Origin of the sequence: Marinifilum flexuosum (assembly GCF_003610555.1) — a bacterium.
Taxonomy (GTDB): Bacteria; Bacteroidota; Bacteroidia; order Bacteroidales; family Marinifilaceae; genus Marinifilum; species Marinifilum flexuosum.
Map to the genome: position 1 here is coordinate 115,343 of NZ_RAPQ01000010.1, position 57,671 is coordinate 173,013.

Sequence of the window (57,671 nt, forward strand, 5' to 3'; positions counted from 1 at the left end):
ATCCGTTAAATCAAAACACTCAAATTCTGGTTTTGTTCCTGTTATCTTCTCAATCTGATCCAGAACTTCAACTTTAGAGTTTGACAGATTGTCAACAATCACCACATCAAATCCATTGTTCTGTAATTCTACTACCGTGTGAGAACCAATAAAACCAGTTCCTCCGGTTACCAATACTTTTTTATTCATTTGTTTTTTTTGATTTATTCCTTAAATCACTGTCAATATTAAAAGACAGGATTGAGTACAAAAGTAAACATATAATTTTTAGCAGGAACAGAATATTTGTCATAAGGTGTCGCTCCCCACGAATTATCTCCTGCTACTCCCATCATTTTCAGATCCAGATTAATGAATACTCCATTTTTCTTCATAATATCATTGGTATGTCTAAAATCCTCATGAGAAATCTGATCGAAGTCTTCCAACGGATTGTGGTGAGCAGAAAACCCCAGTTTATCCTTAGAACTGATTCTCAGTCCCACTCCATTTTGATTTCTCAGTTCGAACCAACGAACATCGGTTTTGTAACCATTCTCCTGTGGACGCACATACTTGAAATACTGGTCGGCAACTTTTCCCTTGTACAAACCCACAAAAGCACCACGATTTCTATCTGCATAATTCTCATGCGGACCACGACCAAAATAAGATAGATTGTCAAAGTTTACGGGCAATTCCATGCGCATACCAAATCGAGGCATATCAGGTAATTTCTCTTTTCCTAGCTTGATATTTGTGGTAATTTGAATCTCTCCTCCTTTATCAATTGCATACTCAACAACCTGCTCCGAATCAATTTTAGGGTGCAGGAAGCTTGCTTTTACAAGTACTTTATCATCTTGCTTTTCACTTTCAATGCTCGATAATTCGATGGAATTGGAGACTTCTCTCCAAATGCCCAATCGCTTTATCATGTTGCTTCCCTTGTCATTGTCATTAGGAGCTCTCCAGAAATTGATAAAAAATCCTTTCTGCAAGAGTTCCATCCCTCCCATTTCATAAGAAGATAGAATACCTGTTTGCTTGTTAAAAGTGATTTCGAAATTCTCTCCTATCACTCGAATGCTTTCCGATTGATCTTTCAATTCCAAATCAGAATGCTTTGCATTTACAATTTCCTTTTCTTTAAACAAAGGCAATTGAAACTGATCGTGTGCCACTTCAAATCCTTTGGGGCGAAATGGCTGATCTTTCTTCAGCACAACTGAAAAATCAATAAAGTACTCACATCCTGCTTCTATTTCGATATTTCCAATCGGAATATGAACCAATTCACTTTCTTGTGCAGCCAAATTAAAATGATCCAGTTGGCCTGATTTTACATCTTTACCATTGGCTGAGATATTCCAATGAATTTGGTAATCTTTTAAATCTATAAAGTCATGGAAGTTCTTGATTCTAAAAATGCCTTTTTCAAGATCTTCAGCATAAAACCTTACATTCTGGTAGGCATATTTTACCTCCCACATGGCTGGGTGTGGTGTGTAATCAGCAGAAATGATTCCATTCACTACAAAGTTATTGTCCGATGGTAATCCTTTGGGACCATAGTCACCACCATAAGCCCAAAACTCTTTCCCGTTCTCATCTGTTTTCACCAATGCCTGATCAATCCAATCCCAGATGTATCCGCCTTGCAATTGTATGTTTTTCTCATCGTAAATTACTTCCCACAAGTCAACCAAATTGCCATTGCTATTACCCATGGCATGCGAATACTCACTTATAATCATTGGCTTTGTTTGCTTTTTCGAAGCATAAGAGTTCAAATGCTTTACTCCAGGATATTGCGGACAATACAAATCGGTATTCTCACCCATAATGGCACGTTCGTAATGAATTGGTCGGGAAGGATCACGATCTTTTATCCACTTGTAAACGGCAGTAAAATTCTCACCATCTCCTGCCTCATTGGCCATCGACCAAACAATTACCGAAGGATGATTCTTATCTCGTTCTACCATTCGGATATTTCGATCGAGATGAGCCTCTTTCCATTCAGGATTTTTAGCCAAAGAATGCTTTCCATAGTACATTCCATGCGATTCTATATTGGCCTCGTTGGTAATGTATAGTCCGTATTCATCGCACAGCTCATAAAAACGCTCATGGCAAGGATAGTGGCTGTTTCGAACCGCATTGATATTAAATTGCTTCATCAAAGCAATTTCTTTTATCATGTTTTCCTCACTTACTACATGTCCATTGTGCTGATCGTGCTCATGGCGATTGACTCCTTTTATTAGAACAGGCTTTCCGTTGATATAGAATACCGCATCTTTAATTTCGATCTTTCTAAATCCTACTTTACAGGTAAGTACCTCATCAACACGATCCTTTTTATCCTTCAAGAGGATTAACAAAGTATATAAGTTGGGTGTTTCTGCAGTCCATTTCTTAGGATTTTGAAGCTCTGTTGTAAAGCTCAATTTCAAATCTTTCTTTTTATGAACCTTAGCTGCTTGTGTTTCGGTAGCAATTAATTTTTTGTTTGCATCTAACAGCCTGTACTCTACCGAATAGTTTCCTGATTTTAATTGATGTTTATGGTTTTGCAGATCTACATCTAAAGAGAACAATCCATTCTGATATTGGGAATCTAAATCTGCCTTGGCGAAGAAATCACGAATGCGAACTTTAGGAGTTGAATACAAGAAAACCTCTCGCTCTATTCCACTAATTCTCCAAAAATCCTGACACTCCAAATATGATCCATCTGACCAGCGATATACTTCCACTGCCAGAACATTTTCACCTTTCTTTAAATATTTTGTAATATCCCATTCGGCAGGCGTTTTACTGCCCTGTGAATAGCCTACTTTCTTGCCATTTACCCATAGGTACATGGCCGACTTTACCGCTCCAAACTGAATGAAGATTTGCCTTCCATCCCAACTTTCAGGCAGGGTAAATGTTCTGCGATAAGATCCAACCGGGTTGTAATCATGAGGAACTTTCCCTGGATGTTTTGGATAGATCTTTTCTGTAAATTCCAATTCGTCCGATACAGGAGCTTTGTAATCGGCAAATTCGTATTGATGATTCACATAAATTGGGTAACCATAGCCTTCTAACTCCCAATTCGAAGGAACTTTGATATCCTTCCATGTAGAATCATCATATGAAGCTTGGTAAAAGTTTACTGGACGATCTGCTGGTTTTCTAACCCAATTAAATTTCCAAACTCCATTCAAGCTTTTGTAAAAAACCGATTGCTGCTTTTTCTTGCTTAGTGCAGCACCAATGGTCTTAAACGGAATAAAGGAGGCATGAGCTGCCTCCTTATTCTGATCAAACATTTTTGGATTCTCCAAATCATTCCAAATATTCTGTCTTTCTTGTGCTTGTATAATTAAGGTTGATGTTACCAACAGAAATAAGCCCAAAAATGTTTTTCTACGCATCTTATTCTTTTTTAATTAATGAACATTCAACTGACCTTTTGAATCTGCTTTTTTCAGATTTCGAACACTTGTGCTTCCTGCACCTTCCATGCTCAAATCAATTGGTTTGTTTGTTTTCCATGCTCCACGGGTGAAATCAGGAATATCGATTGGTCGCGATTTGTTTGCAATAGACCACTCGCTTAATGGTGTGATACAACTCCAAGCAGCAGCATCGTAAACATCCATATCTACCGGTAATCCGTTACGCAGACAATCAATCAGTCTCCAATCCATCACGAAATCCATTCCTCCATGACCACCAACTTGCTTGGCCATTTCACCTACTCGGCGAATGATTTCAGGAGTAAATTTCTCTTCCAACTCTTTAAACTGAGCCTGATCAATTACATTGTGTCCAAATGCGATGTGTTGTTTTGGCCACTTTTGTGCAAAGCATTTGGTTCCACTCAACATGTGAATTCTTGAGTAAGGACGAGGAGAACTAATATCGTGCTGAATCATGATGGTTCTTCCCTTATTGGTACGAATCATTTGCATGTCCATATTACCACGCATTTCCCATCCTACAAATTGCTCGAAGAATGGATCTTCCTGAGCCATCTCTTTAATTCTGTGCTTTAATGTAAAATCATCCGACATCATGGCTGTAAGATAATCCATTTTATCTCCACGATTGATATCCATAGCCTGGCAAATAGGTCCTAAACCATGAGTTGGGTACACATTTGCTTTACGCTTATTTTCGTGTAAACGCCACATTTTAGTGTAGGCACCATCACTCATTTTATCATCCTTTGGCTTGTTAAAGTGCCAATAATCAAGATCATGAATATAAGCACCTTCGCCATGAATCAAATCCCCAAACACTCCTTGTTGTGCCATGCTGATGGTCAACATTTCGAAAAAGTCATAACAACAGTTTTCCAAAATCACACAGTGCTTGCGTGTTCTTTCTGAGGTTTCTACCATCTGCCAGCACTCATCAAGAGTTTTAGCCGTAGATACTTCAACAGCTGTATGCTTGTCGCCTTCCATTGCAGCAATTGCAACAGGCACATGCCATTCCCAAGGAGTTGCGATGTATACCAAATCAACATCACCACTATCACAAAGCTCTTTAAAGCCCAAATCACCATTCACATACTCTTTGGCTTTTGGTAAACCCGCATCCGAAAGTATTTTTTGTGCTCCATCAACAGCAGCTTGACGAATGTCACAAACTGCAGTAATTTCAACACCCTCTATATATGTCATTCGCTTTACAGCTCCCGAACCTCTATCTCCAATTCCAACAAAACCTACTCTTACCGTTTCAAGTTTAGGTGCAGCATATCCACACATGTTAAAACTCATTTTTGGTAGCTTTCCCGCCAGTTCCTTAATATGCGGTAAGTTACTTTCCTCTTTTGTTCCTGCACACGATGCTAAAGGTGCAGCCGCAATCACTCCAGCTCCTAAAGCCAGGTTACTTAAAAATGATCTTCTGTTCGTTGCCATTATTGAATGTTTTAATAGTCTGTTTATCAATTTAGTTTTCTTGACTAAATTTAATCTTTTTACTTATACTTTGATTAACAAAAGCTTAATTAAAAAGAGGAAATATAATCCTCCTTTTAATTAAGGTAATTTGGTGAAATCTATATTTGGTTGTGTTTGTGTTTTCTGTCTGATAAAATCTGTATCGAATGCCACTCTATCGCTAAAAAAGCCACAGTTTCTCAAATAGAATTTTCCGTTCTCTTCTCCACCGGCATAATCTCTTCTTGCGTCTTTTCTGGCAGTAGCATCTGCAGTAAATTTAGCCTCGTTCAATTCATACCATATACCATTTTCATCAACTACCCATTGATTGGTGTAATAAGCTTTTCTGTCGAAAGGTCCCATTTCAGTAATAAAGTTCTCTAAAAATGAATGAGGCCTCTTTAAGTAAGTGCTTGTTTTAGGTCTTTTAAAACTTGCAATCAATTCCCACTCTCCTTTTTCAGGAGCATAAAACCATGCTGTATAGTCGGTACAATTGTTATCCGAAGGAAGACCTTTCAATAAAAATTTATAGGTATTATCGGCTTTCCAATTGTATACTTTGTAACTCTGTCCACCTGATCCTTCATTTCCAAATTTACCAGTAGTTACACCATCACCTTTTTTCAATAATTTAATTCTGTATTCTTCAGGAATACTGTTTGGGTCATCGGTTTGGTATGGACTCCAAACTGAAAATAGTATTCTTCTTTCGGTTTCTGAATTTACCTGTATGCCAAAGTATCCTTCGGCGAAACCATTGGCCATAAAATATGATCCCACTACATCCTGACCAGCTGGTACAGTAACTTCATTATAAAACCATTCAACATTTTCCACAGTATTCGGAACCTTATAGGCCAGATGCACTGAAGGCCCTCTTCTGCCCCAGTAAAAATCATCCTTCACACAAATTACAGGCTTCGAGCTAACTTCACCTCCAATTAAAATATCTGTAAAAGTACCAAAGGTGGTTCCTGATTTTTCAACTCCTTTTACATCCACATGATAATAGCCTGGTTCCGCAACAGTAAAGCTTCCAACATCTAATTTTGAAAAGTTCGATTTCGAAAGTTTGATTTCTTTACTTTCATTATTGAATGAAAACTCAACTTTTGATTCGCCATTTGTGTTTTTTGCTCTAACTCCTAATTGTATTTCCCCTGCTTGCTCTACCCAAAACCAAGTTCTTATTACTGATTCTTTATTATTCCAGTTACTCACACCATTCTCTGTAATCATTTCACTGTTCAGATTAGTTTGATTAATTACCCATGAGTTACCGGCTACCGGCACACTAACGGTATAATTCACTGAAGTAGGTTTAGCTTCTTCGCCGTCGCTACTTTTACCGCATGCACTGATTGAAGCTACAATACAACTTCCAAAGATCAGTAGGCTTAAAAATTGTTTCAACATTTTGCTTTTGTTTAAACTTTGTGCCCTCATTACTCATTCCCCTTATTAATGAGGAACACAAAGTATATTGCCTTTGCTTGAATTCTTTACCATTTGCACTTCTCAAACTCAAGGCTTTTTGTTATAAGGATTACCACAAGCGGAGACGGCATGGACCTGAAGATCCATTTCTACCAAATGTATATAAATGACTGTTTAATTATATTTTTAAAACCGCCGTCTCCTGCTTTTGCTAATCACCAACTATGACGTTTATGGATTTTGTTGTAAATCTGGTTGAGCAAGAATTTCACTTTCTGGCAAATATTCAATAATTACATTTGAAAATGGATCAACTTCGAAAAATGGATCATTTCCTCGAAGATGAGTTCCAGGATAAGTTCTATTCAATACTCTGTTATTTCTATACACATCAAACTTTCTATGTCCTTCATAAGCAAACTCTAATCTGCGCTCTTTTAATACCAAATCAAGTACACTTACTTCAGCTGTTACATCAGCAGTTGTATACTCAGCTTCTGCTCCAATTGCACGCTTACGAATTACATTTACATTTAGAAGTGCACCTCCAACATCACCTTTCTTAGCTAATGCCTCAGCTTTGTTCAAGTACATTTCTGCCAATCGAGAAACAATAGGCGACCACAAATGACCACTATTCTCCTGACCAGAACATTTTGTAATAAAGTACTTTGGATAAGTTTGACGAGTAGCCAACTTCTTGGTAATTCTTAATTTTACCGGATCGCCTAACAATGCAGTTGAACCTGTAGTTTTGTTGATTTGATAAGGAGTTACTGTATAGTTCGTTACTCCTCGCTTATCATCCACAACTGCTGTAATTGGCACCTCTTTCTTCACGCTTCCATTGTCATGAGATAACACCTGATACAGAGTTGAGAAATCAGCACTTACTGAATCCTGATGGAATAACAATCCATTTATTTTTTTCATTTCTTCGCTATCATTGGAACCATATGAATTTAAACCATACCATACTCCCCAGAAATCATCAGCATTTTTATCGATTTCCATAGCAGTTACAAATGCAGCTCTGGCATCATCTGCCCACTCCTCAACAATATCACGATAAGTTACAGAAGCATAAAGCTCACCCCAACCAGAACCTTGCAAAGAAGGATTCCCCTGGGCATCAACCTGAGCATACATTCCCGAGAAAGTATACCAATTATCCCACTGTCCTGGATTATCAGCTCCATCAACATATCTTAAAGCAAAAATGGTTTCAGAGTTCTCATCTGGAGTATATTTTGGATACTTCTTAAAATCATCCTTAGACAACAAGTTGAAACGTCCTGAGTTGATTACTTTATCAGCATAAGCAATTGCATTATCGTTATCCTCCATATACAAATACACTCTGGACAATAAAGCTTGTGCAGCTTCCTTGGTTACATAACTTGCAGTCTGCTCTAAACTCAATAACGACTCAGCTTTCTTTAGGTCGGTAACTACTTGTTGGTAACATTCCTTCACTGTAGATCTTGTAGGTTGGTCGTTAACATCATTGGTTAACTTCAAAGGAACACCTAAGTTTGATTCTGGGCTTTGAACGTATGGACGACCAAAAACATTGGTCAAATGAAAATGCAACATGGCACGCAAATAGTAGTTCTGACCAATCATATGATCGATCTCAGCACTTTCTCCTTCAACCGCACGAGCAATAACCGTATTACAACCCACAATTGCTTTGTAAGAAGCAGTCCAAACAGCCTGTTTTCTATATCCTGTGGTCTGACGCTTATAATTGTAGATATAGTATAATGGATCGGTAGTGGAACCACTCAAAGCTACATTATCACCAGCGTATTCTCCAAATCGGTAAAAATTGTTTACCCACGACCATCCATCAGCAATTCCTTTTCCTTTTAGAATAGCGTAGTTCCCAAGAGTTAATGCTTCCAAAGAGTTACTCGATGAATAAACATCATCTTTCTCAATTGTCTCATAAGGCTCACGATCCAGTTCACAAGAAGTAATACCTACAAGTAGAACCGATGCAAGACACCATTTATATATATTTTTAATCATTTGTATCTTCTTTAAATTACTATTATAAACTTTTTACTTTCTCAGTTTAGAATGAGAAGTTTAATCCAAACATGTATCGTTTTGGAATAGCATAATCTCCATATGTTTCAGCTTTTCCATCATCGCTTACTTCAGGATCAATTCCTGAATAATCTGTTAGAGTAATTAAGTTTTCTGCAGAAACGAAAAGGCTTAAGTTCTTCAGGAACTTTAATTTTTCGATATTCGCTAATGAGTAATTAAGAGTTATATTTCTAAGTTTAATATAACTTGCATCTTCAATATAACGAGATGATGTTTTGTTCGATAAGCTGTTACCTCCATTAAGGGCCTGAGGATGAGTTGCAATATCACCAGGCTTCTGCCATCTGCTCCAACCACTGTGTAAGGACATGGCATTAAAAGTTGAGTAAGCACCATCGTTATCATACAACTCTCTTGTTGCATGATAAATATCAACACCTGAAACAAAATCAAGATTCATACTCAATGTGAAATTCTTATAGCTCATTACAGAAGTTAATCCACCAAAGAAATCAGGGGTTGATGTACCAACCATTTGAAGTGTTGCTTTGTTCCAATCGCTAGTCATAGTAACTCCGCCATCTTCGCCAACAACTTCCCATTCTGGCTTACCATTCTCAGAATTTACACCAGACCATTTGCGCATATACCATGTGTCGATATCTTCACCAACTCTACGCAATTTATTATCTTTGATAATATCTTCACCTTCGTAAAGTTCAGTAATCTCATTGCGGTTGAGTCCTACATTTGCATCAACTCTCCAAGAGAAACCATTGTCTTGTGCTTTAAAAATATCAGCTCCAAATACCAACTCGAAACCTTTGTTCTTTACAGCACCAATATTTTCCCAATAACCTTTAAAACCGGATGTTGCAGGAAGAGCTACATAATACAATAAGTCCTTGGTATCCTTAATGTAGTACTCCATACTGATATCAAATCTGTCGAACAATCGAACATCCAATGCAAAGTTGGTACTATATGTTTTTTCCCAAGTGAGGTCATCATTCCCCAACTGTTCTGCCGAAACTGTTGGTGCACCATTATATTGATTTGCGATAGAGTAAAGCTCCTTACTAGGATGATAATTATCTGGCGTATTACCCAATACACCATAACTAGCACGAAACTTCAGTACATCGATTTCATTAATATCAAAGAAATCCTCATTATGAATATTCCATCCTCCACTTACCGAATAGAAGTTTCCATATTTGGTATCTTCACCAAATTTGGATGAGCCATCGCGACGGAATGAGAATTGAGCCATATAACGTGATGCATAGGAGTAATTTGCATTGAATAGATATGATTTGAATGCATAGTTGTCTTTTTTCCCTTCAATTCTTTTCATTTCCGAACCTGCATTTAAAATTTCAGATCCCGATACGATTCCAATTTGTTCTGCCTTAGTAGTTGAGTACTCATAATCATTGAACTCGTATGCTCCCATTACCGTAAAGTAATGCTCGTCAACTGTTTTTGTATAACGCAACAATTGATTGGTAAAACGATTCAAACTTTTCCAATGATAGTTTGAAATTGCACCATTATCGTTTCTGCCTGATGTAGATTGTGGGTCAGTATAACCTGTTTCTGAATGATGTTGATAATCGAAACTATTGGAAGAAACAAAAGTTAATCCTTCCATCAACTTCACATCAAAACCAAAAGATGGAGACAATCTTAAATTAGTTGATTCTGTGTAATTCCATTGTAAATTGTAGATTGAGTTGCTTTTATCACGACCAATCCATCCTGAGCTTGGATCTGTTGGATCGATGATATTTCCTTCAGCATCTCTTGGCTTATCGTATGGCATATTCAGGAACATTTCACTAACTCCCTGTTGCTTATCAGTAACATCACGATAAGTGAAAGCCATTTTTGGATGTAAGGTCAAATAATCATTCACCTTATAATCTATATTCATGCGTCCAGCATAACGAGTATAATCATATCCTTTTACAGCTCCTTCTTCATCATACAAATTACCAGAAATGTAAGTTCTTATTTTATCGGTTCCTCCCGAGAAAGAAACACCATAATCCTGAACAAAACCAAGCTGCGTACCTTCATCAAACCAATCTGTATCTATTGCTTGATTTTCTTCAGTAAACCACTCAAGGTCAGCATATCCATTACCAAACGATTGAATATATTCAGTCATTTCAGCTGCGTTCATCATACTAAAATTACCAAGTGAAAGATCTGTAATACCTGTTTTTATAGATACATTAATTACATCTTCTCCACCCTTGGCACTTTTGGTAGTAACCAATATTACACCATTTGCAGCACGAGATCCATATAATGCTGTTGCCGATGCATCCTTTAAAATCGAAGTAGACTCAATGTCTTCAGGATTTAAGTGAGGAGCTTCAGCTTGTATAATACCATCAACTACCCAAAGAGGGTCAACACTACCACTTAAAGTAGATTTACCACGGATACGAATTTTAGGTGCAGCACCAGGTTGCCCTGAACTCTGAGTAACCATTACCCCTGCTGCTTTCCCTTGTAACAAATTGGCAACATTAGGTGTAGTTATTCCTTTTAAATCCTTAGAATCTACATTGGTAACCGATCCGGTTAAGTTTGATTTCTTCTGGACTCCATATCCTACCACCACTACTTCTTCCAAACTCTCAGTATCTGATTCTAATTTAAAATCAATAACAGTTTGGCTTCCAACTAGAATTTCCTGAGTTTGGTATCCGATAAAAGAAACAACTAAAATGTTTGATTCATTTTCAGAGTCGATACTGTAATTTCCATTAAAATCGGTGGTAGTCCCAACAGTTGTTCCCTTAATCCACAGGTTTGCACCAATAATGGTTTCCCCTGATGAAGCATCGGTTACAACACCTGTAATAGTTCTCTTGCCGCTTTGTGCGACTGCTGTTGCTGTCAACAGAACAAGAACCAGTGCAGTACTTAATACGCGACTAAGATTTTTGCACGTTTTCTTCATGTTTTTCATTAGCATTTTTTTCCTAGATTAGTTAGTAATCGGGTTATTCATTCGCTTAATGTCTTTAGCTATTAATTATGCTTCCAACATTGAATCAACCCAAATTTGAAAAATACTAACTTGATTCTTGGGTAAATATTCCGCGATAAGGTGGAGATTTTAAAAAGCTGGCCATTTGCCAATTTTTTTCATCCTTGATTTTAAGCATTAATAGATAGGAATGAATAGTATTTAAAGGCCATACAGAAGCATTTGAGAAATCCTTAATCGAGAAACAAAAGGTTAATATTTCTCCCTGACTATGCTTTAGTGGATATTTTAAGCAATAGAGAGTGATTTTTCAGCATTTACCTATTATTTAAGCACATAAAACATCAAGAATTTTATTTTTGATGTACATTGTAATGCTTTTATAAAGTCTGTAAAAAAAGTGTGTAATATAGCTTGACAGGCTATACTATGATGCGTATTTTTGATAATTCCTGAAGAACGAGAAAGATTGACTATGTGCCTAATCAATAAATACAATTCTATGATTTTAGTATTGGTGTTACTACTAACATCAATTACATCATTCGCCAACGAAACTACCAACTTTATTCATCTTCAAGCAAAGTACAATGGACAACAAACCAATGCCACCAATGTAGTTGAAGATTCGAAAGGGTATCTTTATATTGAATCATATGATGGCCTGTTAAAATATGATGGCTATGATTTCAAATTAATTCCTCGATCTAAAATATTTAGTAAAAAAGCTCACTCAAGCTCTCTGTTTAAATTGTTAAAGCAGAAAAACCAGAACATTTGGGCCGTATCTCGAAAAGGAGATGTTTCAAAATTATTGCCATCAGGTAAATTTCAGGAGTATGCTTCAACAGTGAATAATCCCAACGAAGATTATCAGTTGGAATCAACAAATGTGGGAGATACAATTATTTGGATGGGATCAAACAATGGAATGGTGATTGGTCAATCAACCAAAAGCAAAAAAGTAATCAGATTCAACATTCAATCGAACGAGAATATTACTTCTATTTCTCAGGATAACAGAAATAATGTTTGGTTTGGAACAGGCAAGGGACGAATATTTAAAGGCAACATTAAAACCCAAAATTTGCAAGAAATAAAGGGACCTTTTAGCAATCCATTTAATACAATTGTACTTAGTACCGATAACTACAATAACCTTTGGATTGGTACGGAATTATATGGTTTCTTTCATTACGACACCAAGACCAAAAAATATGAAGACTACAAAGAAAAAGACCTGAAACTTAATTTTATTCCTTCCAATATGATTATTCGTATTTTTAAGGATAGTAATGGTTTTATTTGGATGGGAACTGATGGTGGAGGACTTTATAAAATTGACCCAAAAAGCAAACAGGTTAAACGCTATACGCAACAAAAAACCAATCCTTTCTCCTTACAAAGCAAAACGGTAATTGGAGTTGGTGAAACCAATAACAAAGACATTTGGGTGTTTACAAATTACGGCAATATAAATATCATTCCAACAGAATCGAATACAGTTGGTTATCATTGTGGTAGTGTAGATGGATCGCCAACCCGAATTTTATCAGTACTAAAAACTAAAGATGGCAACTTATGGCTAGGAACGGATGGAGAAGGCTTAAGCAAAATTAATACACAGGGAAACCCTACTTACCAATACATTGCAAACACAAATTCTTCTAAAGGAATTCCAGGAAACTACATCCAAGCCATTGCGGAAGATAAAAATGGAAATTTATGGGTAGGAACCTATTTAAATGGTCTGGCTTTTTTCGATAAAAACACCAATCGATTTATCCGAATAAAAACTGCTAACCAATATGGTCAAGTTGGAACTGATGTTCGCTCCATTTACATCGATAAAAAAGATAGAGTTTGGATAGGTAGTAACATCGGAATCTTTGTTTTTAATAACAAACAAAAACAAATCGCTTATTTCCAGCACAACAATCAGGATTTACAAGGAAGTATTGCCGAATTCTTTATTGAAGATGAAACCGGACAATTCTGGATAGGAATGTTTAATGGTGGTATTTGTTTAATGGATGAGTCATCCAGTCTGCAAGATTCCAGATTCATTACTTATAAATTATCAACATCAAACAATATTACAGAAAGTAGTGTACTGCATGGCGTAGCCGATCAAAATGGATTCTTATACCTGATTAATGGGTACTCCAAAATAGTGCAGTTCGATATTCACAAAAAAGAAGTGGTACCAATAAAAGGTTTCTCTTCTGACCAAATACATGGCTGCGTTGCAATTATTTCAAGCGATAAGGATAACATTTGGCTTTCCAAGAACAACGGAATTTCTCACCTTGATTTACATTCGAGCCAAGAATACTTTTACACCTGGAAAAATGGCATTATTAAAGGTAAATTCCTTACAGGGAGTGCTTTTCAAGATTCTGACGGAATCATTTACTTTGGGGGAATAGAGGGGGTCAACCACTTTAACCCCAACAGCATGCAAACGCAAAAAAAAGACCTAAATCTGTCTATCAATCATATAGAGATTGTGAACCAACATGCTGATGAAATTATTCCTGAACAAGTTGCCAACGGAATCGAGCAAACCAAAACATTGAAACTTAATCACAATCAAACTTCATTCTCGTTTCAGTTTTCTGTGATTAATGATCACCTTGGCCCTAACTATTCTTATGCTTATCGTCTTAAGGGATTTAACGACAATTGGATCACCACAAGGGAAAACAGAGTAGCCACTTACACTAATATTCCTTATGGAGACTATACCTTTGAAGTAAAAGCTGGAACAAAACCCAACGACTGGAACATTGCTGCTAAATCAATCGATATTAAAATTCTTCCTCCTCTCTGGAAAAGGTGGTGGGCCTATACAATTTATGCTTTTCTTCTTTTCGTAATTAGTTTTTTCATTATCCGATACTACATTATGTGGGTAGGCCTAAAACAAAAGCTATTGTTGGAAGAGATTCAAAATGAAAAGAACAAGGAACTTTATGCAATGAAAATGAATTTCTTTGCAAAGATGTCGCACGAAATACAAACCCCTTTAACTCTCATACTTTCGCCTATTGATAATATGATTGAGCGAGCAGAAGGAAATCTATTACTATCGCAACGTTTACAGGTGATTAAAAACAATGCAACACGACTTTCCAGAATTGCAATGGAACTAATGACCATTCGAAACAAGGAAATGGGAAAACTTAAGATTCGTGCCAGTGAAAACAATGTGGTAAATCATTTGAATAAAGTTGCACTATCCTTTATGGAACAGGCCCGTTTTAAGCAAATTGATTTAAGCCTGGAATGTGAATCAAAGAATATCATGCTATGGTATGATCATCAAAAACTGGAACACATTATTTATAATCTTCTGACCAATGCTTTTAAGTTCACACCACGCGATGGAAAAATCACATTAGCAATTAAAGAAGAAACGGATACCAATAAGATATTCATAAAAGTTACCGATACTGGAATTGGAATTCCAAAGCATGATTTAGAGAATATTTTTAATCTGTTCTATCAATCAAAAGATGGAAAAAGAGTAGGAGGAACAGGAATAGGTTTGGCACTTACCAAAGAACTAATTCTTCTGCACAAAGGTAAGATAAAGGTTGAATCTGAAATTAACAAAGGAACCACTTTTACCATAGCTTTGCCAATGGGAAAAGAACATTTCAGCAGTGATGAAATCATTATACAAGATATTGTAGAAACTAAAATTGAAAATACAACCAGTATTCTGACTTCAAATACAGAGCATACCGAAACCATTACAGATGAGAATAAAAAGACATTGCTTATTGTTGAAGACAATTTTGAAATGTTACTATTTTTAGAGGATAGTTTTAAAGCTTATTATAATGTAATCACTGCTCAAAATGGACAGGAGGCATTAGACAAAGCTACTACTCTTAAAATTGACATTATTCTTAGTGATGTAATGATGCCAATTATGGATGGTGTTACGCTTTGCAAGCATTTAAAAGAAAAAAGAGGTACTCGACATATCCCAATTATTTTGCTTACAACTAAAAATGCAACCGCATCGAAATTGGAAGGATTACAATTTGGTGCAATAGAATACCTTAACAAGCCTTTTAATGTAAAAGAGCTATTGCTTAAAGTGAATAACATTTTGGAAGCTCAACAAAGATTAATTGAGCAATACAGAGCCGAAATATTAACTGAAAGTAAGGAGATTGAAGTTCAATCACCTGATGAGAAGTTTATTGAATCCGTAATCGTGGAAATGGAACGAAACTTCGATAATCCAGATTTTCGTCTTGAAGATTTGGCCGAACCGTTAAATATGAGTTACTCCAATATTTACAGGAAATTTCAGGCACTTACCGATAAAACTTTGGTTGACTTCATGCGAACTTTCCGTTTAAAGAAGGCTATTCCTTTGCTTGTAAAACACAACTTCACCATTTCCGAAATTGCATTTCAGATTGGCTTTAATGATCCCAAATATTTTTCGAAGTGCTTTAAAAAGGAGTATGGTGTAACTCCAAAGCAATACAAGCAACAAAACCATTCAACAACTGACAATATCATTGAAAATTAGCAATGACCATATTAAAAAAACACAAATTCCCTTTATTTATTCTGGCAGCATTTCTTTTTGCATTTGCATTTACGGCAAGTCTAAAAGGAATAGATCAGTACACATCAACCGATGAGTATTGTGTTTCCTGTCATGTTCATACTCATGCCGATAACAGTTGGAAACAAGCAAGTCATTACAATAACAAAAGCGGTGTAGTTGTACACTGTGTTGACTGTCATCTTCCTCCAAAAGATCATATGAATTATTGGCCTCAGAAGATCAAAGCTGCATCTAAAGATTTGTATTCTTTTTACTTTACCGATCACTCAAAAATCGATTGGGAAGAAAAATCGAAATTAAAACATGCCAAGAAATTCACTTACAATGAATCCTGTATCAACTGTCATGACAACTTGTTTCCTCTTCATCTTTCAAAAAAAGGTGATAAGGCGCATTTATATTACAAGAACAACAAAGACAAACTGGATTGCATCAACTGCCATTTAGACGTTGGACATGGTGGCGAAAAAATGCACAAAGCCAACAAAGCATTCTTGCAAAAAGATAAAATAGCAGAGGCATTTAAAGTGGCAACAATCATTACCAAGTTTGAAAATTTTACAGAACAAATCCCTGGTACAGATGTATCATTTGAAATGATTGCCATTCCCAAACCAGACACGATTGCGACTTTCTTTATGGGGAAAATTGAGGTATCGTGGAATGAGTACAAAACATTCCTTGAGGAAACAGAATCGGAAGGAAGGCTTACTGAAAGTAATGCAGATGTTGATGCCATTAGCGGTGCAACTCCTCCTTTTGGCGATCCATCGCAAGGCTGGGGAATGGGACAAAGGCCCGCCATTACCATGACATGGCATGCTGCTAACACCTATTGCAAATGGCTTTCGCAAAAAACAGGCAAAACTTATCGCTTGCCTACAAAAGAAGAGTGGATTCATGCCTGTAAAGCAAATAGCAATGAAGATTTTTTCTTTGGAGGCAAGATAAAAGACTATAAGGAACGCAAGCTTCCTGTGAACCTATTCCGATCTCCCGATGAAAAAATCAATGAATATGTAATTTGGTCCGGGAACAGCAATGAGAAAACATCTTTGCCAAATCAGGTAAAACCTAACCCTTTTGGACTAGTCAACATGCTTGGCAACGTGAAAGAATTTTGTTCTGATGAGATCAATATCAATGGCAAAACAGAACATGTTATCATGGGTGGATCATTCAATAGCAAAGCAGAAGATCTACCATACAATAAAATCGATCACACACAGCATGAGGCCTGGATGATTACAGATCCACAAATTCCGAAAAGCATTTGGTGGTATTCAGATTGTACCGATGTTGGATTCAGAGTAGTTTGTGAATTTCCTAATAAACAAAGCAAGAGTCATGAATGAATCATACGAACAAAGTCGCAGAAAATTTATCCGCAATGCAGCAGCTGCAGGTATAATTGGTGCTGTTGGTTTTAATAGTCTTTTCACTTCTTGTAAGGGAGGCAAGCCAAGGGAGTATGATTTTCCACCTATGCTACCTACAGCCCCCGACGGTCCGCTTTTAAAAGCCGGAGTGGTTGGGTGTGGATATCGTGGAACCGGTGCTGCCATTAATTTCTTAAATGCAGGTCCAAACCTGGAAATTGCAGCCTTGGCAGATGTTTTTCAGGATCGTGTTGATGCTTGCAGAAAGCAAATAAAAGAAAAGAAGGGTGTTGAAGTATCGCCTGACAAATGCTTTATTGGTATCGATTCTTTCGAAAAACTGATGGAATGCGATTTGGATATCGTGATTTTGGCAACTCCGCCTCACTTCAGACCACAACATTTCGAGGCATGTGTTAAGGCACAAAAACATGTTTTCATGGAAAAGCCTATCGCAGTTGATCCGGTTGGCGTACGATCGGTAATGGTTTCGGCAGAGAAAGCAAAAATGCTTGGATTATCGGTAATAACCGGAACCATAAAGCGTCATCAGCAAGATTATATAGAAACCTTTAAGCAGGTAAATAATGGTGCAATTGGAGAAATTGTATCGGCAAATAGTTACTACAATGTTGGAAAACTTTGGCATCGAAATCCTCGTGCCGATTGGTCAGAACTCGAAAATATGATTCGCAATTGGGTAAACTGGTGCTGGCTTTCGGGCGATCATATCGTGGAACAGCATGTTCACAACCTGGATACCGTAAATTGGTTTGTTGGCAAACATCCTGAAAAAGCCCTTGGCTTTGGTGCCCGTCATCAACGAATAACAGGCGATCAGTACGACATGTTTAGTGTGGATTTCGTGTATGATAAAGACATTCATTATCACAGCATGTGTCGTCAAATTAACGATTGTTCCAATTCGGTTTCCGATAGAATTCAGGGCACCAAGGGATATACCAATTGCGAGAATAGCATTTTTGATTTGGATGGAAGCATAAAATGGACATTCGATTATCCAAAGAAAGGAACAGGCAAAAACATCAGCCGATTGCAAACCAATCCTTTCGATCAGGAGCATATCGATTTGGTAACTTCTATTCGAACCAACCAGGCAATTAACGAAGCATTTCAAATTGCAGAATCTACCCTAACAGGAATCATGGGAAGAATTTCAGCATATACAGGCAAAGAGGTTAGCTGGGATGAGATGATGAATTCCGATTTGTATTTGGGCCCAAAAACCTACACCATTGGCTCAGTAGATATCCCAAAAGAAGTTCCTAAACCGGGAAAGGCTCCTGCGAATTAGAAATATCGCAGGTAAATATTTTTTAACTTTTGTAAGTTACGATGTATATCAGGGGTATGATACGCTCGATACCTTTACCATGTCACTACCGATATCAAGGGTATGATACGGTCGTTATCCTGACCATGTTACTACCGATATCAGAGGCCTGACATTGCTGAAGACAGAAAAATGTTCAAGTTGTAAATCATGAATAACAAAAAACCCAAAGGTCAGATTGAACATCCTCACTTTGGGTTTAAAAATCATAATTTAAAACAAACTATTCTTTCATCTCCGCTTGTTTCTCTTCGGCCCAAGGCACCAATTTCGATTGATAGTAATTGATCTCCTGAAACTCGAATCTTGTTTTTTGTTTTCCCAATCGAACTTTGTATTCATCCCAGGAATTGTTTTGATCAGGTGACCAACCCAATTCAGCATAGCCCAATAAACGAGGGAAAGTTAGATATTCAATGTCATCCATTGTTTCGATGGTTTCGGCCCAAAGAGGAGCTTCTATACCGATAATATCCTCTTTATCGATTCCTTCCACATTTCCTTCTAAGGTCCAATTGTAAGCTTTATCCACCTCAAGATAGCCTGCCCAATGCAATCCTAGTGGCGAGATTGAGTCATACTGCATATCCATATACGCACGAGTTGCCGGCGACATTAGTATTTTAACGTCCTGTTCAACGGCTTTTAAAGCGTTTTTAGGCTTGGTTTGCCAGAACTGTGCAACAGCACTTTTATCAAGCTCAGCAGCGGCAATATCTGCCCAACCCATTACTTTTTTATTGTGAGCAAGTACAATCTTTTGCACTCTCTCGATAAACTTGATGTAATCTTTCTTCTTGGTTGCATGTGATTCATCACCTCCAATATGGATGTACTCACCAGGAGTTAAAGCAGCCAATTCACGAATTACATCATCAATAAATTTGTAAGTAATTTCTTTATTGGTTGCCAAAGTACTAAAACCAACACGTGTTCCGGTATATGCTTTGCGAGCCTTTCCGTCAGCATTTAGTTCTGCATACGAAGCCAAAGCAGCATTGGTATGTCCAGGCATGTCAATTTCAGGTACAATGGTAATAAATCGATCAGCTGCATACTGCACAATCTCTTTGTATTGCTCTTGCGTATAGAAACCACCTTCGCCTCCACCTACTTCTGTTTTTCCACCAATTTCGGTAAGCTTAGGCCATGATTTAATTTCCAATCTCCAGCCCTGATCATCTGTCAAATGCAGGTGTAAAACATTCATTTTATAAGCTGCCAGGTAATCGATGTATTGCTTCACTTCATCAACATCAAAAAAATGACGAACCACATCCAACATGGCACCACGATATCCATATTGTGGATAATCTTCGATGTTTCCGCTTGCAATTAACCAAGGGCCTTCTTGTTTCTTTTTAGATTCAATTTTAGCAGGCAACAATTGACGTATGGTCTGAATTCCTCTATACAATCCTTCTGCTTTATAGGCTTGTAAAGAAATTTTACGAGGATCAATTGTCAAATTGTATCCTTCTTTGCCTAACTTTTCAAATTTGTCATCAAGAATTAAGGATATGCCTCGGCTGCCCAGTGGCGTTTTTAATTCTTTAATTTTGGGTTGAAATCCTGTTGCAGGTGCAATCAGTTCCACCAAATGATTTGCAATTTTCTTAGCTTCCTCATTTCCTGTTTGGATATGAATTTGAGTATGCTTGTTCCACTCAAAAGAGCTTCCTGTTGCTTCCAATTTTACAGGTTTCGGAATCAGATTTTCTTTCGCTAAATCCATTGGAACCGGCTCTTTACAAGATGTGAATACTAAAGCAATAAAAAGTACAAATAGTAAAGGTTTTAGTTTAGTCATCGTTGTGTATTTTGATTGTTTTTTGTTGATTCAAATCATGATACGATCTTCTCATCGTTCCAAATTAAGGCTGCCGCTCCCAATATTGCAGCATCATCGCCCAATTGAGAAGGCAACAACTTCACTTTGTCCTTGTATAGGAACAACATATTCTCATCCATAGCTTCTTTCACGGGATCGAATAGCAAGTCACCTGCCTTAGCAAGTCCTCCAAACAAGAAAATAGCCTCTGGAGCTGTTACTGATGCCACATTGGCCAAAGCTTCCCCAAGCATTTTTCCAGTGTATTTAAATGTTTCCAATGCTACAGAATCACCCTCACTAGCCGCTTCAGCAACCATTTTTGCATTCAGGTTATTAAAAGGAATATCACGCAAGGTACTTTCCCCTAAATGCTTTGCCAATAATTTGTATACAGATCTTTTTACACCTGTTGCTGATACGTAAGTTTCCAAACATCCTTTTCTACCACAAGCACAATCTCTACCTCCCGGGCGAACAATGATATGTCCTACTTCTCCAGCGAAACCTTCATATCCATATAGTAAATCGCCATTAACAACAATTCCACTACCCAATCCTGTTCCCAAAGTAATAACCATGAAATCAGACATATTTTTGGCGCCACCAAAAATTCTTTCTCCTAATGCAGCAGCATTGGCATCATTGGTAACTTTTACCGGAACATTTAATTTCTCATTTACCATTTTAGCAATTGGCAGTGTACCTTTCCACCTTAGGTTAGCAGCATTCTCGATTGTTCCGGTTCTATAACTACCATTCGGAGCCCCAATTCCAACACCAACAATACAAACTTCGGTTTCAACGTTCTCAAGCGAAGAGTTTATCTCCGCAATCAAATCCTCAATATAATCCTCAAAGTGCTCTTTTGTTTGGGTCGGAATATTTCCCTCAGCTATAGTATTCCCCTTAGAGTCAATGCATCCAAATACGGTATTTGTTCCACCAATGTCGATTCCAATTGCTATTTCTGTCATTGTATTATTAATATTTTCTTTCGACCAATAGGCCAATTAATTATTCCAGGCAAAGAACTCCAAAAGATGAAGGAATGTGAAAGTCTAACTACTCTGAAATTGTTTCATCCAAGAAATCCACTTAAAACCTGCTTCAATATTTTCGTCTGGTAAATTTGTGCAAAATCCACGATACAATCCAGTTTCGATTCAATTTTCTTTTACCCCAAAAACACCTTTCAATGATTAAGAACCTATTAACCTAAGCTCGATATTGGTTCCTAATAAAAAAAATGGACCGAAGGGCCTAAACCCTCCGATCCTATGGTATTTGTGTGTGGTACTAAAACGGATTTTCTTCTACAGCTTTTTCCAAATCTTTAGCCATTGTAACAAACTCCTCGGCGGTCATTTCTTTCATGTAAACCAATCCGTGAGTTGCTCTTACCAATGGATGATCATTTTCGTAGAAGAAGTTTTTACCCAACAAGAGTTGAATTTGCTTTAATTGCTGTACCCAAACTTTTTGAGTCAGCTCATTAAACTTGCCATCGTACTCATAACTTGGGAATGATGCATTTACCTGACTCATGTAACATTCGGTAAATGAATTCTCCAATACATCAAGAGAGTTTAAGGATACCGGCACAATATAATCTGCATCTGCCGGATGATACTTGAACCAAACATTTCTGTATCCAATAATTCTTAATTTAGAAAGATCCTCTTCTTCTCCCCACTCCTTAACAGCTCCTGCAATTGCTTGCAATACTTTGTAGTGAGTATCAGGACCACTTCCTTCCGGATCCATAGCCAAACTGATGGTAGTTGGCTTGTATTTTCTAAATTCTTCCAAAACCGGAAGCATATCTCTGTTCTTTTCAGGAAGTTCAGTAAAAATATCTCCCTTATAGAAACCTAAACGCAAGTGGTGAACATTGTTTACCGGAACCCCGAAGTGTCCCCATACCAATTCTTCTTCGAACTCACGAACCATACCCTTCATTTTCTGAACCTCTGGTGAGTTCTTTCCACCATCGTAGGCACTTTCCAGCTCGCCAATTACACTTGCAATTACTTTATTTAAATGGAACTTATCCTGTACTTTCCAAATTCCTACGATCGATCTGATCACACGGTGACACAAACCTCTACGTTTGCCATTCTCGTTACGCTCAGCAACTGAGTTCAAAAAGTGAGAAACGTCTTTGTCCCATTTCTTATCATATCCTACTTCAAAGAAGTCAGGATATTCCAACATTTGAACTTCATCATTTGAAATAAAGTTCTGACACTCTTTTAAAACGCCAATGATAAATCCATTAGTAACTGCAGTAAAACCAGAAGTCAAAACCGAAAAGTGAATTTCGTTGCTAGCAGAACGTACCTGACGGTTAATGTAAGGCATAATACCTAATGCGATATCATCATGATGCGGACCTGTATGATAAACCACCTCATCATTATCAGCTTTCATTCCTTTTTCAAGCTTATTTTGGATTGCATCGATAACCAACTGTACCGTATCCTCACTTAAATTAGGTATTTGACTGGTATATGGATCAGCTTTTAAATCTTCAAGCGTTAGGTGATGTCCATATTTATTAAGTTTCTGACACAAATCAATTACTGCTTTCTCAGTTTTTGTTTGTGTCCACTCACCCTCTTTGTAGTATTGATTTACAGAATCGGTAAGCTTACATGCAGCTCCGGTTGTTAGGTAAAAACGACCATTTTTCTGACGTTGAAGTACAGAAGCAGGATAAACAGCATCAGGCTTACTTTCCAATGAACCTTTTACAATATCTGCCTTAGCTTCACCAGCTGCAAAAATAATTGAAACAGCATCTTTATCGTGAGTAATTGTATCCAAACCAATGGTAATCACCAATCGGTTTCTCGATACTTCAATTCCTCCCAAATCACCAGCAGCAACTGCTTGTGTTTCAAAGTTGGTTTTGGTTAATCGTGTAGTTGAATAGTGATCCGAACCACGCGTATTAAATGCGATGTGACCATCAGGACCAATTCCTCCCAGGAAGAAACCAATTCCACCTTTTTCACGAATCTTCTGCTCGTATTGTGTACACCAATTGTCAATCATGAAGATTGAATCTTGCTGCATTTTCTCTACTTCACTTGTTGCTTCACGGTAACGAAGCGACAAATCGATATTGTAATCCGGGAATACCTCAAGGAATGATTTATTATCAACCAAAGGAATTTCCTCTGAATTAATTAACAAAGCATTCTCTTTCTTCAATCCAAATCCTTCAATGTAATATTTCATCACATAGTTGTAAAAACTATTGTGCTGACGAGGATCAATCGGATAAAACTCATCGATTTGAACAAATTGTAATCCACTCAAATCAGGCTTAGCCATTTCGCCTAACCCGTATTGAGAACGAATTTCAATTCCTTTCTCATTGTCCCAGTTTTCCAACAAAAACTGCGTGTATTTGATAAAATATTCAGGAGTTTTACCCGTAGGTAAACTAATTACTCCATTAGGGTTTTGCTCCGCCCATTCTAAAAAGCGCAGCGAGGTCATCAATCCTAATTTTGGGAAATTATCAACCGTAACATATGGAATTTGGGCTGTCATTTCCTGCATTCCTGATAATTCATAGAATGCTTGCTCTACTCTTGATTCAAATCTTTTTTCCATTTCTCTCTAATAAATCTTTTTCGGCTGAATCTCCACCACACAAGGAGAAAACGGCTTGTTATCTATGAGTTAGCTTTTATTACACACAATTTTAGGCAGACAATTCCTGACAATACTGATTCACCACCTGGTTCATCTCTTCAAACTGTTCTTCCATGCTTGTAAGCAACTTATACTGAGCATGAGTTCGAATTAGATTGTGTTCCGGCGATTTCACTTTGTAATAATTGTCTCCATCTATATAATCCATAAGGAATCTTAACACCTGTTCGTAAGTAATGTACTTGGCCGAGAAAGCAAGATATTCCAACTCTTTTTCCGTTAGGAACGAAATTGTTTCTCCCAAATAACCTTTTGTATAAGCTGTGAAAATTTCCATATCCATGCTTACATTATCAAGGTTCTCATCATCCTCCAAACCAGTGTTTGTATATGATCTCATTGCATCACCATAATCATTCAATACTGTACTATTCAAAACAGTATCCAAATCGATAACGCATAAATCATTTCCATCCTGATCGAAAAGAATGTTGTTGATTTTAGTATCGTTGTGAGTTACACGGGTAGGAATGGTTCCATTTTCAACCAACTCCCAAAACTTCAACATCTCCTCACGACGCGACTCAACCCATTCAATTTCCTTCTGTAAATCTTTTTTTCTACCTACAGGATCATTCGCCAATACCTCATCCCATTGCTTAAAACGGAATCTGATATTGTGAAATCCTGGAAGAATATCAACCAAAGGCTCTTTCATATCGGCCAACATCGCCTGGAATTTTCCAATTCCTTTTCCACCTGCGAATGCCAATTCGGGACTATCAGCAGCTTCATAGGTAATATTGTCCTTAATGAACATGCATATCGTCCAATAATCATTATTCTCATCTGCAAAATAAGGAAGCCCTTCTTCAGTAACATTAATCGTCATAGCTTCTCGACTAGTATCTCCTCCTGCAGCTTTAATTTTTGCTTTCAGATGAGCCGTTACTTTTTGAATATTCCCCATCATTCCGGGAACATCCTTAAAAATGTTGGTATTCTTTCTTTGTAGTATATAATTTGGTGATTCTTCTCCCTCTGTAGTGATCAGAAAAGTATCATTAATAAATCCTTCACCTAATGGCTTAATATCCTCGATCTTTCCTTCCAATACGAATTTCGAAGCAACATCAAACAATTTATCCTTCATAATTTATCTTTAAATGGCGTATCTTAATGCAACACCTATTTTCAATTTATTTCGTTCTTACCTTATGTCCTTTTATCCCGTAGTATAAAATGTATAGGAAACATGGCACACAAATCCAATATGCATTTTGTCCTCCTACAGCATCTTTCACGAATCCATAAAGAGTAGGAATAATAGCACCACCAACAATTGCAATTACCATTAAAGATGATCCTGCCTTAGTAAACTTACCCAAGTCGGTCATAGCTAAAGGCCAAAGAGCAGGCCACATCAACGAACATCCCAAAGCCATAAATACAATGAAGAAAATAGACCATTCTGCTGGTACTAACACAACCATTAGAGATCCAAACAAAGCAGCAATCGCACAAATTTTAAGTGCAGCAGCCTGACTAAGATATTTAGGAATAAAGATGATACCACAGATATAACCAATCACCATTCCTACCGGAGCAATCCATGCATAATATTCAGGGTTTGCTAAACCTAAACTCTCTGCATAATCTACCAAGGTTCCAAGAGATACTGTTTCAACACCAACATATAGGAACAAAGCAAATACTCCTAAAAGTAAGTGTGGAAATTGCCATACTGATGTTTTATTCGCAGCATATGGACATTCTTCAGCAGAATCTTCATCTTCTCCAGCAGCTTTCACCTCAGGAAGTTTAGCTACCAAGGCCAATACACCCAATAAAATGAAAATCGCAATAATGATATAGAAAGGAACATTAATATCGGTAAGAGCAACATCCTTCACTTCTTTACCAATTACCAATGCCAGGAATAAAGGAGCAATAGGCCAAGCCAATTTATTGGCAACCCCCATATAACTCATTCTTTTTGCAGCACTTTCCATTGGGCCTAAAATGGTGATGTACGGATTTACAGATGCCTGCAAGAAAGTATTTCCCATTCCACTAATAAATGAAGCTACCAAAAACAATGGAAGACTTTCCATTTGTGCAGATGGAATAAACAAATAGAATCCCAGAGCAAACATCAGAAAGGACAATGCCATTGTTTTCTTATATCCGATTTTCCCGATTACCAATGATGCTGGATAACCAAATATTAAGAATGCAGAAAAAGTTGCTGCAATAACCAAGTATGATTCTGCAGATGAGATTCCTAATGTTTTATTCAATAAAGGAACGATATAACTATTAATTCCTAAGGCAAAACCAATTGCAAAAAACATCACCCCAACCACAATCAGTGGGATCATGAATTTCTTTGTTCCAGAGTCTGTTGTTTGTGTACTCACCATAACAATAAATTTATTTTCAATTAATGATTTTCTATAATTTAACGCTTATGGTTTCTCTCCAACTAGTTACATCTCACATCGCAGAAACCATGTACTTACAATACTATTCCCAAAGTTTCGAAGGATAAACACCTTTCTCAATCAACTTATTAATTGCATTCTGTGCCTTTTCCTTGTCTTCTTTATAAGTCACTCCAAACCATTGAGCATTCGACTTCAATACTTTAATCTGAGTATCTCCTTCTTCAATAATTTCAGCTACAACCGAAGGAATAAAGAATTCAGACTTCAACTGATCACCTTTCTCTTGAAGGAAAGTTTTAAACTGACTATCTAAATGATCGAAAAGCTTAGGAGTAAATCCCCAGAAATTCATTGATACAGTTGCATCCTCAGGAAGTGGATACCATTTCTCATCTTCCAGGTAAGCAATATTTTCCGGTAGTTTCTCGATATGAGTTCTTTCTACAACTGTTTCCAAATGATCGTTTTCATTGGTAGCACAAACTCCTCTTGATACCGAACCATTCTCAGAAATTGTATTCGCCAACTGATAACCAACCATGCAGTTTTCCTGATCACTAATTGAATTTCTCAAGTAATCGGCAATGGTTTGAAAAGCTTCCACTCCATAATAATCATCGGCATTGATTACAGCAAAAGGTTCTTTAATACAATCCCTTGCCATTAAAATAGCATGCCCGGTTCCCCATGGCTTTTCTCTTTCAGGATTATAGCTTGCTCCTTCCGGAACTTTGAATAATTCCTGATTCACGTAATCCACATCAATCTTACCAGCTAGCTTTGCATTGAATAATTCCTTAAATTCTTTTTCGAAACTCTCGCGAATTACAAATACAATTTTTCCAAATCCTGCCTTTATTGCATCGTGAATAGAATAATCTATAATGGTCTCATTTGATGGTCCAATCGGATCCATCTGTTTCAATCCGCCATATCGACTTCCCATTCCTGCTGCTAATACTAATAATGTTGGTTTCATGAGTTTTTTCTTTTGTATCGATTATCACACAAAACTTCAAGTAATTTTAATTGGTAAGCTATCCGTATAGCTACTATTAAAACTTACAAGTTCGTTCCATCTGTATTTTTTATATTTATCCTTAAGTCATTGATAAAAAGAAATTGATTCCCGCAGAACACTACTACTACAATTGAATATTAAACCAAAGTTTAACCATGCGGGAATCAATAATTTCTCTATTAATCTAAACTTAAAACACTTCTCATCACATTTGCCATTGTTCCCATTAATGCTGAATCATCCAGCAAATCGGAACAAACCAATTCTGTTTCAGAACTAATTCTACTCATGGCATATTTATTCATCGACATGGTAACCGGATCAATCACAAACTTCCCAGCATGTGCAATTTTTCCTCCAATAATTACCATTTCCGGATTCAACAAGTGAATCAGAGTAACCAGTCCTTTTCCCAAATACTCACACATTTGGTTCAACTGATCTATTGCAAACTGATCTCCCTGCAATATGGCTTCTACCACTGCTCTTAGATCAATTTTTTTATTTTCTTTTTTGTAATTCGCTAAAAGTGTAGGCTGTCCCTTATCAACAGCTTCTCTGATATTTTTTACCAATATCTTTCCTGAAGTTAAAGTCTCAAGGCATCCAATTTTGCCACAATAACAAAGCTTGCCTTCCGGATCAATTAAAATATGACCAAACTCCCCTGCAAAACCGTTTTTACCAGAATGAAGTTCACCATTCAAAATCATTCCAAGACCAATACCATTACTTAAATTTAAGCACAGTACATTTTCCTTGTCAATTGCTTTACCAAACGCTTTCTCTCCCAAGGCCATAGTTCGGGCATCATTGTCTAGCAACACATTTATACCTAGCCTATCTCCTAAAACACGAGCCAAACCATTTTCAGCTACCGACAGATGAGTATGACTTAATCCTTGTTTGGCATCAACCAAACCTGGAATCGAAATTCCCACAGCTAGAAATTTTTCTCTCGATATTCCCAATTGGGAAATCATTGACTCAATCTTATCTACTAAAGAATTTAAGTAATCATTACTATTCTCCAGATCAAAATACTTTATCTCTTCCCTAAATATTTGTTTGTTCGATAAATCAAACACAGCCAAATTCAAAGTATGCAAATTGATATCTACACCAATTACATATTGATATTCGGAGTTTAGACAAAATAAATTTGGACGACGACCTCCTATTGATTCTCCAACACCTTTATCCAATAACATTCCATAGCTCATCAAATCATCTACCAATGATGCTACCAATGGTTGACTTATTTTAACAGCTTTAACAATTTCGGCAATTGATGCGGCACCATTATAATATAGGTGACGAACAATTTTACGATACTGTTCCTGTTTTCTTTTTACAGAATTAGCTACCCCTTGCAGGTTCTTTTCATATAGAAATTGTGGTCTCAAACGTTTTCCTTCTATTATTGATTTGTAATCTGAGGGTAAAATTACAATTTATTTTTACAAACAAACAATTCTTTTATAATTTTTTTTAAAAGTATTCGTTTTTGATTCTAATACTCTCAAAAAATCAAGGGAAATAAACGATTAGGGATATAAAAAAGAAAAAGGGCCTTAAAAAGGACCCTTAATCAAAGAAAACCAATTAATTATGCTATTAAAACCAAAATCCCGGGACACCACTCCCAATTTTTGGGAAACCATTATAAATGATTTCGCATAGATAATTACAAGCTGCGGGCCAAAAATCCTTTTGCCCTGTATATGTGTTACTTAAGAAAAAACCTATTAAATTCCTCACAGCAAAAGTGTCCGATAGCATCACATCTAATGTTCGCAAACGAACAAAAAAAGAGGACTAATTGTCCTCTTTAAATACTTTAATAATAAGTCTGATCTCCCGAACTACTCTTTCCATGTATCCAAATCTCCCCATTTCTCAAATAAAGCTTCTTATCTGCTTTTCTATTGCCAGCTCTTAAATTTCCCGACGATGCCACCAAATCAAAACTCAATTGGTCAGGATCATTTCTTAACTTCAAATCAATATTACCTGAAGTAGTATAAAAGAATGCTTCACCAACCAGCAACAAATTATTCCCTTCAATATCCCCGGAACTAGCAGTCAAATGCAAGTACACTTTTGAATTATCAATCTCCATACTACCTGAGCTCGATACATTCTTTAATCTTCCAACAAGATTATCAATTTCTATATCTCCTGAAGTAGTTCTTGAAGAAATATCTCCTTCAATGTATTTAAATTCCAAGTCTCCTGAAGATGCCTGCGTTGAGATATTCCCAACTACCTCCTTAATTTCCTGATCACCCGAAGTAGACTCCATGTCCAAATTACCAATGTGATTTTTTACGGAAATTTCACCAGAAGAAGTCTCCAATTCTAAATCGCCCTTTATATTTTGCATACCAATATCTCCCGAACTAGCATGTATCGAAGTGTATTTAGCAACAAGACCTTCACAATAAACATCGCCCGATGAATTTTTCACCTGCACTTTAATATCAGCTGGAACCTTAAACTGCAATTTAGATTCAATTCTTCCACTAAATGAAAATGGTGAATCAATCCAAACCATCAGTTTATCTCCAGATACATCATATTTTATCTCAAACTTCTTATTTCTGAATGATGACCCTTTAATTTCACCATCAAACTTTACATCTGCCCTATCACTACCAATAATTTCAACATCACAAAAAGAACCTTTTACCTCAAGTTTATCAATACCATCGAACACCTTGTGTTCTTCTGCATAAATGGTTTGTGAAAATAAATTTGCTGAAGAAAGCAGACATAAACCCAATACCACCAATTGTATAAATCTCACTTTTGTTTTCATTTCTTATATATTTTTAGGATGAATGCGTAAATTCAAATACTATATTATGACGCTTATTAAGCAAGCTTAGTTACAGTCAATAGCTATGACTTGTAAAATCAATTTCACTATTTAGAATCTTTATAAATTAATTACTATATTTGCCCTCTCAAAATGTAACATATGAATTCAAATACAGATCAAAAGAACAAACTTCACACTACTAGTATTCTTGAAAACAATGAAATATCGCCAGGCGTTTATGTATTAAAATTCAAGAAAATTAAAGATTTTAAAGCAGGACAATACCTTGGTTTGACAACTGATTTAAGCGTAACTCCCAGGTTATACACCATTGCAAGTGGCATTCAGGATGATGAAGTAAACATCCTGTATAACCTAAAAGATGATGGATGGCTAACTCCAAGACTTAGTGAAATTAAACCTGGAACAGAACTATTTGTTACCGATCCTGACGGTGATTTTAATGATGACTCATCTCCTGCATGGTGGATTGCATCAGGAACTGGAATTGCCCCCTTTTCATCTATGTTCCGATCCGGATTAAAAGAAAACAAAACACTTATTCATGGTGGCAGACATACTCATTCATTCTACTTTGAAAATGAATTCCTACCAGAAATGGGTGAAAATTATATTCGCTGTTGCTCACAAGAATCTGGTGATGGTTTGTATAGTGGAAGATTAACCCGATATTTGCAGGATATTCCAGAGCTCCCAAAAAATTGTAGATTCTTTTTGTGTGGTAGCCCTGAAATGGTAGTTGAAGTTCGCGATTTGCTAATCAACCGAGGAGTTGAATACAATAAAATTGTGGCTGAGATCTACTTTTAATCTGATTAATACTGAAGAATGGGGAAAGAGATTCTATTAGGAAAAAGTTTGAATGAATTAACTCAAGTAGTTAAAGATTTGGGACTGCCAAAGTTTACTGCCAAACAAATTGCCGATTGGTTGTACAAAAAAGATGTAACGGAAATCGATCAGATGACCAACTTGTCTTTAAAGGCAAGAACTGCCTTAAAGGAAAAGTACGACTTTGGTACAACTGCATCAACCAAAGTACAAGAGTCGGTTGATGGCACAAAAAAATACCTTTACCCAACCAACCACGAAAACAAATTTATTGAAACAGCTTATATTCCAGATAACGACAGAAACACCTTGTGTGTATCATCACAGGTTGGATGTAAAATGGGATGTTTGTTTTGCATGACAGGAAAACAAGGATTCCAAGGACAATTGTCGAGTGGTGAAATCATCAATCAAATTCGAAGCCTACCGGAAAGAGAAAATCTTACCAATATAGTATATATGGGCATGGGCGAACCTCTTGATAATGTTCCTGAAGTTCTAAAGTCTCTTGAAATATTGACATCGGATTACGGAATGGCGATGAGCCCAAGAAGAATTACCGTATCCACCATTGGTATTATTCCAGGAATGGTTGAGTTTCTGGACAATAGCGAATGTCACCTTGCGGTTAGCTTGCACTCTCCGTTCGACGATGAGAGAAAGAAATTAATGCCGGTACAAAATGTTTATCCTATTAAAGATGTATTGAAAATCATTAAGGACTTTGATTTTGGAAGACAAAGAAGAGTTTCTTTCGAGTACATCATGTTCAAGGGGATTAACGATACTGCGCAACATGTAAAGGAACTTTGTAGAATTTTGGATGGCATCAAATGCCGAATCAACTTAATTCGCTTCCATCCTATTCCAAACACTCCTTTGGATGGATCCGATGATCAAACCATTGAATATTTCAAAGATCAATTGAATAAAAAGGGAATTACCACTACAATTCGTAGATCAAGAGGTTTGGACATTTTCGCAGCCTGTGGTTTATTATCAACCAAAGAGTTGGTAAAGCAACAAGAGAAAGATTTTTAAAACCTCAGAATATATAAAACAAAAAATCCTGCCAATTGGCAGGATTTTTTTTATATCATATACTGTATTTTATCTCTCACTGGATGTTCTTACCAACAAGTCAGCATGAACAACAACTTCTTTCACATCCTTAGCTCCTGGCTTATCTTCCATTTGGTCAAACAAAAGCTTTGCAGCTTCTCGTCCAACTTGCTTAGGATTTTGATCCATAGTCGACATAGATGGCTCCATGTAACGTGAACGACGGCTATTTGAAAATCCTACTACAGCAACTTCTTCCGGAATCTTAAGACCCAATTCTTTTGCCGCAGTCATTGCTCCAATTGCCAATTCATCGTTAATTGCAAAGAAAGCATCTGGTCGGTTCGAACGCTTTAAAAGCTCCAATGAAGCATTCTTAGCATCTTCAACTGTAAAATCACATCTTGAAATTAAAGTTTCATCTATTTCCATCCCCTTCTCTTTCAAAGCCTTTTTGTAACCTCTCATACGGTTTCTACCAAAAAGCATGTACTCAGGACCTGTTAAGAATGCAATTCGCTTGGCTCCTCCTTCAATAAGGTGAGTTACTGCTGCATGAGCTGCTGCTGCATCATCTGCTACAACTTTTGATACCTCAAGTTCTTTTGATGTTCTATCGAAAAGTACCATTGGTACGCCCATATCCTGAATTTTATGAATGTGATCGTATGTACTTGTTGCACGTGATAAAGAAAGGATAATTCCATCCATTCTCATATTAAGAAATCCGTTTACATTCTTCTCTTCTTTTTCCATTTTTTCATTCGAAGAACTCACGAACACCTGGTATCCAAATTCGTCAGCAACCTGCTCAATCCCTTTTACAACCGATGCGTAAAAAGAACTTACAATCTGTGGAACAACAACCCCAATAGTATTCGACTTTTGAGTTTTTAAAGCAACAGCCAACGGGTTTGGTTGGTACTTTAACTCTTTAGCCAATTTCTGAACAGCCTCTCTTGTTTGTAAACTGATTTCAGGATTGTTTTTTAAAGCTCGGGATACAGTTGAAACAGAAATGTTTAATTTTTCTGCAATGTCCTTAATGGTTACAGGTTTATTTGCCATAGTACAAATTTTAATCTTATTTCAATAAATCAGATAAGGTGTCATTAATATAATGACTTTTATCAGTTTATCCAATAACACACAAAGATAGTATAATTTAATTAGGAGATGTATTTGCTTAAGCACTTTTTCACCCAATTTACCTAGGTGTTTTCACTCATTACTCAATATATAATGATGGATTAACACTAATTTAACCTTAGAATTCATTTTCTCCGAAACACCTATTAATCTTGGTTCTCAGAGATTACTTTCAAACCATCCAGCTCACAATAGCACATCTTATGATGAAAACAATCATTATAATACGATCCGCTAACTATTACGAACTGGTAGGAAAATAGATTAACGCATTAAATCTTTAATAAGTTCGAAATGCGATTTAACCCAAACTCCTAAATCTTACTTGATTTGATTACCATCAATTTTTCTCTTGTCATTTCGTGCATTGAATAGGGAATTCCACCAACCCCAATTCCTGAAGCATCTCTTCCTCCAAATGGCATCCAATCCACACGGAATGCAGTATGATCATTAACGGTTACCGTTGCAGCATTGAACTGATTTACCGCATTCAAAGCTTTATCTATATCCGAGGTAAATACTGCCGACTGAAATGCCAATGGCAATGAATTCGATAAATCAATTGCCTCTTGCATGTCTTTATAGCTGTAAACACAAATTACAGGTCCGAACACCTCCAATTGCGATACTTTCGAAGTTTGACAAGCATTCAACAACACCGTTGGTTCATAACAGGTATCGGAAATCTTATTCCCTCCGCATAACAATTTGGCTCCATCAGCTACCGCTTCTTTTACCCACTGGTCAACACGATCAACCTCATAGGTTTCAATTAGTGGCCCCACTTCGGTTTGTGGATCTAATGGATCTCCTACTTTCAAGGTTTTAGCAATATTAACCAACTGTACGCAGAATTGATCCACAACTTTTTCCTGAACAAAAACGCGCTGTACCGATACACAAACCTGGCCTGCATGGTAAAATCCTCCTTTGGCCAAAGCTGGAATCGCCTCCTCCATATTGGCATCCGATTCTACAATAACTGGTGCCGATCCTCCATGCTCCAAGGCACATCGGGTTCCTGCAGCCAATTTCGAACGCAAGCTCCAACCCACCTCAGCAGAACCAATAAAGGACAAATAATTCACTCGCTCATCCTTCACCAAATTCTCTGCATTGGTTCTGTCGCATACCACGACCTCAGCCCAATCGGCTGGCAAACCTGCTTCCTTCATCATATTTACCAATTCGATTGCCGACATTGGTGTGCTTGTAGCAGGTTTAATCAGAACAGGACAACCTACTGCAAAAGCAGGAATTACCTGGTGAACCGCAAGATTCAAAGGGTGATTAAATGCACTAATACTCAAAACCACACCAATGGGTTCGCGCATGGTAAATCCCCAACGGTTTATGGATGCCGCAGTAGTTCCCATAGGGATCTGCTCGCCTTTCATTTGGCCGATGTGCTCAATGGCCAACTGCACCCCATTTATGGCACGAAGTACTTCAACCTTACTATCCTGATAGGGTTTACCTCCCTCGGCAGCGGCAATTTTGGTCAATTCCTCTACACGAGTTTGCATAATGGCTTTGGTTTTCTCCAAAATCGCGATACGCTCATAAGGTTTTAGCCATCTCGATTTATCCTGAAAAAGGGCGTATGCATTTGCTATTTTCTCTTCCACTTGTTGACTGTTGAGCAAAGGAATCTCTTTGATCAAACTGCCATCAAATGGTGAATTTACTTTTATTGTGTTCATAGTGTGTGTTTAAATTTTTGCCAACACAAAATACAAGTTTTTGTCCTGATTAAAGCTCATCATATCAATTTTTAAATGCTTTAATGGCATAAAATCGCTGAAAGAAAGCTTCAAAGCACTACTTTTGTTGTTCTCAAAAATTACACACAGAAATTTCATGAAAAATCTAAATAAGAACCTCAAACATTTACGAATTAGAAAAAGACTATCGCAAAGCAGACTTTCTGCTCGCATAGGAATTGGAGCCTCATCAATCAGCTCTTACGAACAAAGAAGAAGTACCCCCAAAATATCTACACTTTTAAAATATTCCGATTACTTCAACCGCAATTTGGATGAGTTGGTGAAATCGGATATTGAGCAAGCAGAGAGAGAAAAGAAGCAAGACACAAAAGGAGAAAACCTAAGAATTCTTCCGATTTTGGTGGATGAGAAAAACGACGAAATGATTTCCCTGGTTCCCGTTAAAGCTGCAGCCGGATATTTAAATGGCCACTCGGATGCCGAATTCATTAGCGAGCTGCCAAACTTTAGAATGCCCTTTGCCGAGCTATCGGAAAACAAAACCTACCGTGCATTCCAAATTGAGGGAGAAAGTATGCTGCCAGTACCTGCAGGATCGTACATCATTTGCGAGTATTTGCAAGATTGGGAATTGATTAAGGACAACACCAGCCACATTGTGGTGACTACCGACGATGGCATTGTGTACAAACGCGTGGTGAAGGATTTCGACAACAATCAACTGCTTTTGAACTCCGACAACAAAGAATACCTATCCTTCGAGGTAAGCCTGAATCAAGTGGTAGAGGTTTGGAAGGCATTGGGGTATGTGAGCTTTCAATTGCCGTAGTTTCACGAAAATATATTTAACCACAAAGTATACACAAAGGTGTTTCACAAAGAACACGAAGAAATTCAAAAAACATCACAAAATCAATGTTTTCCATTGGCCTACATCAATAAAACATTAAAACTTTGTGACCTTTGTGAAACACCTTTGTGTCCTTGGTGGTTCAAATCGTTTTTTTACCTACATTTGTTCGGATTTATTCATTCTAAATAAGAATAACAATGAACTCAATTGCTTCTGCAAGTAATTACAAGGGCGTACTTTACGCTATGGTCACTGCATTTTTATGGGGTTTTCTTCCCATTTTCCTTAAAGTGGCCCTTAAGGATATCGATCCCATCAGCATTGTGTGGTTCCGATTCTCTTTTGCCTTTTTGGTGCTGTTCATCTACTACCTGATAACGGACCGAAAGCAGTTGAACATCATCAAACGTCCGCCCCTTTTGCTCATTATTGCAGCAATTGGCTTGGGGGTAAACTACATTGGTTTCTTAAAAGGCTTGAATTATACCAGCCCGAGTAATGCACAAATTATTATACAAAGTGGTCCAATAATGCTGGCCTTGGCAGGGGTTCTTTTCTTTAAGGAAAAGCTGAATCTAAAACAAATGGTCGGCTTCGGAATTGCCGGCATTGGTTTGTTCCTGTTCTACCGCACTCAACTGCAAACTTTCATTCACGATACCGATGCTTTTAACCTTGGCTTTTTCTGGGTGGAGCTGGCTGCCGTAACATGGGTACTTTATGCCGTTTTGCAGAAGAAACTGGTGCAGCAACATCCTGCACAGGTGCTGAATATGGTACTGTATGGAATTCCGGCTTTGATTTACACACCTATGGCCGATTTTTCTGCTTTCCAGGGATTGGATTTTAAAACATGGGCCATTGTGGTATTTCTTGGTGTAAACACCTTGGTTGCTTACGGATCTATCGCCCTGGCATTTAAATATACCGAGGCCTACAAGGTGAGCATTATTGTAACGCTTAACCCAATTATTACCCTAATTGCCATGTCGGTTCTTACCTATTTGCAGGTAAGTTGGATACAACCCGAAAGCATGACGCTTTACTCGCTAATTGGTGCAGTATTGGTAATTGGTGGTGCAGTAACTGCGGTGTTTTTCTCGAAAGCGAAGAAGGAAAAAGCGCTTGCTGTACAGAAAGAGGTGGCGAAGTAAGGGTAAAAAGTTAAACCACGAAGGACACGAAGGTGTTTCACAAAGAACGCAATTGACACTGGCAGCTCCTGTGAATTAATAATTCACAGGTTTTGAGTTTGGGATTTTTAATCCTTACAAATCGAATTTAAAATTCTTGACTCCATGAGCCCTGATTACAAATCAGGACTAGCGGGGTCATACTTTCTATGCTCCAATATTTCCCTTTGCTTTATAGAAATAGTCATAATTCATTAGCATTAATCCAAGAAATTTGTAAACAACTAAATCGAAGATAACTAGTCCGTTAGTGATTAAAATATTCTTGATTGAAAAAACTCTTTTCAATTTATCCATCCCAAACAGAATATTCAGTAACTGTGTTGTAATTATCAAATTTGATTGTTAATCGCCCTGTATTTATTCCTCGTTTTGAATATCCCAAATAATACCCAAATTCGATATTTGTTTTAGATTCAGGTTCGCCTAATAATTCTATGATTTGAGTTTTTGTCATTCCCTTTAGTTCGTAATCATTTCTCAAACTATTCATCATATCCCAACGGAGAGACCATTCAGTTTCTGATTCTGTCCAGTTTTTCCATTTTTCAGAATCAAATCGTTTGTGAGTGATATTTCCTCTAATTACAAATCCTATTAGAATTAATACTCCAACTCCTAAAATCCCATATTTAAAAATCTTGCTCAATGTTATTTTTTTATGCCCTACAACGGATGGCGCTATGTAACGTAGGCGCCTTAGTTGATTTATGTTTCAATTTTTATAAAAAGCACAAAACCTTCGAAAACCCGAGACCCGCCTATGTTATATGATCGCTTGTTACCTGCTGGGCTTTATTCATTTTCTTGCCCTTGTCTAATTTGGTCTAGCCATTCTCTATCAATATTTATTATCGAAAAAGGCATTTCAGCATTATTTCTTTGATTAAATACAAATATTTTAGAAAAAAACTCTTGCTTAATATCTAAAGCAACGGCTTTGTCGAGATTGAACTTATTCCAGTGATTGAAAATTCTCTTAGGTACGAAAAAATCAAAATCAGTCCGTTGTGTATTATTTCTTGAATTAAACACAGTAAGTCTCCAGACATTTGGTCTGGTCGAAAACCAATGAATTTCTGCTTTTAGTGGGGAGAAATCACCCAAATCACTTAGAATATTATTTTGTGTAGAATTGCTTTTGAATAAAAAAACCATATCTCCTGTTTCAAGCAATCCAACATATGAATATCGAATTGCTGTATCAGCGGAAGTAACGATAGCTCCAATAATATTGCCCGAATTTAAAAAGAGATGAGCTCTATGATATTTTTCATCTTGAAGTCTCCCTGTTCTATCCTTAAAGAAATCATAAATGTTTTTTATATCATCTTCAATAAAACTATCAATCAGGGCTTGGTCTATATCATTAAAATGCCTAATTGTATTTGGTCCTAAAAACCAACTCAATGAAAGAAGTGGTATTTTATTATTTGTAGCAAATTCTATTGCTGGTTTACTAAACTCGTTGATGGTAGCAACACCAACTTGAAATAAATACCTATTCCTTATTTCTATTGCGTAATCGGCTCTTCGATTATTCTGTCTACCTAACAAACTATCTTCTGTAACAATTTCAAAATCATTAATGTCATTTCTTAATCCCAGAGCATTTCTTACAATAGGTAATCCAACAGTTGCTCCATATGCTTTACATTCAAATATTAATTGAGTTGGATAAGAAAAGGGCATTTGAATTGGAGGGTTCATTATTATATCTGCATCATGTGCAGCACCTTTCCCATTAATATAGAAAAGTCCACCACGTTCAAATGAATACACATCATCAGCAATGACATTTGAAAACCCACAGTTTTTAAGGAGATTTCTTATTATATATTCTAGTAATGCTCCTTTTAAGTTTGATGCTTTCATCTTTTTTTATTTGATTAATCCCTTGTCTGCAAGTTCTTTCCTCGCTTCCGCCGTTAAGATAATACTCATAATATTTACGTTCTTGGAGTCATTATAACCAAGTTCTTTTCTTAATTCTTTGATAAAATTGTCTCCGTCTTTGAACAAATTAAATTTTTCTTGCTTCCCTTCACTTTCAACAAGTTTAGAGTCAAAATCAATGTATTTCTTTATTAGTCTGTCGCTGCCCCAATTCATAAGACCTTTTTTGAATAGAAGCATTTCTTCTTCGGCTTTGCGTGAAAGTCCATTTTGCCCTTTTTTGACTTTGAAAAGCATTTCAAAATATGAATTGTAAAAATGTTCAAACACTTTTTGTTTCTCTTTCAAAATATGCAATTCATATTCTCTCTCTCTTGCTTTCTTATTATTTATACTCACTGTCAAAACTGACGTAAATGCAGCCACAATAATTGCTACAATTCCAAGAATTGAAATCTTAGATTGTAAATCGTCTACGAAGAATATTCCCCAGAATAAAAATCCGAGAAGAAGAAGGAACAGGAATATCATCCAAACTCTAGAAAGTGTATCTTTTATCATTGTGTCTTGTTTTATATTTAGCCTTGCAGGTAACTATTTATTTGTGCACTTGTACGCTCACTTTTAATATCTCAGAGTAAAAAGGTACACAATACATACCCCATAGGTCAGTATTGTGCACCTATTAGTTAATCGCAAACCCAAATCTACAAAATTATAATCAACAAAACCACCCAACTTAAATTCACTTTTTAATTCAATCTAGTTGAACCACTCAAAACCTCCGAATTCACAGAAAAAACAAAAATACCACACCTTAAAGTCTGAATTATTTTTAATAGCCAAACCAACAAAAATGGAATGGAGTAATAATGCCGTGGAAAATGGCTGTAGAAATTCCTAAGGCACGTTCTTTCAGTTTGAATGAAGCTTTTGAACTTAAAAAGCTACGATCTTTGACTTAAAAAAGGCCTTTTTAATCTGTTAGGCAGGTTTTCAATCGAAGAAAATGGGTTTTTAAATTAAAAAGGAGCGTTTTTAGTTTTAGAAAGGTAGTTTTCAATTTAAAATCACCTTTCCAACTCATTTAAAACACCTTTTCAAATTCAAAAAGCACGTTCATTTTTAAAAAAAATGGCTTTTCACCTTCAAAAGGCCTCTTTTATTTTAAAAAACGCTCCTAAAAATTTCCCAATTGGCATTACCAATTCAATATTATCATATTTTATCTTCGAAAGCTGCATTCTCATTCGAAGAATGGGTCTAAAAAATTTTTTAGGGAGCTTCTTTTCGTCAATTCCCCCACAACAAATCCTTCAGCCCAACAAAACATCGAATGTAACTTAATTTTTAATCACAAATCCATCCTTCATCAAGCATTTATCACCTAAAAAAGGTATGACCAATATTTGAAAAGAAATCAAATACCAAAGCTTAATTTCATGCAATTATTTTTTATTGTTTGATTAATCTTTTTTAAATTAGATTCTGTTATTCCCAATCGGATACTCAGTCAAACTAATCAAACACACAGCTTTCGAGTATTGTCAGGGGAAATTTATTTCTAATAAAAATTACTAGTCAAATGGAAAAAGTAAGAGTCCATTATTCATGCGATAGCGCGGAGGTTAGTAATACCACCAGCGCAATTCGATCCAAATTTGCCGAAGAAGATTGGTCGGCAGATTTAATTCTCAGTAAAATTCTTGCAGATATTGCAGTGGAGCATCCAATTCTTGAACAGGCAATTGAAGCAGTTCACGGGAACACTTTAAAAGCCAATGTGAGAGCCGAGGATGAGAAGGCGGGGAAAGATTACATCTGCTTGAAGAATTTTATAAAAGCAAACCTTTCTGTTCCCGAAGCGAACATTAGAGAGGCAGCAGTAGAGGCCTGGAAGCTTCTGGTAAGTCATAATCCAAAGCTTGATCAGCAAAATTATGCCCGTCAGATTGAACTGAGCAACTCATTTATCACCAACCTTAAAAGTCCAACTTTTAAGCCTTTAATTGACTTGCTAATTGGTGTACCTGAAAGAGTGGAAAAATTTACTGCATCCACAGCTTCGCTGGAGGCAGCCTATAAGAAGATGGCTACCACTAAATCGGAAAAGATGGATTTGCCTGCTCCTTCGACACAAAAGAACAAGATTCGCAGCATCATTAACAACAGGTTAATGACCTATTTGGAAGGCGCTGTTGATGCACTTCCTGAAAAATATGAGGCTACTTATAAAGCCATCTGCGAAAGCATCGAAATTAATAACGAAAAAGCCCGCGCTCGCCAAACCTTAAAAGAAAGTCAAAAGGAAAAAGAGCCGGAAGAAGATATTGCATAGGTTTTAGGTTTGTATTATTTATTGTCATGAGAAGCAGCCCTTTGGGGTTGCTTTTTTTATGCAGACTTACCTCACCCCAACCCTCTCCTCAAGGAGCTGGCAGCTGCTGAATTCTTGACATATGATCTGTTTGTTGTTTTCCTTCTTCTCTAGAGCTTGTCCCGACAGGGGGATGAGGGGAAATACATTTGATATTGAATTTCAAAATCACCTCACTCCTTCTCTTGAAATAACTCCTCACCCCAACCCTCTCCTCAAGGAGAGGGAGCTGGCTGCTGCTGAATTCTTGGCATATGGTCTATTGATTGTTTTCCTTCTCCTCGAGGAGAAGGTCCCGACAGGGGGATGAGGGGAAAATCAATCCTCAATCTCCATCTCACGAATCGAATCGGTAATCGGAAGGATCTTCACTTTTTTATCTACCCAAATAAAAATAACATTGTTGGTTTTGCCAATAAGCTTACCGCTAATGGTTTTGTCATCGGTGTAATGAATGGTATATTTTTCCTTCCCGTTTATGGAGGAGCGGAAAAGTCGTCCGTAAAAGTCGGCAGCAAAATACAGGTAGGCAATTAAAGCTATTGTAAAAGTTAGCAGTTTATAGGCTCTGTGCCACGATTTCCTGCTTAATCCGAGAGAAAATAGGTAATACATTCTGGGACATTTTCTCTCCCAATAACTATCAAGCTTAAAAAGCAGGTAAATAAATGTAAGCGAAGCCATGGTAAACAGGATAATAACGTAATCCTGAAAGGGTGCAATCAAGAAATCGAATATATCGGCATACTGAAAAATATTAATGCCAAATTCTGAAAATTTTTGATGCTTAAACAGCATTCCCATTCCTACCAAAAAGAGGTAAAAAATAGTTACAATTGATTGCAGTTCCTTAATAATTAGCTCGTAGGAATCCTTTATTAGTCCTTCCTTTAATTCCATAGTTTGTGTTGTAGAGTAAGGACATGAAAGTAAGAAATTATTGGGAAGAACGCTATACTAATAAATGATAGTACCTCCGTTTTTCCTTATTCAACTCACCTCAATCCTCTCCCGAGGAGAGAAAGCTAGCCGCTGCTGAATTCTTAGCATATGGTCTATTGATTGTTTTCCTTCTCCTAGAGGAGAAGGTCCCGACAGGGGGATGAGGTGTTTAATCTTGGCCTTGAGGGCCTTCCTCCCGATCCCCAAAAATAACATCACATAATCACCCTACACATGATCCCGAGGCTCAACATGAATGGTAGCCGCAAATCCATATTTTCTTTTGATTTCCTTCTCGATTTCGGTGGAAATATCGTGCCCGGTTTTTATGGACATATCGTGTGGCAGCTTGATATGGAAGGTAACCTCGGTATGGTCGCCATAAGAGTGGACGTGAAAATGATGCGGATTGATGGCATGTGGATAGATCTCCTCGCAAGTTTTCTTCAAGTCGTCTAATAGTTTCTGATCGGGACTTTCCCCCAATATGGAATGAATGGAATCTCTAATGATTTCGTAGGCCGCATAGCCAATCATAAAGGCAACAATCATCCCCAGTGCACCATCAACCCACCAGAAATATTTCCCAACAAAAATACCCGCCAAAATCACAAATGAGGATATGGCATCGCTACGATGGTGCCACCCATCGGCCTTTAGCACTTTCGAATTGGTTTTGCGAGCACCGTAAAAGGCAAACTGCGCAAGGGCTTCCTTCACCACAATGGAAATAATCATTACCACAATGGCAATGGTTCCAAACTGCGACGATTCACCATCTCTTAACGTATGATAGGATTCTATTACAAAGTCGAAAGCAACCAGCAGCAGCAGAATCCCAATGATAAAGGCACTAATTAAATCGGCCCTGCCGTGTCCGAAAGGATGATCTTCGTCGGCTGGTTTTTTAGAAATTTTTGCTCCTATCAATACAATAACAGAGCTTAAACTATCAGACAAGGTATGCCAGGCATCGGCAATAATGGCAATGGATCCTGTAACCAATCCGGCCCAATATTTCAAAATAAAGAGTACAATATTTCCTGCAATGGATAGCCAACCTTCCGTTTCGGCCCAATTCGATTTATTTAACTCAAATTTTTTCATACGATCTGATAGTCAAAGCATCTAAAATAATGATTTTATATCATTTATTATTCGATCTAATTAAGGTAAAATGCCGTCCCTATCAAAATAGGGATTAATTAAAATACTAATCAAGGCTTAAAATAGCTGTACCGATTAGACAATATTGATTTTTTTCACCTTTTCAAATTGAGTTTTTCCCTCCTAGGGAAAATCCCGACAGGGAAAAGGGTGAAATAATCAAAATACACCCTTCTGGCTGTCGCCATCTTCCCTGAAAGGGAAGAACTCCTAAATAGATCTCCCCTATTACTTTTTATACTATATTTTCAACATTAAATACCAATCGGGATTAGACTAAATTCCCCTCTACTTTCATCAATTGTGAATCTGCCAATTTGCTTTTCTTTTTCTTATCGATATAAAAATCGATTCTTCCCAAAGCAATTCCGGCCCAACCAACCTGGTTGATAATTACCTCTTCCCCATCCAGGTTTTTCACTCGTTCTGGTTTTTCCAATAAGGTATGAGAGTGACCGCCTAGAATTACATCAACACCACGGGTTTGCTTGGCAAATTCCATATCGCAATCTTCACCAATATTGCTGGTGTGTCCCATGTGCGAAAGACAAACTACCAAATCGCAATTGTTCTCCTCTTTCAGGATTCGAACCATATCCTTAGCCACATCCACCGGATCGATATAGGTAATGGTTTCGCGATTGTGAGGTTCTACATAGCCTGTAAGATCAACACCAAGACCAAAAACACCAATCTTAAGTTCTCCCTTTTCGAAGATCTGGTATGGAGGAATTTTGCCTTCCAAATCGGTACCGCTAAAATCGTAATTGGCATTTAGCAAAGGAAAATTACGATTCTTTATTTGCGAGGTAATCCCCTTAATACCATTGTCGAACTCGTGGTTTCCAATATTACCGGCATCGTAACCAATTTTCGACATCAATTTGTATTCTGCTTCCCCTTTAAAGAAGTTAAAATATGGCGTTCCCTGATAAACATCGCCACAATCCAATAGTAAGACATGCTCCTCTTCTCTTCTTACCTTTTTCACCAAAGCATTTAGTCGGGCAAAACCTCCCAATCCACCATATTTTGGATCTTTTTTTGGAAATGGTTCAATGCGCGAATGCAAATCGTTTGTATGCAATAAGGTAATTTTATGCTTGCTGTTCGAAGCTGCAAAAAGTGATTTGGTAAACAATCCACTACTTATAAATGCCCCGGTTAAACCCAATTTCGTAATAAATTCTCTTCTATTCCACATTGTAAATCCTCCCATCTAGTTTAGCCGATACTTTTTCTCCTTTTTTGTGCTTCTTGCTCATGTGTTTAATGATTTCCGAACGCAACAATCGGTGCATGTGTCGAAATGTTTTGCGTTTTTCGAAGGCAGTAAATCCGCCACCACCATTTACCAGGTAGTCAACACTCATTACATGATATATTTTCGTAGGCTCAATTGGCTTTCCATCCACAAGAATGTTTACCGCTTTTCTGTCTTTAATGCCCATTTTTGCTCCACTTATGCCTTCGCCACCAAAGTAAGCAACGCGTTGAAACAATTCTATCAGCTGTTTTCCTTCCATTCCAACAATTACCAACTTGTTTTTAAAAGGCAACATCTCGTATACCCTTCCGGTAGATATTTCTCCCTTCGATAGTGAAGTTCTAATTCCTCCCATATTCAACAAAGCCACATCAACCCCATGCTTTAATTGCTTCTCTTTGCAAAAATCGTTACCAATTTCGAACATGGCATCGGCAAGGTAGTTGGATAGTAAACCTTCTGGCTTACCTGTTACCATATCCATTTCGGCCACCGAAATAATGGTATTCATTTCCCCATCCAACTGGTGTTTATACAGATTGATCAGGTTGGTTAAGCTGGTATCCTTTGCTGATATCTGATCCAGATCAGCATTAATGGTGTAATGTGATTCTACCTTATTGGTAGTTTGCTTCGAACTGCCCACACAGGAACTTAAGCCTGCAGCAATCAAAACAATAAAGAGTGATTTGATTAAATTTCTTCTCATGTTAAAAATAAAATACACTTTAGTCTTTTATTGACCGGTAAAATTATAAATATTCAATTATCATCTGCAAATAATCGACAATATCAGTTCACATTTAATACTACAATTGGTATAATACTCCCTTTACATGATGTCATGCAAGAATGGTATTAAATATCAATCAGAATAAATATCCTCTGATACATTTATAATACCGATTATTAATTAATATGCGCCATTTGTTCGTTTTACTCCAAATGACTAACTAATTATATATCGGCATTTCAATTTAATATTTCACAGTTTCGCCAAGGCTCACTCTGAAATTTAAATGGTATAAAATGGTTTATTGTGGTATGATTTTCAATAAAAATCAATTGAATTGACCTGATTAAAAATCAATTGTAAGCTGCATAGGTTCCGATTCGTCTATTCTGTTCGATACAGATAATCCAATGAGACGAATGCTTGTTTTCAGCTGTTCCTGATCCAAGAGCTCTTCTGCAAGTTTTTGAATCATTTCTTCACCTTCAAGCACCTGCAAAAGCGTTCTGCTTCTCGTTTCCTGCTCGAAGTTACTATATTTTAACTTCAAAGTTAAGGTTCTGCCTCTAAATCCACTTTTTTCCAATCTGCGAACCAATGATTCTGTCGTTTTCTTCAGGTCTTTTTTAATCTCCTGTGTATCGATTAAATCATTTCGATAGGTATGTTCGGTTCCAACCGATTTCCTGATTCGATTTGGATTTACAGGTCTGTCGTCAATCCCCCTGGCAATATTGTAATAATAGGCTCCATTCTTTCCAAACAATCTGCTCAAATCCAAAAGACTTCTCTCTTTTAAATCTTTTCCCCTAAAAATTCCAAGTTTGTGCATTTTATCTGCTGTAACCTTACCAACTCCATAAAATTTGTCAATTTGCAAATCGTTGATAAAACTCTCGATATTCTTGGGAGGAATCACAAACAATCCATCGGGCTTGTTTACATCCGAAGCAATTTTAGCCAGGAATTTATTTACCGATATCCCAGCAGAAGCGGTCAAATCAGTCTCTTCTTTAATGCGAGCCTTTATCTCCTGTGCAATTAATGTAGCCGAAGGCAGATTCTTCTTGTTATGGGTAACATCTAAAAACGCCTCATCGATAGAAAGCGGTTCAACCAAATCGGTATACTCGTAAAAAATGCTCATAATTTGATTGGAAACCTCCTTGTAACGATCGTGACGGCCGCGAACAAAAATCAAGTGTGGACAGCGCTTTTTTGCAATTTTCGAAGGCATTGCAGAGCGAACTCCAAATCTACGTGCTTCGTAACTTGCAGCTGCAACAACTCCCCTATCTCCATCACCTCCAACGGCTATGGGCTTATTGCGCAATTCAGGATTATCCCTTTGCTCCACCGAAGCAAAAAAGGCATCCATATCAATGTGAATTATCTTTCGAATCTCGTCCATATTTCCACTGCAAATATTTGAATAATCATGAGGCAATCAAAAAATAATCGCTGCCATTTTTGTAATTTTACGCCCTATTTAAAAGCAATTCGAGAAAGTGAATAAAATCAAAGATCTTACCTCAGGAAATATATTTATACAAATTGTAAAGTTGGCAATTCCAATTATTGCCACTTCGTTTGTGCAAATGGCCTATAACATGACGGATATGGCCTGGCTGGGGCATGTAGGAAAGGAAACGGTTAGTGCAGTTGGAATGGCTCTTTACCTGGTTTGGTTCGGTTCTTCATTGATGTACATTACCAAAATTGGAGCCGAAGTTGGGATCTCTCAATCTATTGGAAGAAAGAATTTTGATGATGCAAGATCATTTGTAAAGAATGCGTTTAGTTTGTCTTTGCTGATTTCAACTGCATTTGCTGCCATTGTATGGTTTTTTGCCCATCCAATTATTAGCACCTTCAATATCGAAAGTGATTTTGTAAATCAAACAGCTGTTGACTATTTAAGGTTTGTTGCATTTGGAATGCCATTTACCTTTTCGAATATAAGCATCTCGGGGATTTACAATGGAATTGGAAATACAAGAACACCTTTCATTGTCAATACAATTGGATTGATCATGAACATCGTTCTCGATCCGATTTTGATATTTGGCTGGGGCGATATTCCGGCTATGGGAGCCAAAGGTGCTGCCATTGCTACAGTTGGTTCTCAGTTCACAGTGTTTATAATATTCATTTACAACCTGTACATCAGGCAAAATCCATTATCCATTAAAAACTACATTGGCAAATTGCAGCGTCAATACTTGCAACCGATTTTTAAAGTTGGAGGGCCTGTGGCACTACAGTCGGTTTGTTTTGCTTTTCTAGCAATGATTTTGGCTAGAGTTCTAAACGACATCGTTGAAGGTGATGAAGGCCCCTTTGCCGTGCAAGCTATTGGGGGACAAATTGAAGCCCTATCCTGGATGACAGCCTTGGGTTTTTCAACAGCTTTAGGAACATTCACTGGTCAGAATTTTGGTGCGGGCAAATGGGATCGAATCCAAAAAGGTTTTTTTTATACACTGGGAATTGCTGCTTTTATTGGAGTTATTAGTACAGTTCTTTTCTTCTTTTTTGGAGAAACTATTTTTGGCTTATTCATGAATCAAAAAGATGAAAAAGTGATTCAAATGGGAGTTGTTTATTTAATTATTTTAAGTTACTCTCAAATCTTTATGTGCATTGAAATCACCGCAACAGGAGCTTTCAATGGAATAGGGAAAGCTGTTCCCCCTGCAATTGTTGGCATATCGGGGAATATTTTACGTATACCTTTAGCATTCTTTTTAAGTTATACCTTAATAGATTTCCTACCCGAATTTAATCAGTACATATCTTCTGATACCATTATAGCTACAGGAGTTTGGTGGGGATTAACTTTATCAAGCATTTTGAAAGGAAGTATATTGTTCTTATGGTTTTTACTACTACTGTACAAACATCCTGAAAACAAGCATCCATTACCTTTTCAAAAATTTTGGATTCGACTTTTACCAAGCAGATTACGTCAAACATCAATTGTAATTAACCCGTTAAAAGATGAAAAATTAAACGGATGAAAAAATTAAAAAGGGAGCTTAAAGTAACTGAGGATGGTTCTCATACATTCTACATGCCCGATTTGGATGAGCATTATCACTCTACCCATGGGGCCAGGCAGGAATCTATGCATATTTTCCTGAACGCAGGATTTCATTTCTCACTGCAGGATCCATTACACATTCTGGAAATTGGTTTTGGAACGGGATTAAATTGTTTTTTAACGGTTAAGGAAACAGAAAAGCTTAATAGAAAGGTAATTTACCATTCCATTGAACTTTATCCCTTGGAAAAAGAATTGGTTCAGGATCTGAATTATGCTGATCCATCGGATGAAGCATCTTGCGAAATGTTTCAAAGGCTGCATTCCTGCGAGTGGAATACCGATATTCAAATCAATGAAAATTTTACATTGCGCAAACTGCAAGGAGATTTAATTGAATACATGTTTTCATCAAAATATGATTTGGTTTACTTCGATGCATTTGCACCAGATGTACAACCAGATTTATGGAGCCAAGATGTATTTGAAAAAATCTATCATGCATCTAATTCAGAAGCCATATTGACGACCTATTGTACCAAGGGAATTGTAAAAAGAGCCTTACGTGCTGCCGGTTTTCAGGTAAAAAGATTACCAGGACCTCCGGGTAAAAGACAAATGTTACGTGCCACTCGCATAGATGATTTTGACTCGACAAAAGCAAGTGAACAACTGTAAAAAAAACTTAAATTCATGTGCAGTTTCGCATATGTGAAGGAAAAGCCTTACCTTAGTCGATCTTTATGATCATATTAATCATAAATTAAACAAGAAAATAACAAATAATTATATAAAATGAAGTACACAGAAGAACAAGATAAGGTATCTTATTGCCTTGGATTAAGCATCGCAAGCAACCTAATTACATCAGGAGTAAAAACCATTAGCACTGAGCCATTCATGGAAGCACTTGATGCTGCGTTCAATGGTAAAATGCCAGAACTTTCTCCAGAAGAAGCAAACCAAATCCTTCAAGAATTCTTTACCAAAGTTCAGGAAGAACAAGCTGGTGCTGCAATCGAAGCTGGAAAAAAATTCTTAGCTGAAAATGCTAAAAAAGAAGGTGTAACTGCTCTTGAAAGTGGTCTTCAGTATGAAATCATTACAGAAGGTAATGGTGATTTACCAAAAGGTACTGATAGCGTAAAATGTCACTACCATGGTACTTTGATTGATGGAACAGTTTTCGATAGCTCTGTTAACAGAGGTGAGCCTGCTACATTCCCAGTGAATGGTGTAATTGCAGGATGGGTTGAAGCTCTTCAATTAATGCCTGTTGGATCGAAATGGAAATTATATGTTCCTTCTGATTTGGCTTACGGTGCTCAAGGTGCTGGTAACTTAATCGGTCCTCACACAACTCTTATTTTTGAAGTTGAGTTGTTAGAAATCGTATAATAATAAACCAAAATAGAACGCAAAATGAAACTAAAAGCATTGTCTCTTGCACTTGGATTAGGTGCTATGACCCTTGTTTCTTGTAACCAAAACGGGAATAAGGATGTTGCCTTAAATAATCAAATTGATTCTGTTAGTTACGCTATTGGTATTAACTTCGGAACAAACCTTAAGAAAAGCAATATCACTGAATTTAACGAAGCAGCTATTCTTGCTGGTATTTATGATGTGATTGATGAAGATTCTTTGAAAATTGAATTGCGTGAAAGTGGATCTGTAATCAATACTTACATGAGAGATCTTCAGGCAAAAGTTGGTGAAGAAAATATCGCTAAAGGTGAAAAATTCTTATCTGAGAATGCTAAAAAAGAAGGTGTTATAACTACAGCTAGCGGCTTACAATACAGAGTAATTTCAGAAGGAACTGGTGAAAAACCATTGGCTACTGATCAAGTAAAAGTTCACTACCGTGGAACAACTATCGACGGTAAAGAGTTTGATTCTTCTTACAAAGCTAACAAGCCTGCTACTTTTGCTGCAAACCGCGTAATTAAAGGTTGGACTGAAGCACTTCAGTTGATGCCTGTTGGTTCTAAGTACGAATTGTTCATTCCTGCTAAATTGGCTTATGGTCCTCGTGGTGCAGGTGGAGCTATTGGTCCAAACGAAACTTTGATTTTCGAAGTTGAACTTTTGGAAATTTTAACGCCAGCAGAACCTAAAAAATAATTGACCTGTAGTTTCAGGACGATACATTAAAAACAGAACCCCTTTTGATGAAAATCGAAAGGGGTTTTTTGACTCTTATACCATTTAAATATTAAAGTGCGCAGGTATAATGCCGATACATATTCAATCCCGAAGTTCGGGATTAGAAGTGAAACGCTCTAAAGACTTATTTTGAATAGTAATCGGTATCAACGATTTCTAGAAAAACTTGACTTACATTTCCGCCTGCGGATTCATATCGCAGGTTGACAATTTTTTAAGCCCATATCTTTTTTTTAGATTTGCATACTTTTGCAACTACCAAGACGATGTTGTAAATTTAAAATCTTGTTTTCACCTTTTGAAAACTAATAAAACTGTATAATAACCAATAAAATAAATAGTCATGTACGCTGAAATTCATACCGAAAAAGGAGTGATGAAAGTAGAATTCTACGAAAAAGACGCTCCAAAAACTGTTGAAAATTTTGTAAACCTATCGGAATCCGGATTTTACGACGGACTAAATTTCCACCGTGTAATTCCTAGCTTTGTTATTCAAGGTGGTTGCCCTGATGGAACTGGTGCTGGCGGACCAGGTTATTCAATCGACTGTGAATTGGATGGAGACAACCAATATCACGACAGAGGAGTTCTTTCTATGGCACACGCTGGTAGAAACACAGGTGGATCGCAGTTTTTCATTTGCCACAACCGCGACAACACTTCTCACTTAGACAGAAACCATACTTGTTTTGGTAAAGTTGTTGAAGGTCTTGATGTGATTGATGACATCCGTGCTGGCGACAAAATCGAAAAAGTTGTAATCATTAAAGAGTAATTCCTAAAAGATAATTAGATACAGATGAATTTTGAAATCAACGGAAAAGTAATCGTTAAAGATGACACTCAACAAATTAGCGATCGCTTTAAAAAAAGAGAGTTTGTAATTGAAGTAGAAAATGAAAGAAATTCTGAATGGAACGATTTCATTAAATTCCAATTAACTCAAGACAGATGTGACCTTTTGGAACCAATTTCTTTGAATGAAGAAATTAAAGTTTCTTTTAACATTCGCGGTCGCAAATGGGAAAAAGATGGAAGAGTAAACTACTTCTCTAATTTGGAAGCTTGGAGAATTGAAAAAGTACAAGCTGAAGCAGCAATTCCAGAAATGCCAGAATTTACTGCAGATGATGTACCACCTGCTCCAGAAGAGGACGATCTTCCTTTTTAATTGAAAATATACAAACCCATTCCAATCGGAATGGGTTTTTTATTGTCTTTTCATTGTGCAATTGTTATTGTATAAAAAAAACTGCCCTTCGCATGAAGAGCAGCTTATCGTCAAAAAAATTATTGAAAAACCGGTTGGCACCGGCTGTGTTTGAACTTATCTAAAGTGAATATATTTATTCATAATTTTATCAAAGGCTGCCAAAGAAGCCATAGCAACTACAACAATGTAAACAATTACAGGAACCTTCGACAAGCTAACAAAAACTCCATTCAACAATTGATTAATTGGCGTTAAAAATAATTTATCCAGTTGTGTAAAAAATGGATGCTCCAAATCACTAACCAAAGTTCTTACATCGGTTCCCAGTAATATTATTGCCAATACTACTATTAAGCCAATAATTCCTAACCATTGCTTTCTTGATCTTGTTTGTTTTACTTCAATTGGCTTTGCCAACCAATCTTGCATCACATCATCCATTACCTTGTTGGTAAAACTCTCTGATGGTTCTTCCAACTCCACATCCTTCATTAATTTTTTAATGAATTCGTCTTTATAGATATCTTCTTGCTTGTTCATGGTTTTCTTGTTTCAAAGATCTATAATATTGTTTTTAGCTCTCCGTGTAAAATTGTTTCCAATTGCGAATACAATTTTTTTCGCGCACGATGCAGCTTTACTTTCACGTTTGACTGGCTTAATCCGGTAACTTCACAAACTTCTTCTACCGAATTTTCTTCCAGATAAAATAGAGTTAATAATGTCCTGTCTTCAGCATTCATTTGTTGCAAAGCCTTCGTTAGGTACTTTTTCCTTTCATCTGAACGAAGTTCTTGCAATGCCGATTGAGTCGATTTAATATTTACAGATGCTGAATAATCTTCATCAATCGAGCTTACATCAAGCTTTTTTTTTCTCAATCTAGATATTGCTGTATTGTAGATGATTCTATACACCCAAGTTGAAAATTTGGCATCTCCTTTATAGGTATCCAGTGCTTGATAAGCCTTCAAGAAAGCATCTTGAGCAACCTCTTCGGCATCTTCTCTACTTCCCATTAACTGCAAAGCCACATTAAAAGCCATTTTCTTGTATTTATCAACAAGAACAGCATATGCACCAGGATCACCTTCCTTTATTTTCGCAATATAATAGCTATCTCTTTTCAATGCCATATTAAATCAAACTTTCAACTCTCAACAAAATCTCATCAATTAAAAAGACAGTTCTTTGTCGAAAAATGTTGCTTCAAAATCAAAATTTAAACTTTTTATTGAATCATCTGTAACTTAGACGCACAAGTATTCGGTTCGGTTACAGACTAAAGAAAATAAGTTCAACATTTCTTTTTTCACACTCAACACATGCAAGTTAAGCTAATGATTTTCATCTAAATAATTTATCACGTTAAAACTTTCTTAAAATATTTTGTAACCGATTTAAAAAAGGTGGCGTCATAAAGTTGAAAGCAAAAATCAATAAGCGATTTTAGTTTATAAATAATGAATTAATTTAAAGTTTAACCTTAAATCACATAATATGGATATCACAGGTGTAGTAGCAATAATTTCAGTATTTGGATGTGTTCCACTAATCATTTTTTTAGTACACAGACATAAAGAAAGAAAAGCATTAATCGAAAAAGGAATGGATATTAGTTTATTGCAAGGAGAAAAAAAGTGTAGCACACTTGAAAGTTTAAAGTATGGAATTTTATTGATTGGATTGGCAGCAGGAATCCTTGTTGGTAACATTCTTGATGCCTACACAAGATTAAACGAAGAAGTTTCTTACTTTTCAATGATCTTCTTATTTGGTGGATTGGCTCTGTTAATTTTTTACAGCATAGCTAAAAAACAACAAGAAACTGAATAGTTTGAAATAATTTACCCCAAACAAAAAAATGCGCCTCAATTCGAAGCGCATTTTTTTTATATGTTTTTACACAAACTAGAATCTTGTCTTTCGTAATTCTAAAATTATTTCCCAATATGGAATAGAATCACTTTTTCGGCTGCTCTTTCACAAACAGGACAAAAGTGCTTCTCATTGTTCGATTTCATTTTACAATCTTGAACTGGCGAATAAATTCCCTTAGACATATAGCCTCCTCCTTCATACACTCCCAATGTTTTTTCATATTCAGGTGTTCGTGGTGTTGGTACTGGTGTTGACTCATCCAACATATCTTTCCATTTCGAGTTAAAATCAACCATAGTTGTGATGTTTGGTTCCCATGGCTCAACCTCCAGGTTGTAAAAGCCATCGTAAGCAACCTTTGAGTTGTAATACTCATCTCCCAAGCCAACAAATCCATGTCCAAATTCATGGCTTGATACTTCATAGCTTAACTGGTGATCTGCCGAGCAACTTGAATAATAATTGTAGAAGCCACCTCCTCCATAACGATCGGTATTAATCAACACAAAAATTTGATCGTAAGGTACATTTGCACTAATATCATGTAGTACTTTAATATCAAAAGTTGTTAAGTATCGAGGTACATCGAAGGTATAAAATGTAGTATTTACCGCTGTATTCTTATAAATATTCTCTCCCGGAACATCAGTTCCTGATTCTTCCGATGCAGATTCCAAGGCATAAATATTGAAGTTTTCTGCATACTTATCAAAGGGAGGAACATCCAATAGGTAACCTGCAACTCTTTTTACATCAGCCCTAAATTTTTCCATTTCTTCAAGTGTATACCCTTCAGCAATAAAAGCGATATCCACACTTTTATCAGGACTTCCCTTCCCCATAAGCTTTGTATAAGGAACTACCATTGGCTTTTCTCTGCCAATAAAATAATTCTTAGGATCAATGGTATACTCCCAAATTTGCTCCATGCTTCCATCCCATTTTCTTGACTCCAACACAAAACGAGCAGCATTTTTAGGATATGGCATCACATTCACCTGGTAAAATGCTTTTTTTAATTCCTTTGCTTCTTCCGTAGTTTGCCATTCCTGGAAAAGAGAATTAAAGCCTTTAGAATAAATCAATTCTCCTGATTCAGCATCATACAATTTGAATCTAAACGTTCCATATCCAAACTTGTCTATCAAATTTACGGTACTTCCTCCCCAATGAGGTTCCTCTTTTAACTCCTTTAAAAATACGGTTTGAGAATTTGCATCACCTCCCATCAAATAATCAATTCGAAGGGTTTTATTTTCGAAGTATTTTTCAAATTTATTTTGTGCATTGCAAAAAGTACTTAATGCAATAAACATCAGAACTAGTAATGGTTTTAGGTTCATTTTACGATTGTTTAAGTTGAAGTGATAAAAATACGAATAATTAACAGATGGGTATAAGTCACCAATTACAAGATTTTTAATAATAAAAGATTCACATTTTTCTTTTCCTCATCGAAATAGATATCTTAGATTTTTAATTCACACACAAATTTAATTCGACCATGAAAGAACTATTAGGCGTTCAATTAAAGAACTGGCTAATCAACGAAGGCATTTCAGAATATTGGGCTGTTCTACTACAATCAGTCATTGCAGCAGTTGTTGTAATTCTTATAGCTTGGTTATCTGATTATATTGCAAAAAAAATCTTAATTGCATTTATAACCAGAGTTGTAAGAAAAACCAAAACACATTGGGACGATATCTTACTAGAACGCAAAGTTTTTAATAAGATCTCACATTTTGCACCGGCAATAATTATCTATTCAAGTGCAAGTTTAATTGATCATCAATTATGGAGCAATATCATTGAAAATGGAGCATATGTTTATATGGTTGTTCTTGCAATTATGCTTCTTGATACTTTCCTAAATGCCAGTAACGATATTTACAATACAATGCCGGTTAGTAAAACACGACCGATTAAAGGATACATACAAATTGTAAAAATCTTCTTTTATGCATTGGGAATTATTGCAATAATCGCTGTTTTATTCGATAGAAATCCGTTAACAATTATTGCCGGAATGGGAGCATTTGCGGCTGTTATCCTGTTGATTTTTAAAGATACGATCTTAGGTTTCGTAGCTTCCATTCAACTATCGGCCAATAAAATGGTGAATATTGGCGATTGGATTACGATGCCTTCTAAAGGAGCCGATGGAACTGTAATTGATATCAGCTTAAATACGGTAAAAGTTCAAAACTGGGATAAAACAATCAGTACAATTCCAACATATGCCTTGGTTTCCGAATCATTTAACAACTGGAAAGGAATGGAAGAATCGGGAGGTAGAAGAATTAAAAGGCATTTAAATATCGATGTTAAATCCATTCACTTTCTTTCTGAAGATGACATCAATAAATTTGAACAAATCAATTTGATTCAGGATTATATGAAAGAAAAGAAAGAAGAAATTCAATCATCTAATCCCGAAGGGGAGATTCCTGTAAACCAAAGAAGACTCACAAATGTTGGAACATTCCGGAAATATATTGAAGCATATCTTCAAAATCACCCTAAGATTCATAAGGATATGACTTTCCTTGTGCGTCAGTTGCAGCCGTCTGAAAAGGGTCTACCAATTGAGATATATGTATTTTCAAATGATCAAGCCTGGGCAAACTATGAAGCCATTCAGGCAGATATTTTCGATCATATTTTTGCGATTGTACCTGAATTCAATTTAAAAGTCTTCCAGAATCCTACTGGTGATGATTTTCAAAAATTAATGAACTAATTATAAATGAAGAGTATCTTAAAAAAGCTCGATTTTTTCGAGTCCTTGGGCTGGTTTGGCAATATCATCCTCAGCATTGGAGTGATTCCACAAGTTGTTCAAACTTGGAAAACACATGATGTTGATAGTTTTAACTGGCCCTTTTTGCTGATGTGGGCTTTTGGCGTGCTGTTTACTTTTATCTATATTGTAAACGGTGATTTAAAAGCTGATAAAAGACAATATCCACTTTGGTTAAACTATATGGTTAACATTGTGGCAACTTTTTATCTTTGCTATGCCAAACTGATTTATTCTTAAAACCCCAAATTGATATGAAGAAATTATTTACCCTTTTACTTATACTTAGCTGTTTTGGCTCATTTGCACAAACAAAAGTAGGCGGAGTTGAATTGCCATCGGAAATAATGGTAAAAGAAACAAAATTGAACTTGCAAGGAGCTGGCACCAGAGTTAAACTTTGGATGGATATGTATGCAATGGGATTGTATTTGGAAAATAAAACCAGTGATGCATCGCAAATCATTAATACTAACAAAAGCATGGGCATTCGTCTTGAAATTATTTCGGGTTTAATTACTGCTGAAAAAATGGAGAAAGCCACAAGAGATGGTTTTAAAAATTCAACCCAAAACAATATTAAACCAATTGAATCCAGAATAAATGATTTCCTCTCAGTCTTTTTAAGCGGTGTTGAGAAGAAAGATATTTTTGAGTTTGTTTACAATCCTACTGAAGGAAGCTTGATATACAAAAATGGAGAACTTAAAAAGGTAATTGATGGATTGGATTTTAAAAAAGCACTTTTTGGCATTTGGCTTTGTAATAAACCTGCTGATA

46 protein-coding genes (2 of these 46 running past the window's edge) are annotated in these 57,671 nt (G+C 36.7%); 19 read left to right on the forward strand and 27 right to left on the reverse strand.

What is annotated here, in order from left to right; translation table 11 throughout:
• The 6 genes from galE to BXY64_RS13810 form a co-directional block, all read right to left on the reverse strand.
• Positions 1-189, reverse strand: partial view of a UDP-glucose 4-epimerase GalE gene (gene galE / locus BXY64_RS13785; protein ID WP_120240591.1) — the 5' portion only. It extends 843 nt beyond the left edge of the window; the window shows 189 of its 1,032 coding nt (coding positions 1-189); its start codon is at positions 187-189; the stop codon falls past the left edge of the window.
• Between the two features lie 38 nt (positions 190-227).
• Positions 228-3,407, reverse strand: coding sequence for a glycoside hydrolase family 2 TIM barrel-domain containing protein (locus BXY64_RS13790; protein WP_120240592.1), 3,180 nt, complete (start codon positions 3,405-3,407; stop codon positions 228-230).
• A 15-nt stretch (positions 3,408-3,422) separates the two neighbouring features.
• Entirely contained in the window at positions 3,423-4,907 is a 1,485-nt protein-coding gene (locus BXY64_RS13795) for a Gfo/Idh/MocA family protein (RefSeq protein WP_120240593.1), read from the reverse strand.
• Positions 4,908-5,027: 120 nt separating this feature from the next.
• Positions 5,028-6,350 (reverse strand): DUF3472 domain-containing protein, encoded by a 1,323-nt coding sequence (locus BXY64_RS13800; RefSeq protein ID WP_170150667.1) that lies wholly within the window; start codon positions 6,348-6,350, stop codon positions 5,028-5,030.
• Positions 6,351-6,602: 252 nt separating this feature from the next.
• A complete protein-coding gene (locus BXY64_RS13805) occupies positions 6,603-8,405 on the reverse strand; it encodes a RagB/SusD family nutrient uptake outer membrane protein (RefSeq protein ID WP_120240595.1) in 1,803 nt (600 codons plus the stop codon).
• A gap of 46 nt (positions 8,406-8,451) precedes the next feature.
• Positions 8,452-11,406, reverse strand: a complete 2,955-nt coding sequence (locus BXY64_RS13810; protein ID WP_170150668.1) for a SusC/RagA family TonB-linked outer membrane protein — start codon at positions 11,404-11,406, stop codon at positions 8,452-8,454.
• A 532-nt stretch (positions 11,407-11,938) separates the two neighbouring features.
• Here BXY64_RS13810 and BXY64_RS13815 point away from each other — a divergent pair.
• The 3 genes from BXY64_RS13815 to BXY64_RS13825 are packed head-to-tail and all read left to right on the forward strand — an operon-like array spanning position 11,939 to position 18,727.
• Complete coding sequence (locus BXY64_RS13815; protein WP_170150669.1) at positions 11,939-15,991, forward strand: hybrid sensor histidine kinase/response regulator transcription factor; 4,053 nt, start codon at positions 11,939-11,941, stop codon at positions 15,989-15,991.
• Between the two features lie 2 nt (positions 15,992-15,993).
• Positions 15,994-17,388 carry a NapC/NirT family cytochrome c gene (locus BXY64_RS13820; RefSeq protein WP_120240598.1) on the forward strand — a complete coding sequence of 465 codons (1,395 nt, stop codon included), beginning with the start codon at positions 15,994-15,996 and terminating at the stop codon, positions 17,386-17,388.
• The gene (locus BXY64_RS13825) at positions 17,381-18,727 is read left to right on the forward strand and encodes a Gfo/Idh/MocA family protein (protein WP_120240599.1); all 1,347 of its coding nucleotides are present in this window, start codon (positions 17,381-17,383) and stop codon (positions 18,725-18,727) included. The genes BXY64_RS13820 and BXY64_RS13825 overlap by 8 nt, the downstream gene beginning before the upstream one ends.
• Positions 18,728-18,989: 262 nt before the next feature.
• Here the strand turns inward: BXY64_RS13825 and BXY64_RS13830 are convergent, their stop codons facing one another.
• The 8 genes from BXY64_RS13830 to BXY64_RS13865 all read right to left on the reverse strand — a co-directional run bounded on the left by BXY64_RS13830 (position 18,990) and on the right by BXY64_RS13865 (position 30,555).
• The gene (locus BXY64_RS13830) at positions 18,990-20,576 is read right to left on the reverse strand and encodes a beta-N-acetylhexosaminidase (RefSeq protein WP_120240600.1); all 1,587 of its coding nucleotides are present in this window, start codon (positions 20,574-20,576) and stop codon (positions 18,990-18,992) included.
• Positions 20,577-20,611: 35 nt separating this feature from the next.
• Positions 20,612-21,574, reverse strand: coding sequence for an ROK family protein (locus BXY64_RS13835; protein WP_120240601.1), 963 nt, complete (start codon positions 21,572-21,574; stop codon positions 20,612-20,614).
• A 322-nt stretch (positions 21,575-21,896) separates the two neighbouring features.
• Positions 21,897-24,224: a glucosamine-6-phosphate isomerase gene (locus BXY64_RS13840; protein ID WP_120240602.1), complete on the reverse strand. Its 2,328-nt coding sequence runs from the start codon at positions 24,222-24,224 to the stop codon at positions 21,897-21,899.
• A gap of 91 nt (positions 24,225-24,315) precedes the next feature.
• Positions 24,316-25,419 carry a phosphotransferase enzyme family protein gene (locus tag BXY64_RS13845; protein ID WP_120240603.1) on the reverse strand — a complete coding sequence of 368 codons (1,104 nt, stop codon included), beginning with the start codon at positions 25,417-25,419 and terminating at the stop codon, positions 24,316-24,318.
• Positions 25,420-25,465: 46 nt separating this feature from the next.
• Positions 25,466-26,689 carry a glucose/galactose MFS transporter gene (gene gluP, locus BXY64_RS13850; RefSeq protein ID WP_211334503.1) on the reverse strand — a complete coding sequence of 408 codons (1,224 nt, stop codon included), beginning with the start codon at positions 26,687-26,689 and terminating at the stop codon, positions 25,466-25,468.
• Between the two features lie 103 nt (positions 26,690-26,792).
• Positions 26,793-27,692 carry a nucleotidyltransferase family protein gene (locus BXY64_RS13855; RefSeq protein ID WP_120240604.1) on the reverse strand — a complete coding sequence of 300 codons (900 nt, stop codon included), beginning with the start codon at positions 27,690-27,692 and terminating at the stop codon, positions 26,793-26,795.
• Between the two features lie 221 nt (positions 27,693-27,913).
• A complete protein-coding gene (locus tag BXY64_RS13860; protein WP_120240605.1) occupies positions 27,914-29,140 on the reverse strand; it encodes an ROK family protein in 1,227 nt (408 codons plus the stop codon).
• Positions 29,141-29,574: 434 nt separating this feature from the next.
• Entirely contained in the window at positions 29,575-30,555 is a 981-nt protein-coding gene (locus BXY64_RS13865; RefSeq protein WP_120240606.1) for a DUF4097 family beta strand repeat-containing protein, read from the reverse strand.
• Positions 30,556-30,717: 162 nt separating this feature from the next.
• On the opposite strand from BXY64_RS13865, the gene BXY64_RS13870 reads away from it, so the two are divergent.
• The gene (locus BXY64_RS13870) at positions 30,718-31,389 is read left to right on the forward strand and encodes a ferredoxin--NADP reductase (RefSeq protein WP_120240607.1); all 672 of its coding nucleotides are present in this window, start codon (positions 30,718-30,720) and stop codon (positions 31,387-31,389) included.
• Positions 31,390-31,407: 18 nt separating this feature from the next.
• Positions 31,408-32,451 carry a 23S rRNA (adenine(2503)-C(2))-methyltransferase RlmN gene (rlmN, locus tag BXY64_RS13875; protein WP_120240608.1) on the forward strand — a complete coding sequence of 348 codons (1,044 nt, stop codon included), beginning with the start codon at positions 31,408-31,410 and terminating at the stop codon, positions 32,449-32,451.
• 69 nt (positions 32,452-32,520) lie between these two features.
• On the opposite strand, the gene BXY64_RS13880 is transcribed toward rlmN, so the two are convergent.
• Positions 32,521-33,540, reverse strand: coding sequence for a LacI family DNA-binding transcriptional regulator (locus BXY64_RS13880; RefSeq protein WP_120240609.1), 1,020 nt, complete (start codon positions 33,538-33,540; stop codon positions 32,521-32,523).
• Between the two features lie 395 nt (positions 33,541-33,935).
• The gene (locus tag BXY64_RS13885) at positions 33,936-35,327 is read right to left on the reverse strand and encodes an aldehyde dehydrogenase family protein (RefSeq protein ID WP_120240610.1); all 1,392 of its coding nucleotides are present in this window, start codon (positions 35,325-35,327) and stop codon (positions 33,936-33,938) included.
• Positions 35,328-35,484: 157 nt separating this feature from the next.
• On the opposite strand from BXY64_RS13885, the gene BXY64_RS13890 reads away from it, so the two are divergent.
• Positions 35,485-36,180 carry an XRE family transcriptional regulator gene (locus BXY64_RS13890; protein WP_110360550.1) on the forward strand — a complete coding sequence of 232 codons (696 nt, stop codon included), beginning with the start codon at positions 35,485-35,487 and terminating at the stop codon, positions 36,178-36,180.
• 221 nt (positions 36,181-36,401) lie between these two features.
• Entirely contained in the window at positions 36,402-37,358 is a 957-nt protein-coding gene (locus BXY64_RS13895) for a DMT family transporter (RefSeq protein ID WP_120240611.1), read from the forward strand.
• A 328-nt stretch (positions 37,359-37,686) separates the two neighbouring features.
• On the opposite strand, the gene BXY64_RS13900 is transcribed toward BXY64_RS13895, so the two are convergent.
• From BXY64_RS13900 to BXY64_RS13910, 3 genes are all read right to left on the reverse strand, one after another.
• Positions 37,687-38,046 carry a hypothetical protein gene (locus tag BXY64_RS13900; RefSeq protein WP_211334504.1) on the reverse strand — a complete coding sequence of 120 codons (360 nt, stop codon included), beginning with the start codon at positions 38,044-38,046 and terminating at the stop codon, positions 37,687-37,689.
• 146 nt (positions 38,047-38,192) lie between these two features.
• Positions 38,193-39,272, reverse strand: a complete 1,080-nt coding sequence (locus BXY64_RS13905; RefSeq protein ID WP_120240613.1) for a PDDEXK family nuclease — start codon at positions 39,270-39,272, stop codon at positions 38,193-38,195.
• 6 nt (positions 39,273-39,278) lie between these two features.
• Complete coding sequence (locus BXY64_RS13910) at positions 39,279-39,854, reverse strand: hypothetical protein (RefSeq protein ID WP_120240614.1); 576 nt, start codon at positions 39,852-39,854, stop codon at positions 39,279-39,281.
• Positions 39,855-40,878: 1,024 nt separating this feature from the next.
• Between BXY64_RS13910 and BXY64_RS13915 the strand changes: the two genes are divergently transcribed.
• Positions 40,879-41,631, forward strand: a complete 753-nt coding sequence (locus BXY64_RS13915; RefSeq protein WP_120240615.1) for a DUF6261 family protein — start codon at positions 40,879-40,881, stop codon at positions 41,629-41,631.
• Positions 41,632-41,752: 121 nt separating this feature from the next.
• Positions 41,753-41,980, forward strand: coding sequence for a hypothetical protein (locus BXY64_RS21230; RefSeq protein WP_147375998.1), 228 nt, complete (start codon positions 41,753-41,755; stop codon positions 41,978-41,980).
• A gap of 8 nt (positions 41,981-41,988) precedes the next feature.
• On the opposite strand, the gene BXY64_RS21460 is transcribed toward BXY64_RS21230, so the two are convergent.
• The 5 genes from BXY64_RS21460 to dinB all read right to left on the reverse strand — a co-directional run bounded on the left by BXY64_RS21460 (position 41,989) and on the right by dinB (position 47,190).
• Positions 41,989-42,570, reverse strand: coding sequence for a hypothetical protein (locus tag BXY64_RS21460; RefSeq protein WP_211334505.1), 582 nt, complete (start codon positions 42,568-42,570; stop codon positions 41,989-41,991).
• A gap of 270 nt (positions 42,571-42,840) precedes the next feature.
• A complete protein-coding gene (locus BXY64_RS13925) occupies positions 42,841-43,719 on the reverse strand; it encodes a cation diffusion facilitator family transporter (protein ID WP_120240616.1) in 879 nt (292 codons plus the stop codon).
• Between the two features lie 331 nt (positions 43,720-44,050).
• A complete protein-coding gene (locus BXY64_RS13930; protein WP_211334506.1) occupies positions 44,051-44,998 on the reverse strand; it encodes a bifunctional metallophosphatase/5'-nucleotidase in 948 nt (315 codons plus the stop codon).
• Positions 44,973-45,755 (reverse strand): 5'-nucleotidase C-terminal domain-containing protein, encoded by a 783-nt coding sequence (locus BXY64_RS13935; RefSeq protein ID WP_120240618.1) that lies wholly within the window; start codon positions 45,753-45,755, stop codon positions 44,973-44,975. The genes BXY64_RS13930 and BXY64_RS13935 overlap by 26 nt, the downstream gene beginning before the upstream one ends.
• A 370-nt stretch (positions 45,756-46,125) precedes the next feature.
• Positions 46,126-47,190, reverse strand: a complete 1,065-nt coding sequence (gene dinB / locus BXY64_RS13940) for a DNA polymerase IV (RefSeq protein WP_120240619.1) — start codon at positions 47,188-47,190, stop codon at positions 46,126-46,128.
• Positions 47,191-47,287: 97 nt separating this feature from the next.
• On the opposite strand from dinB, the gene BXY64_RS13945 reads away from it, so the two are divergent.
• From BXY64_RS13945 to BXY64_RS13970, 6 genes are all read left to right on the forward strand, one after another.
• Positions 47,288-48,799, forward strand: a complete 1,512-nt coding sequence (locus BXY64_RS13945) for an MATE family efflux transporter (protein ID WP_120240620.1) — start codon at positions 47,288-47,290, stop codon at positions 48,797-48,799.
• A complete protein-coding gene (gene mnmD / locus BXY64_RS13950) occupies positions 48,796-49,500 on the forward strand; it encodes a tRNA (5-methylaminomethyl-2-thiouridine)(34)-methyltransferase MnmD (RefSeq protein ID WP_120240621.1) in 705 nt (234 codons plus the stop codon). Before BXY64_RS13945 ends, mnmD begins: the two co-directional genes overlap by 4 nt.
• A 117-nt stretch (positions 49,501-49,617) precedes the next feature.
• A complete protein-coding gene (locus BXY64_RS13955; protein ID WP_120240622.1) occupies positions 49,618-50,220 on the forward strand; it encodes an FKBP-type peptidyl-prolyl cis-trans isomerase in 603 nt (200 codons plus the stop codon).
• Between the two features lie 24 nt (positions 50,221-50,244).
• Positions 50,245-50,949 carry an FKBP-type peptidyl-prolyl cis-trans isomerase gene (locus BXY64_RS21550; protein WP_120240623.1) on the forward strand — a complete coding sequence of 235 codons (705 nt, stop codon included), beginning with the start codon at positions 50,245-50,247 and terminating at the stop codon, positions 50,947-50,949.
• Positions 50,950-51,334: 385 nt separating this feature from the next.
• A complete protein-coding gene (locus BXY64_RS13965; protein ID WP_120240624.1) occupies positions 51,335-51,769 on the forward strand; it encodes a peptidylprolyl isomerase in 435 nt (144 codons plus the stop codon).
• A gap of 24 nt (positions 51,770-51,793) precedes the next feature.
• Entirely contained in the window at positions 51,794-52,165 is a 372-nt protein-coding gene (locus BXY64_RS13970) for a DUF3127 domain-containing protein (RefSeq protein WP_110360567.1), read from the forward strand.
• 156 nt (positions 52,166-52,321) lie between these two features.
• On the opposite strand, the gene BXY64_RS13975 is transcribed toward BXY64_RS13970, so the two are convergent.
• Positions 52,322-52,747, reverse strand: coding sequence for a hypothetical protein (locus tag BXY64_RS13975; RefSeq protein WP_120240625.1), 426 nt, complete (start codon positions 52,745-52,747; stop codon positions 52,322-52,324).
• Positions 52,748-52,767: 20 nt separating this feature from the next.
• On the reverse strand, positions 52,768-53,343 hold the full coding sequence (locus tag BXY64_RS13980; RefSeq protein ID WP_120240626.1) for an RNA polymerase sigma factor: 576 nt from the start codon (positions 53,341-53,343) through the stop codon (positions 52,768-52,770).
• A gap of 364 nt (positions 53,344-53,707) precedes the next feature.
• Between BXY64_RS13980 and BXY64_RS13985 the strand changes: the two genes are divergently transcribed.
• Positions 53,708-54,043: a DUF6249 domain-containing protein gene (locus tag BXY64_RS13985; protein WP_120240627.1), complete on the forward strand. Its 336-nt coding sequence runs from the start codon at positions 53,708-53,710 to the stop codon at positions 54,041-54,043.
• A gap of 104 nt (positions 54,044-54,147) precedes the next feature.
• Here the strand turns inward: BXY64_RS13985 and BXY64_RS13990 are convergent, their stop codons facing one another.
• Entirely contained in the window at positions 54,148-55,431 is a 1,284-nt protein-coding gene (locus tag BXY64_RS13990; RefSeq protein WP_120240628.1) for a M64 family metallopeptidase, read from the reverse strand.
• Between the two features lie 161 nt (positions 55,432-55,592).
• Here BXY64_RS13990 and BXY64_RS13995 point away from each other — a divergent pair, with 161 nt between their 5' ends.
• The 3 genes in view from BXY64_RS13995 to BXY64_RS14005 are tightly spaced (at most 14 nt apart) and all read left to right on the forward strand, a layout consistent with a single transcriptional unit that may run on beyond the window.
• On the forward strand, positions 55,593-56,831 hold the full coding sequence (locus BXY64_RS13995; protein WP_120240629.1) for a mechanosensitive ion channel family protein: 1,239 nt from the start codon (positions 55,593-55,595) through the stop codon (positions 56,829-56,831).
• A gap of 6 nt (positions 56,832-56,837) precedes the next feature.
• Entirely contained in the window at positions 56,838-57,131 is a 294-nt protein-coding gene (locus BXY64_RS14000; protein WP_120240630.1) for a PQ-loop repeat-containing protein, read from the forward strand.
• A gap of 14 nt (positions 57,132-57,145) precedes the next feature.
• Positions 57,146-57,671, forward strand: partial view of a chalcone isomerase family protein gene (locus tag BXY64_RS14005; RefSeq protein ID WP_120240631.1) — the 5' portion only. 29 nt of this gene lie beyond the right edge of the window; the window shows 526 of its 555 coding nt (coding positions 1-526); the start codon lies at positions 57,146-57,148; the stop codon falls past the right edge of the window.

What these genes read in the sequence shown, in the direction of transcription:
- BXY64_RS13790 (WP_120240592.1), bottom strand. Translation starts at nt 3,407, where the DNA reads ATGCGTAGAAAAACATTTTTGGGCTTATTTCTGTTGGTAACATCAACC.
- BXY64_RS13795 (WP_120240593.1), bottom strand. Translation starts at nt 4,907, where the DNA reads ATGGCAACGAACAGAAGATCATTTTTAAGTAACCTGGCTTTAGGAGCT.
- BXY64_RS13800 (WP_170150667.1), bottom strand. Translation starts at nt 6,350, where the DNA reads ATGTTGAAACAATTTTTAAGCCTACTGATCTTTGGAAGTTGTATTGTA.
- BXY64_RS13805 (WP_120240595.1), bottom strand. Translation starts at nt 8,405, where the DNA reads ATGATTAAAAATATATATAAATGGTGTCTTGCATCGGTTCTACTTGTA.
- BXY64_RS13810 (WP_170150668.1), bottom strand. Translation starts at nt 11,406, where the DNA reads ATGAAGAAAACGTGCAAAAATCTTAGTCGCGTATTAAGTACTGCACTG.
- BXY64_RS13815 (WP_170150669.1), top strand. Translation starts at nt 11,939, where the DNA reads ATGATTTTAGTATTGGTGTTACTACTAACATCAATTACATCATTCGCC.
- BXY64_RS13820 (WP_120240598.1), top strand. Translation starts at nt 15,994, where the DNA reads ATGACCATATTAAAAAAACACAAATTCCCTTTATTTATTCTGGCAGCA.
- BXY64_RS13825 (WP_120240599.1), top strand. Translation starts at nt 17,381, where the DNA reads ATGAATGAATCATACGAACAAAGTCGCAGAAAATTTATCCGCAATGCA.
- BXY64_RS13830 (WP_120240600.1), bottom strand. Translation starts at nt 20,576, where the DNA reads ATGACTAAACTAAAACCTTTACTATTTGTACTTTTTATTGCTTTAGTA.
- BXY64_RS13835 (WP_120240601.1), bottom strand. Translation starts at nt 21,574, where the DNA reads ATGACAGAAATAGCAATTGGAATCGACATTGGTGGAACAAATACCGTA.
- BXY64_RS13840 (WP_120240602.1), bottom strand. Translation starts at nt 24,224, where the DNA reads ATGGAAAAAAGATTTGAATCAAGAGTAGAGCAAGCATTCTATGAATTA.
- BXY64_RS13845 (WP_120240603.1), bottom strand. Translation starts at nt 25,419, where the DNA reads ATGAAGGATAAATTGTTTGATGTTGCTTCGAAATTCGTATTGGAAGGA.
- gluP (WP_211334503.1), bottom strand. Translation starts at nt 26,689, where the DNA reads ATGGTGAGTACACAAACAACAGACTCTGGAACAAAGAAATTCATGATC.
- BXY64_RS13855 (WP_120240604.1), bottom strand. Translation starts at nt 27,692, where the DNA reads ATGAAACCAACATTATTAGTATTAGCAGCAGGAATGGGAAGTCGATAT.
- BXY64_RS13865 (WP_120240606.1), bottom strand. Translation starts at nt 30,555, where the DNA reads ATGAAAACAAAAGTGAGATTTATACAATTGGTGGTATTGGGTTTATGT.
- BXY64_RS13870 (WP_120240607.1), top strand. Translation starts at nt 30,718, where the DNA reads ATGAATTCAAATACAGATCAAAAGAACAAACTTCACACTACTAGTATT.
- rlmN (WP_120240608.1), top strand. Translation starts at nt 31,408, where the DNA reads ATGGGGAAAGAGATTCTATTAGGAAAAAGTTTGAATGAATTAACTCAA.
- BXY64_RS13880 (WP_120240609.1), bottom strand. Translation starts at nt 33,540, where the DNA reads ATGGCAAATAAACCTGTAACCATTAAGGACATTGCAGAAAAATTAAAC.
- BXY64_RS13885 (WP_120240610.1), bottom strand. Translation starts at nt 35,327, where the DNA reads ATGAACACAATAAAAGTAAATTCACCATTTGATGGCAGTTTGATCAAA.
- BXY64_RS13890 (WP_110360550.1), top strand. Translation starts at nt 35,485, where the DNA reads ATGAAAAATCTAAATAAGAACCTCAAACATTTACGAATTAGAAAAAGA.
- BXY64_RS13895 (WP_120240611.1), top strand. Translation starts at nt 36,402, where the DNA reads ATGAACTCAATTGCTTCTGCAAGTAATTACAAGGGCGTACTTTACGCT.
- BXY64_RS13905 (WP_120240613.1), bottom strand. Translation starts at nt 39,272, where the DNA reads ATGAAAGCATCAAACTTAAAAGGAGCATTACTAGAATATATAATAAGA.
- BXY64_RS13910 (WP_120240614.1), bottom strand. Translation starts at nt 39,854, where the DNA reads ATGATAAAAGATACACTTTCTAGAGTTTGGATGATATTCCTGTTCCTT.
- BXY64_RS13915 (WP_120240615.1), top strand. Translation starts at nt 40,879, where the DNA reads ATGGAAAAAGTAAGAGTCCATTATTCATGCGATAGCGCGGAGGTTAGT.
- BXY64_RS21230 (WP_147375998.1), top strand. Translation starts at nt 41,753, where the DNA reads ATGATCTGTTTGTTGTTTTCCTTCTTCTCTAGAGCTTGTCCCGACAGG.
- BXY64_RS21460 (WP_211334505.1), bottom strand. Translation starts at nt 42,570, where the DNA reads ATGGAATTAAAGGAAGGACTAATAAAGGATTCCTACGAGCTAATTATT.
- BXY64_RS13925 (WP_120240616.1), bottom strand. Translation starts at nt 43,719, where the DNA reads ATGAAAAAATTTGAGTTAAATAAATCGAATTGGGCCGAAACGGAAGGT.
- BXY64_RS13930 (WP_211334506.1), bottom strand. Translation starts at nt 44,998, where the DNA reads ATGGGAGGATTTACAATGTGGAATAGAAGAGAATTTATTACGAAATTG.
- BXY64_RS13935 (WP_120240618.1), bottom strand. Translation starts at nt 45,755, where the DNA reads ATGAGAAGAAATTTAATCAAATCACTCTTTATTGTTTTGATTGCTGCA.
- dinB (WP_120240619.1), bottom strand. Translation starts at nt 47,190, where the DNA reads ATGGACGAGATTCGAAAGATAATTCACATTGATATGGATGCCTTTTTT.
- mnmD (WP_120240621.1), top strand. Translation starts at nt 48,796, where the DNA reads ATGAAAAAATTAAAAAGGGAGCTTAAAGTAACTGAGGATGGTTCTCAT.
- BXY64_RS13955 (WP_120240622.1), top strand. Translation starts at nt 49,618, where the DNA reads ATGAAGTACACAGAAGAACAAGATAAGGTATCTTATTGCCTTGGATTA.
- BXY64_RS21550 (WP_120240623.1), top strand. Translation starts at nt 50,245, where the DNA reads ATGAAACTAAAAGCATTGTCTCTTGCACTTGGATTAGGTGCTATGACC.
- BXY64_RS13965 (WP_120240624.1), top strand. Translation starts at nt 51,335, where the DNA reads ATGTACGCTGAAATTCATACCGAAAAAGGAGTGATGAAAGTAGAATTC.
- BXY64_RS13970 (WP_110360567.1), top strand. Translation starts at nt 51,794, where the DNA reads ATGAATTTTGAAATCAACGGAAAAGTAATCGTTAAAGATGACACTCAA.
- BXY64_RS13975 (WP_120240625.1), bottom strand. Translation starts at nt 52,747, where the DNA reads ATGAACAAGCAAGAAGATATCTATAAAGACGAATTCATTAAAAAATTA.
- BXY64_RS13980 (WP_120240626.1), bottom strand. Translation starts at nt 53,343, where the DNA reads ATGGCATTGAAAAGAGATAGCTATTATATTGCGAAAATAAAGGAAGGT.
- BXY64_RS13985 (WP_120240627.1), top strand. Translation starts at nt 53,708, where the DNA reads ATGGATATCACAGGTGTAGTAGCAATAATTTCAGTATTTGGATGTGTT.
- BXY64_RS13990 (WP_120240628.1), bottom strand. Translation starts at nt 55,431, where the DNA reads ATGAACCTAAAACCATTACTAGTTCTGATGTTTATTGCATTAAGTACT.
- BXY64_RS13995 (WP_120240629.1), top strand. Translation starts at nt 55,593, where the DNA reads ATGAAAGAACTATTAGGCGTTCAATTAAAGAACTGGCTAATCAACGAA.
- BXY64_RS14000 (WP_120240630.1), top strand. Translation starts at nt 56,838, where the DNA reads ATGAAGAGTATCTTAAAAAAGCTCGATTTTTTCGAGTCCTTGGGCTGG.